Annotated in this window: 53 protein-coding genes and 1 tRNA gene (3 of these 54 running past the window's edge); 30 read left to right on the top strand and 24 right to left on the bottom strand. The window is 55.4% G+C overall.

The genetic code is table 11. The features are described from left to right. The 4 genes from EAW52_RS03155 to EAW52_RS03140 all read left to right on the top strand — a co-directional run. Nucleotides 1-732 carry the end of a DUF4105 domain-containing protein gene (locus EAW52_RS03155; protein WP_162997750.1) on the top strand. It extends 1,194 nt beyond the left edge of the window, so only the last 732 of its 1,926 coding nucleotides appear in the window; its start codon lies off the left edge, out of view; its stop codon occupies nucleotides 730-732. Nucleotides 733-833: 101 nt separating this feature from the next. Continuing rightward, the gene (locus EAW52_RS03150) at nucleotides 834-1,760 is read left to right on the top strand and encodes an AEC family transporter (RefSeq protein WP_122041380.1); all 927 of its coding nucleotides are present in this window, start codon (nucleotides 834-836) and stop codon (nucleotides 1,758-1,760) included. 225 nt (nucleotides 1,761-1,985) lie between these two features. Further along, the gene (locus EAW52_RS03145; protein WP_019367303.1) at nucleotides 1,986-3,323 is read left to right on the top strand and encodes a CitMHS family transporter; all 1,338 of its coding nucleotides are present in this window, start codon (nucleotides 1,986-1,988) and stop codon (nucleotides 3,321-3,323) included. An 87-nt stretch (nucleotides 3,324-3,410) separates the two neighbouring features. After that, nucleotides 3,411-4,175 (top strand): TerC family protein, encoded by a 765-nt coding sequence (locus EAW52_RS03140; protein WP_010796125.1) that lies wholly within the window; start codon nucleotides 3,411-3,413, stop codon nucleotides 4,173-4,175. A 118-nt stretch (nucleotides 4,176-4,293) separates the two neighbouring features. Here EAW52_RS03140 and typA read toward each other — a convergent pair whose 3' ends face one another. Beyond that, nucleotides 4,294-6,114: a translational GTPase TypA gene (typA, locus tag EAW52_RS03135; protein WP_026004159.1), complete on the bottom strand. Its 1,821-nt coding sequence runs from the start codon at nucleotides 6,112-6,114 to the stop codon at nucleotides 4,294-4,296. A gap of 217 nt (nucleotides 6,115-6,331) precedes the next feature. Next, the gene (gene thiI, locus EAW52_RS03130) at nucleotides 6,332-7,786 is read right to left on the bottom strand and encodes a tRNA uracil 4-sulfurtransferase ThiI (protein WP_122041379.1); all 1,455 of its coding nucleotides are present in this window, start codon (nucleotides 7,784-7,786) and stop codon (nucleotides 6,332-6,334) included. Nucleotides 7,787-8,155: 369 nt separating this feature from the next. On the opposite strand from thiI, the gene glnA reads away from it, so the two are divergent. The 5 genes from glnA (at nucleotide 8,156) to ntrC (ending at nucleotide 13,574) form a co-directional block, all read left to right on the top strand. Next, complete coding sequence (gene glnA, locus EAW52_RS03125; RefSeq protein ID WP_010796128.1) at nucleotides 8,156-9,562, top strand: glutamate--ammonia ligase; 1,407 nt, start codon at nucleotides 8,156-8,158, stop codon at nucleotides 9,560-9,562. 134 nt (nucleotides 9,563-9,696) lie between these two features. After that, nucleotides 9,697-10,224 (top strand): DUF4124 domain-containing protein, encoded by a 528-nt coding sequence (locus tag EAW52_RS03120; RefSeq protein ID WP_122041378.1) that lies wholly within the window; start codon nucleotides 9,697-9,699, stop codon nucleotides 10,222-10,224. Nucleotides 10,225-10,233: 9 nt separating this feature from the next. Further along, nucleotides 10,234-10,872 carry a DUF4124 domain-containing protein gene (locus EAW52_RS03115; RefSeq protein WP_010796130.1) on the top strand — a complete coding sequence of 213 codons (639 nt, stop codon included), beginning with the start codon at nucleotides 10,234-10,236 and terminating at the stop codon, nucleotides 10,870-10,872. Nucleotides 10,873-11,070: 198 nt separating this feature from the next. Beyond that, nucleotides 11,071-12,147, top strand: a complete 1,077-nt coding sequence (glnL, locus tag EAW52_RS03110) for a nitrogen regulation protein NR(II) (RefSeq protein ID WP_074827128.1) — start codon at nucleotides 11,071-11,073, stop codon at nucleotides 12,145-12,147. Then, nucleotides 12,144-13,574, top strand: coding sequence for a nitrogen regulation protein NR(I) (gene ntrC / locus EAW52_RS03105; protein WP_019367298.1), 1,431 nt, complete (start codon nucleotides 12,144-12,146; stop codon nucleotides 13,572-13,574). The genes glnL and ntrC overlap by 4 nt, the downstream gene beginning before the upstream one ends. Before the next feature lie 372 nt (nucleotides 13,575-13,946). Here the strand turns inward: ntrC and EAW52_RS03100 are convergent, their stop codons facing one another. Next, nucleotides 13,947-14,540 (bottom strand): hypothetical protein, encoded by a 594-nt coding sequence (locus tag EAW52_RS03100; RefSeq protein ID WP_122041377.1) that lies wholly within the window; start codon nucleotides 14,538-14,540, stop codon nucleotides 13,947-13,949. A 99-nt stretch (nucleotides 14,541-14,639) separates the two neighbouring features. Between EAW52_RS03100 and EAW52_RS03095 the strand changes: the two genes are divergently transcribed. Next, complete coding sequence (locus EAW52_RS03095) at nucleotides 14,640-15,104, top strand: tRNA (cytidine(34)-2'-O)-methyltransferase (protein WP_026004158.1); 465 nt, start codon at nucleotides 14,640-14,642, stop codon at nucleotides 15,102-15,104. Between the two features lie 52 nt (nucleotides 15,105-15,156). On the opposite strand, the gene secB is transcribed toward EAW52_RS03095, so the two are convergent. From secB to EAW52_RS03080, 3 genes are read right to left on the bottom strand one after another with little or no spacing between them, the layout of a single operon-like run. Beyond that, nucleotides 15,157-15,627, bottom strand: a complete 471-nt coding sequence (gene secB / locus EAW52_RS03090) for a protein-export chaperone SecB (protein WP_010796135.1) — start codon at nucleotides 15,625-15,627, stop codon at nucleotides 15,157-15,159. Nucleotides 15,628-15,655: 28 nt separating this feature from the next. After that, on the bottom strand, nucleotides 15,656-15,910 hold the full coding sequence (gene grxC, locus EAW52_RS03085) for a glutaredoxin 3 (RefSeq protein ID WP_010796136.1): 255 nt from the start codon (nucleotides 15,908-15,910) through the stop codon (nucleotides 15,656-15,658). A gap of 22 nt (nucleotides 15,911-15,932) precedes the next feature. Beyond that, nucleotides 15,933-16,355 carry a rhodanese-like domain-containing protein gene (locus EAW52_RS03080; protein WP_010796137.1) on the bottom strand — a complete coding sequence of 141 codons (423 nt, stop codon included), beginning with the start codon at nucleotides 16,353-16,355 and terminating at the stop codon, nucleotides 15,933-15,935. 152 nt (nucleotides 16,356-16,507) lie between these two features. On the opposite strand from EAW52_RS03080, the gene gpmI reads away from it, so the two are divergent. From gpmI to EAW52_RS03060, 4 genes are all read left to right on the top strand, one after another. Then, a complete protein-coding gene (gpmI, locus tag EAW52_RS03075; protein ID WP_122041376.1) occupies nucleotides 16,508-18,043 on the top strand; it encodes a 2,3-bisphosphoglycerate-independent phosphoglycerate mutase in 1,536 nt (511 codons plus the stop codon). A 179-nt stretch (nucleotides 18,044-18,222) separates the two neighbouring features. After that, the gene (locus tag EAW52_RS03070; protein ID WP_074827134.1) at nucleotides 18,223-19,488 is read left to right on the top strand and encodes a murein hydrolase activator EnvC; all 1,266 of its coding nucleotides are present in this window, start codon (nucleotides 18,223-18,225) and stop codon (nucleotides 19,486-19,488) included. A gap of 24 nt (nucleotides 19,489-19,512) precedes the next feature. After that, entirely contained in the window at nucleotides 19,513-20,859 is a 1,347-nt protein-coding gene (locus tag EAW52_RS03065; RefSeq protein ID WP_122041375.1) for a S41 family peptidase, read from the top strand. Then, complete coding sequence (locus tag EAW52_RS03060) at nucleotides 20,856-21,617, top strand: divergent polysaccharide deacetylase family protein (RefSeq protein ID WP_122041374.1); 762 nt, start codon at nucleotides 20,856-20,858, stop codon at nucleotides 21,615-21,617. Before EAW52_RS03065 ends, EAW52_RS03060 begins: the two co-directional genes overlap by 4 nt. A 51-nt stretch (nucleotides 21,618-21,668) precedes the next feature. Here the strand turns inward: EAW52_RS03060 and EAW52_RS03055 are convergent, their stop codons facing one another. From EAW52_RS03055 to EAW52_RS03025, 7 genes are all read right to left on the bottom strand, one after another. Next, nucleotides 21,669-22,424 carry an ABC transporter substrate-binding protein gene (locus EAW52_RS03055; protein ID WP_122041373.1) on the bottom strand — a complete coding sequence of 252 codons (756 nt, stop codon included), beginning with the start codon at nucleotides 22,422-22,424 and terminating at the stop codon, nucleotides 21,669-21,671. Between the two features lie 63 nt (nucleotides 22,425-22,487). Next, the gene (locus EAW52_RS03050; protein ID WP_122041372.1) at nucleotides 22,488-23,246 is read right to left on the bottom strand and encodes an ABC transporter substrate-binding protein; all 759 of its coding nucleotides are present in this window, start codon (nucleotides 23,244-23,246) and stop codon (nucleotides 22,488-22,490) included. Between the two features lie 72 nt (nucleotides 23,247-23,318). Then, on the bottom strand, nucleotides 23,319-24,089 hold the full coding sequence (gene hisF / locus EAW52_RS03045) for an imidazole glycerol phosphate synthase subunit HisF (RefSeq protein WP_010796144.1): 771 nt from the start codon (nucleotides 24,087-24,089) through the stop codon (nucleotides 23,319-23,321). Nucleotides 24,090-24,115: 26 nt separating this feature from the next. Next, entirely contained in the window at nucleotides 24,116-24,853 is a 738-nt protein-coding gene (gene hisA, locus EAW52_RS03040) for a 1-(5-phosphoribosyl)-5-[(5-phosphoribosylamino)methylideneamino]imidazole-4-carboxamide isomerase (RefSeq protein WP_122041371.1), read from the bottom strand. A gap of 143 nt (nucleotides 24,854-24,996) precedes the next feature. Continuing rightward, complete coding sequence (hisH, locus tag EAW52_RS03035) at nucleotides 24,997-25,635, bottom strand: imidazole glycerol phosphate synthase subunit HisH (protein ID WP_122041370.1); 639 nt, start codon at nucleotides 25,633-25,635, stop codon at nucleotides 24,997-24,999. After that, nucleotides 25,635-26,228, bottom strand: a complete 594-nt coding sequence (gene hisB / locus EAW52_RS03030; protein ID WP_010796147.1) for an imidazoleglycerol-phosphate dehydratase HisB — start codon at nucleotides 26,226-26,228, stop codon at nucleotides 25,635-25,637. The genes hisH and hisB overlap by 1 nt, the downstream gene beginning before the upstream one ends. A gap of 160 nt (nucleotides 26,229-26,388) precedes the next feature. Next, nucleotides 26,389-28,047: an OFA family MFS transporter gene (locus EAW52_RS03025; protein WP_122041369.1), complete on the bottom strand. Its 1,659-nt coding sequence runs from the start codon at nucleotides 28,045-28,047 to the stop codon at nucleotides 26,389-26,391. A gap of 310 nt (nucleotides 28,048-28,357) precedes the next feature. On the opposite strand from EAW52_RS03025, the gene EAW52_RS03020 reads away from it, so the two are divergent. From EAW52_RS03020 to EAW52_RS02995, 6 genes are all read left to right on the top strand, one after another. After that, on the top strand, nucleotides 28,358-30,577 hold the full coding sequence (locus EAW52_RS03020; protein WP_122041368.1) for an AsmA family protein: 2,220 nt from the start codon (nucleotides 28,358-28,360) through the stop codon (nucleotides 30,575-30,577). Continuing rightward, a complete protein-coding gene (mutY, locus tag EAW52_RS03015) occupies nucleotides 30,574-31,638 on the top strand; it encodes an A/G-specific adenine glycosylase (RefSeq protein WP_122041367.1) in 1,065 nt (354 codons plus the stop codon). Before EAW52_RS03020 ends, mutY begins: the two co-directional genes overlap by 4 nt. Continuing rightward, nucleotides 31,635-31,907 (top strand): oxidative damage protection protein, encoded by a 273-nt coding sequence (locus EAW52_RS03010; protein WP_010796151.1) that lies wholly within the window; start codon nucleotides 31,635-31,637, stop codon nucleotides 31,905-31,907. The genes mutY and EAW52_RS03010 overlap by 4 nt, the downstream gene beginning before the upstream one ends. A gap of 114 nt (nucleotides 31,908-32,021) precedes the next feature. Next, nucleotides 32,022-32,097, top strand: a tRNA-Phe gene (locus EAW52_RS03005). 190 nt (nucleotides 32,098-32,287) lie between these two features. Then, nucleotides 32,288-33,040, top strand: a complete 753-nt coding sequence (locus tag EAW52_RS03000; RefSeq protein ID WP_122041366.1) for a transporter substrate-binding domain-containing protein — start codon at nucleotides 32,288-32,290, stop codon at nucleotides 33,038-33,040. A gap of 57 nt (nucleotides 33,041-33,097) precedes the next feature. Further along, entirely contained in the window at nucleotides 33,098-34,321 is a 1,224-nt protein-coding gene (locus EAW52_RS02995; RefSeq protein WP_122041365.1) for a methyltransferase, read from the top strand. Here the strand turns inward: EAW52_RS02995 and nikE are convergent. The 5 genes from nikE to nikA are packed head-to-tail and all read right to left on the bottom strand — an operon-like array spanning nucleotide 34,318 to nucleotide 39,231. Continuing rightward, on the bottom strand, nucleotides 34,318-35,121 hold the full coding sequence (gene nikE, locus EAW52_RS02990) for a nickel import ATP-binding protein NikE (RefSeq protein ID WP_122041364.1): 804 nt from the start codon (nucleotides 35,119-35,121) through the stop codon (nucleotides 34,318-34,320). The genes EAW52_RS02995 and nikE overlap by 4 nt on opposite strands. Beyond that, nucleotides 35,118-35,891 carry an ATP-binding cassette domain-containing protein gene (locus EAW52_RS02985; RefSeq protein ID WP_122041363.1) on the bottom strand — a complete coding sequence of 258 codons (774 nt, stop codon included), beginning with the start codon at nucleotides 35,889-35,891 and terminating at the stop codon, nucleotides 35,118-35,120. The genes nikE and EAW52_RS02985 overlap by 4 nt, the downstream gene beginning before the upstream one ends. Then, the gene (gene nikC / locus EAW52_RS02980) at nucleotides 35,891-36,736 is read right to left on the bottom strand and encodes a nickel ABC transporter permease subunit NikC (protein WP_122041362.1); all 846 of its coding nucleotides are present in this window, start codon (nucleotides 36,734-36,736) and stop codon (nucleotides 35,891-35,893) included. Before nikC ends, EAW52_RS02985 begins: the two co-directional genes overlap by 1 nt. After that, complete coding sequence (nikB, locus tag EAW52_RS02975; protein ID WP_019367279.1) at nucleotides 36,730-37,674, bottom strand: nickel ABC transporter permease subunit NikB; 945 nt, start codon at nucleotides 37,672-37,674, stop codon at nucleotides 36,730-36,732. The genes nikC and nikB overlap by 7 nt, the downstream gene beginning before the upstream one ends. 3 nt (nucleotides 37,675-37,677) lie before the next feature. After that, nucleotides 37,678-39,231: a nickel ABC transporter substrate-binding protein gene (gene nikA, locus EAW52_RS02970; RefSeq protein ID WP_122041361.1), complete on the bottom strand. Its 1,554-nt coding sequence runs from the start codon at nucleotides 39,229-39,231 to the stop codon at nucleotides 37,678-37,680. A 97-nt stretch (nucleotides 39,232-39,328) separates the two neighbouring features. Between nikA and nikR the strand changes: the two genes are divergently transcribed. The 10 genes from nikR (at nucleotide 39,329) to EAW52_RS02920 (ending at nucleotide 52,165) form a co-directional block, all read left to right on the top strand. Next, entirely contained in the window at nucleotides 39,329-39,763 is a 435-nt protein-coding gene (gene nikR, locus EAW52_RS02965; protein ID WP_122041360.1) for a nickel-responsive transcriptional regulator NikR, read from the top strand. A gap of 225 nt (nucleotides 39,764-39,988) precedes the next feature. Beyond that, nucleotides 39,989-41,476 carry an MDR family MFS transporter gene (locus tag EAW52_RS02960; RefSeq protein ID WP_122041359.1) on the top strand — a complete coding sequence of 496 codons (1,488 nt, stop codon included), beginning with the start codon at nucleotides 39,989-39,991 and terminating at the stop codon, nucleotides 41,474-41,476. A gap of 523 nt (nucleotides 41,477-41,999) precedes the next feature. Then, nucleotides 42,000-43,418 (top strand): undecaprenyl-phosphate glucose phosphotransferase, encoded by a 1,419-nt coding sequence (locus EAW52_RS02955; RefSeq protein WP_010796161.1) that lies wholly within the window; start codon nucleotides 42,000-42,002, stop codon nucleotides 43,416-43,418. Between the two features lie 194 nt (nucleotides 43,419-43,612). Beyond that, entirely contained in the window at nucleotides 43,613-44,050 is a 438-nt protein-coding gene (locus tag EAW52_RS02950; protein ID WP_019367274.1) for a low molecular weight protein-tyrosine-phosphatase, read from the top strand. A gap of 17 nt (nucleotides 44,051-44,067) precedes the next feature. Continuing rightward, complete coding sequence (locus tag EAW52_RS02945; RefSeq protein WP_010796163.1) at nucleotides 44,068-46,290, top strand: polysaccharide biosynthesis tyrosine autokinase; 2,223 nt, start codon at nucleotides 44,068-44,070, stop codon at nucleotides 46,288-46,290. Nucleotides 46,291-46,485: 195 nt separating this feature from the next. Further along, the gene (locus EAW52_RS02940) at nucleotides 46,486-47,361 is read left to right on the top strand and encodes a glycosyltransferase family 2 protein (protein ID WP_122041358.1); all 876 of its coding nucleotides are present in this window, start codon (nucleotides 46,486-46,488) and stop codon (nucleotides 47,359-47,361) included. Then, complete coding sequence (locus EAW52_RS02935; RefSeq protein ID WP_122041357.1) at nucleotides 47,354-48,112, top strand: WecB/TagA/CpsF family glycosyltransferase; 759 nt, start codon at nucleotides 47,354-47,356, stop codon at nucleotides 48,110-48,112. Before EAW52_RS02940 ends, EAW52_RS02935 begins: the two co-directional genes overlap by 8 nt. 90 nt (nucleotides 48,113-48,202) lie before the next feature. Further along, the gene (locus EAW52_RS02930) at nucleotides 48,203-49,468 is read left to right on the top strand and encodes a hypothetical protein (protein ID WP_232235442.1); all 1,266 of its coding nucleotides are present in this window, start codon (nucleotides 48,203-48,205) and stop codon (nucleotides 49,466-49,468) included. Nucleotides 49,469-49,529: 61 nt separating this feature from the next. After that, on the top strand, nucleotides 49,530-50,765 hold the full coding sequence (locus EAW52_RS02925) for a flippase (RefSeq protein ID WP_122041355.1): 1,236 nt from the start codon (nucleotides 49,530-49,532) through the stop codon (nucleotides 50,763-50,765). Nucleotides 50,766-51,052: 287 nt separating this feature from the next. Then, the gene (locus EAW52_RS02920) at nucleotides 51,053-52,165 is read left to right on the top strand and encodes a polysaccharide biosynthesis/export family protein (protein WP_122041354.1); all 1,113 of its coding nucleotides are present in this window, start codon (nucleotides 51,053-51,055) and stop codon (nucleotides 52,163-52,165) included. Nucleotides 52,166-52,481: 316 nt separating this feature from the next. Here EAW52_RS02920 and EAW52_RS02915 read toward each other — a convergent pair whose 3' ends face one another. Beyond that, a complete protein-coding gene (locus EAW52_RS02915; protein ID WP_010796169.1) occupies nucleotides 52,482-53,534 on the bottom strand; it encodes an acyltransferase in 1,053 nt (350 codons plus the stop codon). 504 nt (nucleotides 53,535-54,038) lie between these two features. Beyond that, entirely contained in the window at nucleotides 54,039-54,335 is a 297-nt protein-coding gene (locus tag EAW52_RS02910; RefSeq protein ID WP_019367267.1) for a YciI family protein, read from the bottom strand. A gap of 105 nt (nucleotides 54,336-54,440) precedes the next feature. After that, on the bottom strand, nucleotides 54,441-55,640 hold the full coding sequence (fdhA, locus tag EAW52_RS02905; RefSeq protein WP_010796171.1) for a formaldehyde dehydrogenase, glutathione-independent: 1,200 nt from the start codon (nucleotides 55,638-55,640) through the stop codon (nucleotides 54,441-54,443). Between the two features lie 365 nt (nucleotides 55,641-56,005). Further along, nucleotides 56,006-56,863: a formyltetrahydrofolate deformylase gene (gene purU, locus EAW52_RS02900; protein WP_122041353.1), complete on the bottom strand. Its 858-nt coding sequence runs from the start codon at nucleotides 56,861-56,863 to the stop codon at nucleotides 56,006-56,008. 182 nt (nucleotides 56,864-57,045) lie between these two features. Then, a protein-coding gene (locus EAW52_RS02895; protein ID WP_122041352.1) for a sarcosine oxidase subunit gamma crosses the window boundary here: on the bottom strand, nucleotides 57,046-57,671 show its 3' portion. Its footprint extends 7 nt past the window's final position; only the last 626 of its 633 coding nucleotides appear in the window; the start codon falls outside the window, past its right edge; it ends in the stop codon at nucleotides 57,046-57,048. Continuing rightward, nucleotide 57,671, bottom strand: a 1-nt sliver of a protein-coding gene (locus EAW52_RS02890) for a sarcosine oxidase subunit alpha (protein WP_122041351.1). 3,017 nt of this gene lie beyond the right edge of the window; just 1 of its 3,018 coding nucleotides falls inside the window; its start codon lies off the right edge, out of view; the stop codon is cut by the window's right edge — 1 of its three bases falls inside, at nucleotide 57,671. The genes EAW52_RS02895 and EAW52_RS02890 overlap by 8 nt, the downstream gene beginning before the upstream one ends.

The raw sequence follows: 57,671 nt of genomic DNA, 5'->3' as shown, positions 1-57,671 counted from the left end.
GCCGTCGAGACCTTCAAGCTCCTGCATGACAGCGTACCGCGTCTGCAACAGACTCCGCTCGACAGCATTACGCCAATCGGCCTGCTGGACGCCCTGCGGATAGAGAGCGTTGCCGATACCTCCGTATTGAACGATCAACGTGAAGCCTTGCGCCTGGGTTATCGATTCGACTCCTTCCGGGACCGCTTCCAATCCATGTTCAAGGTTGCTCGTGATCGGCTTAACCTACCTCAGCAGAAAGTCGAAGACTGGCTTGAGCTGGAGCCACGGCAGCGCCGCGAATGGTTCGACCGAGCCGACCTGCGTGCCAGTGCCGCGTTGCTGTTGCTGGAACAGGCGGCGCTCAGACGCGAGCTGCTCCGCGCCCAGAATGAGCTCAAGGATCGCTACCTGGGCCAAAATGGCGTTCAGGAGAAGGCTCGCTTCAGCAAGGCGGGCGATGCGCTGCAGCAACTGCTGGCCGATAGCGGCTACCTCAGCCGTCCGTCAGAGCTGCTGGGAGCAGGCGGCTACGGCCTTCCTCAGCCGGGCGAGTGGGAAAAGCTGACTGCCGAGAGTCAGCGTCGCCAAGCGCATCTGCTCAGCCTGCGCGAAACCCTCAATACGGAAGTGCGTTCTCTACTGGACAGCAAGATCCAAAACGGCCTTGATGACACCGAAGCCAACCTCAAGCATTTGGGTGATCACCTGAGAGCCTTGCACAAGGCTTCGGGAGGACTGGAGCTGCCATGAGGCAGCTCTCTATTTTTCGCGTCATTCACAAGTACTGGGAACTGCTAATATTGTCCGTGCCTTGATCTATAACGATAAGAAACCAACTGGCTGCGCCCTCTGTGACTACCATCCTTCTCGCTCTCTGGCCGCTGTTCGCCCTCATCGTGGCGGGGTACTGGATGCGCCAAAAAGGCTTTCCTGGCGACGCGTTCTGGCCCGCAGCGGACCGACTCAATTACTTCATTCTTTTTCCATCGCTTCTGTTCAATAATCTCGCTACAGCACCACTTGATGACCCCGCTCTGGCGCATCTGGCGCTGGCGGCCCTGGCGGGGCTGGGTGCTTTATGGATTGCCCTATTGCTTGCCAGACGTTTTTACCACTGGCCCGCCGAGCGGTTCGGCGTCATTGCCCAGGGCACCCTGCGCTTCAATACCTACCTGGGGCTAGCAACCGTAGGCAGTCTACTGGGCAAATCAGGCCTGGGGCAGGCTGCGTTACTTCTGGCCCTGATGGTGCCCACCGTAAATGTCATGTCGGTTTGGGCACTGAAAGCCGAGCGCAGCGCTCGCTTGGGTGAGTTGTTATTACCCGTCCTACGCAATCCCCTTATTCTGGCCTGCGCAGCAGGCGCGCTGGTGAATCTGCTGGGATGGGGGCTGCCCTTTGGCACTGATCGGCTACTGGGGCTTCTGGCAGCAACCAGCTTGCCTCTAGGACTTTTCTGCGTAGGCGCCGCCCTGAAACTTCAACAGATCGCCGGCGAATGGCGAGCCATTGGCACCATGACACTGTTCCGCCTGCTGGCATGCCCTCTCCTGGCAGGGTTGATCGCTTACCTTCTAGGCCTGCCACCTCATGAGAGGCTTCTGCTCGTTCTGTTTTTCTCGCTGCCTACCGCACCGACCGCTTATGCATTGACCCGCCAGCTGGGTGGGGACAGCGCGCTCATGGCAGGTGTGATCACATTGCAGACACTTGTGGCTGCGTTCACATTACCACTGGTGATTTCGCTGCTGGGGGGCAGCCTCCCGCAAGGTTCATGAAAGCTTGCCCGGTTAGGATCAATTATCCAAAGGGTTAATGGCCCACTTATGGCAATGCCATGACGTGCACCTGCGGTACTAACAAAAACAAAGGATTAACTCCATGATTCGCTTGTCCCCAGCAGCGGCCCCCGCCGCTCCATGCCTCTCCATACGCTACTCGTGAGCCCTGAATCGCGCTTCGGTCGTTTCTTCACCTTTCACGCGTAACCGTTGGAGTTTCCCATGTTGACATTCCTTGGCTTCGCCATGGTCGTGACCTTCATGTTCCTGATCATGACCAAGCGGCTCACCCCTCTCATTGCGCTTACTATGGTCCCGATTCTCTTTGCCGTACTGGCATGGGCGTTGGGTAATCACTTTGCCAGCCTTGGGCATATCCAGCTCAATTCGCTCGGCCCCATGATGCTGGATGGATTGCGCACACTGGCGCCTACTGGCGTGATGCTGCTGTTCGCCATCCTCTACTTCGCCATCATGATCGATACCGGCCTGTTCGATCCGGCAGTTCGCTGGATTCTGAAGCTGGTGAAAGGCGACCCGCTCAAGGTTGCCATCGGTACGGTCTTCCTGACCCTGGTGGTATCGCTCGACGGTGACGGTTCGACGACTTACATGATCTGCGTGGCAGCCATGTTCCCGCTGTACAAGCGTCTGGGTATGAATCCGCTGATCATGACGTGCCTGATGCTGCTGTCCAGTGGCGTCATGAACCTTACGCCTTGGGGTGGCCCGACGGCACGCGCAGCCAGTGCGCTGCACGTAGACCCGGCAGATGTTTTTGTCCCGATGATCCCTGCCATGCTGGCTAGTATTGTCTGGCTGTTTGTCCTGGCCTATCTCTATGGACGTCGTGAACGGGCGCGCCTGGGCATTCTGGAAATCCATGAAAGCGAAGGTGCCAAGGTTACCGTTTCTCAGTGCGAAGAAGCCCGCCGTCCTCATCTGCGCTGGTTCAACGGTCTTTTGACCCTGGCCCTAATGGCAGCGCTGGTCAAAGGCATTCTGCCCATGCCAGTGCTATTCATGATTGCCTTCGGCATCGCCATGACTATCAACTACCGTAATATTGATCTGCAAAAACAGCGTGTTGCCGCTCATGCGGAAAATGTTCTTGCGGTAGTTTCACTGATTTTCGCCGCCGGGATCTTCACAGGCATCCTGTCAGGCACCGGCATGGTGGACGCTATGTCCAAAAGCCTTTTGGCCGTTATTCCAGAAGCGCTTGGCCCGTATATGGCCGTCATCACTGCGCTAGTAAGCATGCCGTTTACCTTTTTCATCTCCAACGATGCGTTCTACTTTGGCGTACTGCCCGTATTGGCCGAAGCAGCTGGTCACTACGGTATCGCTCCAGTGGAAATTGCTCGTGCGTCCATCGTAGGCCAACCGGTGCATCTCCTAAGCCCATTGGTCCCTTCGACCTACCTGCTGGTGGGTTTGGCTAAAGTAGAGTTTGGCGATCATCAACGCTTTACTTTGAAGTGGGCAGTCGTGACATGTCTGGCTATGCTGGTAACAGCTTTGTTACTAGGTGTGTTTCCGCTGTTCAGTGGTGCCTGAACTAACGAAATTTTCACATTTACCTGATTAATTTTGTCGGTTTGTTTTCGGTACTCGTCGTACCGACGTTAATGAAGAGGAATTGGAATGGAGTGGCTGACAAGCCCGGAAATCTGGGTGGCTTTCTTTACCCTGACGGCCCTGGAAATCGTATTGGGTATCGACAACATCATCATGATCTCGATCCTGGTGAGCCGTATGCCCAAGGCGATGCAACCACGCACACGTTTCTTCGGCCTGGCACTGGCCATGGTGACACGGATCCTGCTGTTGCTCTCGATCACTTGGGTGATGCGCCTGACGGCCGATCTGTTCCATGTGTTTGGCCAAGGCATCTCCGGGCGCGACCTCATTCTGTTCTTTGGTGGCCTGTTCCTCCTGTACAAGAGCAGTACCGAGATCTATCACGGCCTGGAAGGTGAAGAGGAAGAAAGCGACGAGCCCAAGGGCAAGGGCGGCAGCTTTATCTCTACCATCGTCCAGATCGCGATCATCGACATCGTGTTCTCGCTGGACTCGGTCATTACGGCAGTGGGTATGGTGCAACATGTACCAGTGATGGTTGCGGCGATCATTGTTGCAGTACTGGTGATGATGCTGGCAGCGGGTGGTATCAGCAGCTTCATCGACAAGCACCCTAGCCTGAAGATGCTCGCACTGTCCTTCCTGATTGTAGTAGGTACTGTGCTGATCGCTGAGAGTTTTGAGATTCACGTACCCAAGGGCTATGTCTACTTCGCCATGGCGTTCTCGCTGGCAGTGGAAGCCATCAATATCCGCATGCGTACCGCAGCCGCCCGCAAGAAGGCCCAGCAAGGGCATCCTGTGAAACTGCGTAAGAATACGCCGTAAGCCCTACGGCAGTGAAAGCCCCGGTTTACCGGGGCTTTTTTATAGCTTCCTTTCACTAGGCATAAAAAAGCCCACCCGCCTTTCAGCGAGTGGGCTTTTCAGTCATGCGGTCGGGTTATTACACCTTGCTGCGCTCGTAACGCTTACGATCGTTTTCGTTGAGCAGCTTCTTGCGCAGACGAATCGACTTCGGGGTTACTTCAACCAACTCATCTTCAGCGATGAATTCCAGGGCCTGTTCAAGGGTGAACTTGATTGGCGGAACCAGGGCGATAACCTCGTCCTTGCCGGAAGCACGCATGTTGTCGAGCTTCTTGCCCTTGGTGGGGTTGAGCACGAGGTCGTTGTCACGGCTGTTGATACCACACAGCTGGCCTTCATAAATTTCATCACCAGGCGCGAGGAACAGCTTGCCGCGGCTCTGCAGAGTTTCCAGCGAGTACGTCAGTGCAGTACCGGTAGCCATGGACACCAGTACGCCGTTCTGGCGGTTGGTGACTTCACCCGCCTTGATCGGGCCATAGTGGCTGAAGGTCGAGGTCAGGATGCCAGTACCCGAGGTCAGAGTCAGGAAGTTGTTACGGAAACCGATCAGACCACGTGCCGGAATGGTGTACTCCAGACGAACACGGCCTTTTCCGTCAGGGATCATGTTGCTCAGATCGCCCTTACGCAGACCCATTTGCTCCATCACGGGGCCCTGATGCTGCTCTTCGATGTCGATAGTGACGTTCTCGTACGGCTCCTGCTTTTCGCCGTTTTCGTTCTCGATGATCACCACCTCTGGACGGCCTACCGCCAGTTCGAAGCCTTCACGGCGCATGTTCTCGATCAGTACCGACAGGTGCAGCTCACCACGGCCAGAAACCTTGAACTTTTCAGGAGATTCGCCCTGCTCAACACGCAGTGCCACGTTGTGCAGCAGCTCCTTGTCCAGACGGTCCTTGATGTTACGGCTGGTCACGAACTTGCCTTCTTTGCCAGCGAACGGCGAGTCATTGACCTGGAAGGTCATCGAAACGGTCGGCTGGTCAACGGTCAGCGGAGGCAGCGCCTCGACGGTCTGCTGGTCGCACAGGGTATCGGAAATGAACAGCTCGTCCATGCCGCTGACGCAAACGATGTCACCGGCCTGCGCCTCAGGAACCTCGACACGCTGCAGACCGTGGTGACCCATGATCTTCAGAATGCGGCCGTTACGCTTCTTGCCATCGGCACCGATAGCGGTTACCGGAGTGTTGGCCTTGATAGTACCGCGTGCGATACGGCCAATGCCGATCACGCCAAGGAAGCTGCTGTAGTCCAGCTGGGAGATCTGCATCTGGAACGGGCCGTTCACGTCGACCTGGGGAGCCGGTACGTGGTCAATGATGGCCTGGAACACGGCATCCATGTTGTCGTCCATCTTCTCGTAGTCCATGCCGGCAATGCCGTTCAGGGCGCTGGCGTAGACGATCGGGAAATCCAGCTGCTCATCAGTGGCGCCCAGGTTGTCGAACAGGTCGAAGATCTGGTCGATAACCCAATCAGGACGCGCGCCCGGACGGTCGATCTTGTTCACGATCACGATCGGACGCAGGCCCGCCTTGAACGCCTTCTGGGTCACGAAACGGGTCTGAGGCATGGGGCCGTCTTGCGCGTCCACAACCAGCAGTACGGAGTCAACCATCGACATTACACGCTCTACTTCACCGCCGAAGTCAGCGTGACCGGGTGTATCCACGATGTTGATATTATAGCCGTTCCACTTGATCGCCGTGTTCTTGGCCAGGATGGTAATACCACGCTCTCTTTCCTGGTCGTTGGAGTCCATGACGCGCTCGCCTTCGGCTTCCTTGCGGTCCAGCGTACCGGACAGCTTCAGCAGCTTGTCTACCAGCGTGGTCTTGCCATGGTCAACGTGGGCGATGATGGCGATATTACGAAGATTCTCGATCACTTTTTCAGTCTCGTTATCAAGTTGAGCCGGGCCGCAGCGGCTGATCACAGCAAGCCCGACACGACATTCAGCAAAATTCATTCAAGCCCAAAGGGCATTTAATCCAGAGAAACAAAGGCGCCAATGAGATCTGCGCCTACGAGCAGCCCGACAGGCCTGCCCTCAATCCCGGTCGGGAGGGCGATGGCGAATGCTGCCGCCAAACAGCCCGGGCTGTTTAGTCCGGGCGATAAACACGTACATTCGCATGCCCCTCATTGAGCAAATGATGAGCATGCAGGCGGCTCATGACACCTTTGTCACAGTAGAGAAGGTACTGGCGACTCTCGTCCAGTTCCTTGAATCGATTGCTCAGTGCAAAGAATGGCATAGCCTGCACTTCGACACCGTCCACGGCCAGAGGATCATCCTCCTGACTATCTGGGTGACGAATGTCGAGCACGATCTGACCAGGCAGCGCCTGGCTGACTTCCTCAACCTTCAAATCCTTGCCAAGCTCGTCGATCACCTTGTCGACTGTCATCATCGTAGCGCGCTCAAGGGCTGCGTCCAGGATGGCCATGTCGAATTTGGTTTCTTCGTGCTCGATACGGTAGCCCTTGGCCTTGGTCGTCGGGTTCACCGAAATCACGCCGCAGTACTCCGGCATGTGCTTGGCAAATGCCGCCGTGCCGATCTGTTCGGCCGTGTCGATGATGTCCTGCTTGTGACTGGCCAGCAGTGGACGCAGCACCAGCGTATCGGTGACACGGTCGATTACGGCCAGGTTGGGCAGGGTCTGGCTGGAAACCTGCGAGATCGCCTCGCCCGTGACCAGCGCATCGATGTCCAGGCGCTCAGCCATGCGGCTGGCTGCGCGCAGCATCATGCGCTTGAGGATGACGCCCATCTGGCTGTCATCCACCTTGGTCAGGATCTCGCCGACCACCTCTTCGAACGGCACGCTGATAAACAGCACGCGCTGGGAACGGCCGAATTTCTCCCACAGATAATGGGCAACCTCCATAACGCCCAATTCATGAGCACGCCCACCCAGATTGAAGAAGCAGAAATGACTGACCAGGCCGCGACGCATCATTTGGTAGGCGGCAACGGTTGAGTCGTAACCACCGGACATGAGCACCAGCACCTGTTCGAGAGCACCCAGTGGATACCCTCCCAGACCGTCGTGCTGCCGATCAATCACGAACAGGCGGTCATGGCGGATCTCGATGCGTGCAAGCACCTCGGGATCCTTGAGGGAAATCCCCGCACCGCCACAGCGCTGGCGCAGTCCGCCCCCGACGTAGCGCTCTACGTCCATGGAGCTGAAATCATGTTTGCCGGCCCGCTTGCAGCGCAAGGAGAATACCTTGCCGCGAATGCGCTCACCGAAATGCTGGATGCATTTGTCGAGAATATCTTCGAAGTCGCCCAGCGGGTATTCATGGACCTCCAGGAAATGACCGATCCCTGGCGTGCAGGTCAGGCGCTCGATCATCTCGCGCAGAACCTTCGGCTCGGTTTGCTGTGTTTCGACTTCCAGATTATCCCACTCACCCTCCACCGTCAGGTTCGGGTCCAGATCTCTCAAGACCACCCGGATATTCTTCGCCAGCTGGCGAATGAAACGCTTGCGCACCGGACGACTTTTGATAGTGATTTCCGGAAAGACTTTGACGATGAGCTTCATGAAATTTTAAAGAAGAGCGGAAACGACGAGAAAAGGTCGACAAGTATAGCTCAAACTGAAAGTTCTGACTTCCATTGGTCTAAATACATAAAAGCACCAATTTGGTGCTATAAAAAATATAAAGCACGCTTTTGGTGCTTAGTGGTCTATTCCAGAAGCACCATTAACGGCCAAGGCCTAGTGTTAGTGCGGCCTTGTCCATTACAGGGCACTGGCACGCTACTTGCTCCCTTGTGAGGCAGTAGCCCTTAGGCGAGGATAGGGCTCTTCTGAAAGCGCAACCGTTTTCAGAAGTGCCCTTGCTACGGGTACACCTGATCCTGGGAGTTACGCCAACCGCTCCCAGCCTCAATCCCTCTGGAGGAAAACATGTCGAAGGCGGTTCAACTGATCAAAGAAAACGACGTGAAGTGGATAGACCTGCGCTTCACGGACACCAAGGGAAAGCAGCAGCACGTTACTATGCCCGCTCGCGACGCCCTCGATGAAGACTTCTTCGAACACGGCAAAATGTTCGACGGCTCCTCCATTGCTGGCTGGAAAGGTATCGAAGCTTCCGACATGATCCTAATGCCGGACGACAGCACCGCCGTGCTGGATCCGTTCACTGAAGAGCCGACCGTAATCCTGGTCTGCGACATCATCGAACCGTCCACCATGCAGCCTTATGAGCGCGATCCCCGTGCTATTGCCAAGGCCGCTGAAGAGTATCTGAAGTCCACCGGTATCGGTGACACTGTATTCGTAGGTCCAGAGCCCGAATTCTTCATCTTCGACGAAGTGAAGTTCAAGTCTGACATCTCCGGCTCCATGTTCAAGATCTTTTCCGAGCAGGCATCCTGGAACACTGACGCTGATTTCGAAAGCGGCAACAAGGGCCACCGTCCAGGCGTCAAGGGCGGTTACTTCCCGGTTCCGCCGGTCGACCATGACCACGAAATCCGTACGGCCATGTGTAATGCGCTGGAAGAGATGGGTCTGGTTGTTGAAGTTCACCACCATGAAGTGGCGACTGCCGGCCAGAACGAGATTGGCGTGAAGTTCAACACGCTGGTAGCCAAGGCGGACGAAGTCCAGACGCTGAAGTACTGCGTACACAACGTCGCTGATGCCTACGGCAAGACCGTAACCTTCATGCCGAAGCCGCTGTATGGCGATAACGGCTCGGGCATGCACGTTCACATGTCTATCTCCAAGGAAGGCAAGAATACGTTCGCAGGCGAAGGCTATGCCGGCCTGTCCGATACTGCCCTGTACTTCATCGGCGGCATCATCAAGCATGGCAAGGCCCTGAACGGCTTTACCAACCCGTCCACCAACTCCTATAAGCGTCTGGTTCCCGGCTTTGAAGCACCGGTCATGTTGGCCTACTCGGCTCGCAACCGTTCCGCCTCGATCCGTATCCCCTACGTTTCCAGCCCGAAAGCCCGCCGTATCGAAGCGCGCTTCCCGGACCCGGCGGCCAACCCTTACCTGTGCTTCGCTGCACTGCTGATGGCGGGCCTGGATGGTATCCAGAACAAGATTCACCCTGGCGATGCTGCCGACAAGAACCTGTACGACCTGCCGCCAGAAGAGGCCAAGCAGATCCCGCAGGTATGTGGCAGCCTGAAGGAAGCACTGGAGTCCCTGGACGCTGACCGCGCGTTCCTGACCAAGGGTGGCGTCTTCACTGATGAGTTCATCGATACCTATATCGAACTCAAGAGCGAAGAAGAGATCAAGGTTCGCACCTTCGTTCACCCGCTGGAATACGACCTGTACTACAGCGTCTAAGCCACCGGTTGTACAGCAGAGGCCTCCTTCGGGAGGCCTTTTGCTTATGGGCGCTTGTCATAAGGGCCTGTCAGTGCAACGCTTATGACTTACCTCTTTCTTCATGTGACGCCAGTGTCACCCTAGGAACAGATATGCGCCTGCTGTTCGCCAGCCTAGTGCTTGCCATGACCTTGCCTGTTCACGCCGAAATCTATCGTTCGGTAGGCCCGAATGGCCAAACAGTCTTCAGCGACCAGCCGCCAGCGAATGCGCCTGCCGAACGGGTCGAACTGCAGCGCCCCAACACCGTGAAAGCCGAGACGCCGGCGTCGACCGCGTCCTCTCCGTCCCCGCCCGATACGGGCGCAGCCACGAGTCAGCCTTATCAAACCCTGCGCCTGGATGCGCCTGACGATGAAGCGCTACGAGCGAACAATGGCACTTTTTCCATCAGCGCGACCATAACGCCTGCCCTGTCGCCCGGACATGAACTTCGCCTGCTGGTGGATGGGCAACCTTATGGTGAGCCGACCCGAGCACCTTTTTTTCATCTGACTAACATAGACCGTGGCACACACAGCCTGGCCATAGAGGTGGTCGAAGGTACACGTGTCGTACAACAGAGCGAGCCCGTTGAGATCACGGTGCAACGCATCAGCCTCAACAGTCCGAGTCGTTGATCCTTACCAATGCGCTTCATTTATCTGCTTGTACTACTCTTCCTGACGCAGCCGACCTTTGCAGCCGTGTACACCTACACCGATGCCGAAGGTAACCGCATCTTCACAGATAGCCCTCCAAAGGGCATCAAGGCCAACCCTGTCACGATTCAGCCTTCCAACAGCATGCCGTCGCCTGCTGCACCACGCACGATCAAGCTGTCACCCTCTAATCCGGATATTCGTAAACCGGTGCAGCCATCCGCCCCACCGCCACCTGCTCAGATCGCGTCCTACCAGATGCTGCGCATTCTTGTACCGGAGCCGGACGCTACGATTCGGAGCAATGCCGGTGAGCTGATCGTAACAGCCACCAGCGATCCAGAACTGATGCCTACTCATTTCTACCGGCTGATTCTGGACGGCCAACCCGCAGGAGCCCCTGGGCGCAGTCCGGTATTTCCACTTGAAAACCTGGATCGGGGCACGCATCAGATCGCTGTGGAGATCGTTACGGAAGGCGGCGTCGTCGTCGAGCGTACACCCAGCCAACCTTTCCATATGAAGCGCATGTCGCTGTCTCAGCGGCGTCTGGCCAACCCCTGCAAGGACGGTGAGTGGGGCATTCGTCCCGAATGTCCGCTTTCTGAAAAACCCGAAGAAGAATAAAGCGCTAGCCCCCTATGCACCATATAAGTGCAATACTGTAGGCCGCACCAAAACGAGACATCCTGAGTAGCCAGAAAACAGCTTAAGGCTACGTGCAGTGCACAGGTTATGGGCTTGCCCTAACACAGGGCAGCCTATTTACGTAGCTTGGTTTGTTTCTTGCATTTTCATGGGTCGTCACATCAAAGCTGATTCGCCATGCCTACGGAAATGATGCATCGTCTGCTGCTGGATAACCTTACGACGGCAGTCATTCTACTCAACGCCGAGCTGCGCCTTGAGTATATGAATCCGGCAGCTGAAATGCTGTTGGCTGTCAGCGGTCAGCGTAGCCACGGTCAATTCATCAGTGAATTGTTCACCGAGTCGCCGGAAGCGCTCCAGGCCCTTCGTCAGGCAGTGGAGCACTCGCACCCGTTTACCAAGCGTGAAGCACTGCTGGTGTCCACTACAGGCAACAACCTGACGGTGGATTATGCTGTTACGCCTGTGCTCAGCCCTTCTACTACCTACCTGTTGCTGGAGGTGCACCCTAGGGACCGTCTCCTGCGGATTACCAAAGAGGAAGCCCAGCTTTCCAAACAGGAAACGACCAAACTGCTGGTTCGCGGGCTTGCCCATGAGATCAAGAATCCCCTTGGAGGTATCCGTGGCGCTGCGCAACTCCTCTCTCGGGAGTTACCGGACGAGTCCCTGAAGGATTACACGAACGTCATCATTGAGGAGTCTGACCGCCTGCGCAACCTAGTGGATCGCATGCTCGGCTCCAACAAGCTGCCCAAACTGGCACGTACCAATATTCATGAGGTGCTAGAGCGTGTTTGCAGTCTGGTGGATGCCGAAAGCCAGGGTGGTATCTCTCTGGTACGAGATTACGATCCGAGCATTCCGGACCTCCTTATCGACAAGGAGCAGTTGATCCAGGCAGTCCTTAATATTGTGCGAAACGCCATGCAGGCCATTTCCGAACACAATGAGCTGCGCCTGGGGCGTATCACGCTGCGGACGCGTGCGCTCCGCCAGTTCACTATTGCCCATATTCGCCATCGGTTGGTGTGCAAGGTCGAAATCATCGATAACGGCCCGGGTATTCCTGCCGACATGCAGGAAACCATCTTCTATCCGATGGTCAGCGGTCGCCCAGACGGGACCGGTCTGGGCTTGGCCATCACGCAAAACATCATTTCTCAGCACCAAGGCCTTATCGAGTGCCTGAGTCAACCTGGACACACTGCCTTCAGTATTTTCCTGCCGTTGGATAAGGAGCCTTTATGAGCCGTTCGGAGACCGTCTGGATCGTCGACGACGACCGTTCCATTCGCTGGGTACTAGAAAAGGCCCTTCAGCAGGAAGGCATGACGACCGTTGCCTTTGAGAATGCGGACAGCGTCATGAATCGGCTCGGCCGCCAGCAGCCGGATGTCATCATTTCCGATATTCGCATGCCTGGCGCCAGTGGCCTGGACTTGTTGTCACGCATTCGGGAGGTTCACCCTCGTCTGCCTGTGATCATCATGACGGCACATTCGGATCTCGACAGCGCTGTCGCCTCCTATCAAGGGGGCGCGTTTGAATACCTGCCCAAGCCGTTCGACGTCGACGAGGCCGTCGCGTTGGTCAAGCGCGCCGGCCAGCATGCCCAGGAACAGCAGGGATTTGAGGAGCCCGCTCACCTGACGCGAACGCCGGAAATCATTGGTGAAGCGCCGGCAATGCAGGAGGTGTTTCGCGCCATCGGCCGGCTCTCCCATTCCAACATTACGGTTCTGATCAATGGCGAGTCGGGCACAGGCAAAGAGCTGGTTGCCCATGCCCTGCACCGCCACAGCCCGCGCGCGGCTGCGCCTTTCATCGCGCTGAACATGGCAGCCATTCCCAAGGACTTGATGGAGTCCGAGCTGTTCGGCCACGAAAAAGGGGCCTTCACAGGCGCGGCCAACCAGCGTCGAGGCCGTTTCGAGCAGGCCGATGGCGGAACCCTGTTTCTCGATGAGATCGGGGACATGCCAGCCGATACCCAGACGCGCCTGCTGCGGGTCTTGGCTGATGGTGAGTTCTATCGCGTAGGGGGCCATACTCCAGTCAAGGTGGATGTCCGCATCATTGCCGCAACCCACCAGAACCTGGAGGGTCTGGTCCGGGATGGCAAGTTTCGCGAGGACCTGTTTCACCGCCTCAACGTGATTCGTATCCACATCCCTCGTCTGGCTGATCGCCGGGAGGATATTCCAGCACTGGCCCGGCATTTCCTGGCAAGAGCGGCGCAAGAGCTGGCGGTAGAACCCAAGACGCTAAGACCGGAAACCGAGGAGTACATGAAGGGCCTGTCCTGGCAAGGTAACGTCCGGCAACTGGAAAATACCTGTCGCTGGATCACGGTGATGGCGTCCAGCCGGGAGGTATTGATCGATGACCTGCCGCCGGAACTCCTCAGCCAGCCGCAGGATGCGCAACCCGCTGCCAACTGGGAACAAGCCCTGCGTCACTGGGCGGATCAGGCATTGACTCGTGGACAGTCAAGCCTTCTGGACAGCGCCGTGCCTGCTTTTGAGCGAATCATGATCGAGACCGCGCTCAAGCATACCGCCGGCCGCCGTCGTGATGCCGCGGTTCTCCTGGGCTGGGGACGCAACACGCTGACCCGGAAGATCAAAGAGCTGGGCATGAAAGTCGATGGCCCCGATGAAGAGGGTGAAGACTAAGCCCTATAGGCTAAAAGGCGTCTTAAACGGCGCTTTTTTATGCCTGAACTTTTCGTCCAGAAAATTATGAAAAGTTGGCACGCCGCCTGCTATGTACTTGGTAACCAACCTTTTTGGGGACCTCGGTACAGGCAGGCTGGGGAATCCCCTTTTTATTTCAAGACCACCTTCGGGTGGTCTTTTTTTTGCTCTGAGATAAAAGGCTACTTCTCAGGCCTTTAAAATCAATAGGTTACAGATACAAAGCTGAAACCCTTCAATTGCACTGGCTTTACAAGAAACACAGCACCATAAAAGAAGAATTATGTTTAGCACTCAAGGCTTGCACCAAAAATGTGCATCACTTGAAATTTGCCTTAATTGTGCGCACGTTTACTGGCCAGCTGAGATCAGTGGAACCTCAATGACCAATTCCCAGTGGTCGCCTTCCTTTTTGTCCAAGTGGTCCTGAGTAGCCAGGGCTCCTCCTAGTCCAACTACAAGCACGTTGACGTCCTTGCCCTGCTGAGTGACTGACCAGGAAAAGCTGCGTGACTCTTTTGTCTTTACCTGAGCACTTTGATTGCCGCCTATCAGACTTATGTTGGGCAAACGCAGATTCAACGCGCCGTCTGGGCGATAACGCTCATACTGAAGGGACTTGTTCAAGGACAGCACCAGACGATACATAGGCCTTCCAGAGCCTTCGTCAACGTACTCTGCAGCCTGAGCCACGCGTACCTGAGGAACGATTGGCTGCCGAGGCCCTACATCGCCATGATAGATCCGGCCGACCATCAGCCCGAACAGCAGCCCGCCTAGTGACATGGCACCCAACCACACCAGGAGGCGGCGATTGCGAGTCTGTAGCTCACGGCGTAGCTCTTCAGGATCATCCACCCGTTGGAGTTCTCTTTCACGAGCAGCCTTGGCTTCGCGTACCTCGAGAAACAGACGGCGTACGGCATGAAACAGACGACTCAACATGCCTCCGTTCCGCAACCAGCCCATATCCACCGTACGAAGCAGCAGCCATTGTCGCCGGGTGGCGTTACCATACCGCTCTTTATTCCTGTGTTAGCTACCATGTTTGACGTCATTCTGTTCGAGCCGGAAATTCCGCCCAATACGGGCAATATCATTCGCTTGTGTGCCGTTACCGGCTGCCGTCTGCATCTGATCGAGCCACTTGGCTTTGCGCTTGACGACAAAAAGCTGCGTCGCGCCGGGTTGGACTACCATGAGTGGTCGACCGTGCGGTGTCACGCATCGTTGTCAGCTTGTATAGCAGATTTACAACCCCGTCGGCTGATGGCCTTTTCTACCAAAGCTACACAGTCCTATGCCGATGTCCGCTATGAAGTAGGCGATGCCCTGCTGTTTGGTCCCGAGAGCCGCGGGCTGCCAGCCGAGGTGCGTGATGCCCTTCCCCACGAGCACCTGCTACGCCTGCCCATGCTGCCGGGTCGCCGCAGCCTCAACCTCTCCAACGCGGTAGCCATTACCGTTTACGAGGGCTGGCGCCAGCTGGGCTTTTTCATGCCGGAATAAATCATTGCGGTATAAAAAAACGCCCCGAAGGGCGTTTTTTCTACAGCGTAGATCAGGCCTGACCTGCAGTCTGCATGCGCGACAGCTCTTGAGCGTACAGCGCATCGAAGTTCACCGGCGACAGCATCAGCGCCGGGAAGGAACCACGCACGACCATGCTGTCCAGTGTTTCACGTGCATAAGGGAACAGGATGTTCGGGCAGAAGGCGCCCAGCGCATGACTCATGGAAGAGGCATCCAGACCCTTGATCAGGAAGATACCGGCCTGTTGTACTTCAGCAACAAAAGCGGTGTCTTCACCATTCTTCACCGTTACGGTCAGCGTGAGGACGACTTCGTAGAAATCTTCGTTCAGCGCCTTCTGGCGGGTGGATAGATCCAGGTTGACGTTTGGCTGCCAGTCCTGACGGAAGATGTCCGGGCTCTTGGGCGCCTCGAAAGACAGGTCGCGAATATAGATACGTTGCAGGGAGAACTGAGCGCCTTCTTCAGTCTGCTGCGCTCCGTTTAGGTTATCAGTCATGACAGAACCTTATTGTTTATCGGTTAATTCAGGCAGAGAGGAGCGGGTCGAGACGGCCTGAGCGCTCGAGCGCATACAGATCGTCGCAGCCACCCACATGGGTTTCGCCAATCCAGATCTGCGGAACACTGGTCCGGCCGGCCTTGCGTGTCATTTCACTGCGCACTGCAGGCTGGCCATCGACGGCAATTTCTTGGTACTTCACACCTTTACTGTCGAGCAGGTGCTTGGCTCGATGGCAGTAAGGACACCAGGCACTGGTGTAGATGATGACTTCAGGCATGAGAGTACCTCCTGTCCGACAATTAGTTTTTCACGAGCGGCAGGTTTTCCCCACGCCAGGTAGAGAGACCTCCCGTCAGCCGGGCCGTAGTGAATCCGGCCTGTTGTAGCGGCGTACAGGCAGCGCCGGCCTGCTGACCATTGCTGTCGACAACGATAAGGGTCTTATCCTTGTGCTTCTCCAGTTGGGACAGGCTGCTGGCCAGTTTGTCCTGAGGAATGTTCACTGCACCGACGATATGACCAGTAGCGAACTCCTTCTTCGGACGAATGTCCAGCACAATGCCCTGCTCTGTATTGAGAAGCTTGGTCAGCTCCGCCGTTGACAGGCTGCGCCCGCTACGACGTGTCTCGTGTATCAGCAGAAGGATCAAGAGCACCAACAAGGCGCCAACAAGCAAGTAATGGTGAGTGGCGAACTCGATCAGCCGGGAAACGAATTGCATGGCACGAAGTATCCGGAGTCAAAAAATGCTGGCCAGTATACACACGCGACCTCATGCACCATACCCTGCATGCGTGGCGTCGCTAGGCGTTTGGCAGTTACACTTCAGATAACCGTTGCCTTTCGAAACAGCGCTAACAAGAGTCCGAAATCATGGCATTCACACCCAAACCTCTGGTCCTGATCATCCTCGACGGCTTTGGCCACAGCGAGGAAACCAAGCACAATGCCATTTATGCGGCAAAAAAGCCGGTCTGGGATCGCCTGCTGGCGACACAGCCCCATGGTCTGATCTCCGGCTCCGGCATGGATGTGGGCCTGCCTGACGGCCAGATGGGCAACTCCGAGGTAGGACACATGAACCTGGGAGCCGGCCGTGTGGTGTATCAGGATTTCACCCGTATTACCAAGGCCATCCGCGATGGCGAGTTCTTCGAGAATCCGGTCATTGGCGAAGCCGTCGACAAGGCAGTCGGCGCAGGCAAGGCCGTCCATATCCTGGGCCTGATGTCCGATGGCGGCGTCCATAGCCACCAAGACCATCTGGTTGCCATGGCAGAGCTGGCGGCCAAGCGTGGCGCCGAGAAGATCTACCTGCACGCCTTCCTCGACGGTCGCGATACACCGCCCAGGAGCGCCCAGAGCTCGATCGATCTGCTAGACGCCACCTTTGCCCGCCTGGGCAAAGGTCGTATCGTGTCGCTGATTGGCCGCTATTTCTCCATGGACCGCGACAATCGCTGGGACCGCGTATCCGCTGCGTATAACCTCATTACGGACGGCACCGCGGAATACCATGCGGCAACGGCCACCGAAGGCCTCAACGCAGCGTACGAGCGCGGCGAGAGCGATGAATTCGTCAAAGCAACGACCGTCGGGACTCCCGTCAAGGTGGAAGACGGTGACGCCGTGGTCTTCATGAACTTCCGTGCTGACCGCGCCCGTGAACTGTCCCGTGCGTTTGTCGAGCCGGACTTCAAGGAATTCCCCCGTACCCGGACGCTAAACCTGGCAGGCTATGTCATGCTGACCCAATATGCTGCCAGCATTCCTGCACCCAGTGCCTTTGCCCCGGAAAGTCTGAACAATGTCCTGGGTGAATACCTAGCCAAGAACGGCAAGACTCAGCTGCGGATTGCCGAAACCGAGAAATATGCGCACGTCACGTTCTTTTTCTCGGGCGGTCGGGAAGAACCCTTCGAGGGCGAGGAACGTATCCTGATCCCCTCCCCCAAGGTTGCCACCTATGACATGCAGCCTGAAATGAGCGCCCCGGAAGTTACCGACAAGATTGTCGATGCGATTGAAAACCAGCGCTACGACGTCATCATCGCCAACTATGCCAATGGCGACATGGTGGGCCATACCGGTGTATTCGAGGCGGCAGTCAAAGCAGTGGAATGTCTGGACGCCTGCATGGGACGCATTGTGGAAGCGCTGGACAAGGTCGGCGGCGAGGCCATCATTACGGCGGACCACGGCAATGTCGAGCAGATGGAAGATGAATCCACGGGTCAGGCGCATACTGCGCATACCACCGAGCCGGTTCCGTTCGTTTATGTAGGCAAGCGCTCCGTTCACATTCGTGAAGGCGGTGTACTGGCCGATGTAGCGCCCACCTTGCTGACGCTTATGGGTATGGAGCAACCCAAGGAGATGACCGGTCGTACGATCGTTACCGTGAATTAAATATCACGGCCTGCTCATTTACCCGATTGGTAGTATCGTTGTGTCCCTGAGGACTCAGCGGTACTTCTGATCATCAACCAATAAAAGAGCACCTAGTCATCTACGGCTCGTCTCGCCGTTTTTTTTGCTAGCCGCCCCGTGCATACTAGGGCGCTTCCTCATGGGATATTTGTTACTCGATGCTTCGCGCCCTTACCCTCGTTCTTCTTGCATGCCTGCTTACTCCGGCCGTGGCCGATCAGCGCGAGGATACCCAGCGCCAGTTGGAAGCCACCAAGCGTGATATCGCCGAATTACAGAAGCTCTTGCAAGGCATCCAGACCGAAAAGTCCGGCGTGCAAAAGCAGCTCAAATCGACCGAAACGGAGATGGGCGACCTGGAAAAGCAGGTCAAGGATCTCCAGGATCAGTTGGATCAAGGTCAGGAGAAGCTGAAGAAGCTAGATGACCAGAAAAAAAAACTCGATCAGTCACGCCTTGAGCAACAAAAACTGATCGCTATTCAGATTCGTGCCGCTTATCAAAGCGGCCGTCAGGAATACCTGAAGTTGCTCCTCAATCAGGAGCAACCGGAAAAGGTCAGTCGCACCCTGACCTACTATAACTATGTCAATCAGGCCCGCCTCGACCAACTCGCGACATTCAACGACACCCTGAAACAGCTAGCCGGGGTAGAGAGTGACATTCGTAACGAGCAATCGCAGCTGACCGCTCAGCAAGCCGCTTTGCAGGAGCGGCAGGACAAGCTGGCCGAAGTCCGCAAGGCACGCCAGGAGACCCTGGCCAAGCTGAACAGCGACTACTCCGACCGCAACCGTGCGCTGCAATCGCGTGAGCAGGATCAGGCAGAGCTCGGCAAGGTCCTGAAAACCATTGAAGAAACACTGGCCCGCCAGGCCCGTGAGGCCGAGCAGGCTCGCCAGCGCGCACTGGCACAGGCGCGGGAAGCGGAAGAGCGTAGTCGCGCAAGCAGCAAAACGACACGGCCAACGAACACACCGGGCCTTGCGGTGTCTAGTTCTGCACCAGGCTTTGGCGGTCCGTTTGCCAGCGCACAAGGCAAGCTGCCTTGGCCTGTGAACGGTCGCCTGCTGGCACGCTTTGGCAGTCCGCGTGGCGATGACCCGCGCGCCAAATGGGATGGTGTACTGATTTCAGCCAGCGCAGGCACCCAGGTACACGCTATTCATGCGGGCCGGGTAGTGTTTGCCGACTGGTTACGAGGAGCCGGACAGCTGGTGATCATTGATCACGGCAACGGCTATCTCAGTTTATACGGGCATAATCAAAGCTTGTTAAAGAGTGCAGGTGATCAGGTCAAGGCGGGCGATGCGATTGCAACCGTCGGGACCAGCGGAGGTCAGGACACCCCTGCCCTCTATTTCGCCATACGTCAGAAGGGTCGTCCGTCGGATCCGCTTACCTGGTGCCGTGCCCAGGGTTAGTGCCGGACACATTAGGAGCTACGCATGCCGCATTGCTTTCGTCTCACCGCCTTGGCTTTCTCGCTGATAGGGCTGAGTGGCGTTTCAACCGCCTGGGCCCAGCAACAGACGCCAGGAGAAGTGCCCGCCGCGGTGACTCCGGTTGATGGGACAGCAGCGCCACTCAACAGCGCCCCGCTTCCACTCGAAGAGCTGCGTACGTTCGCCGAAGTGATGGATCGTATCAAGGCGGCCTATGTCGAGCCGGTGGATGACAAAACTCTGCTCGAAAACGCCATCAAGGGCATGCTGAGCAACCTGGACCCGCATTCGGCATACCTTGAACCCAAGGATTTTGCAGAGCTTCAGGAAACCACCAGCGGCGAATTTGGTGGTCTGGGGATTGAAGTGGGTCAGGAGGACGGTTTCGTAAAAGTGGTCTCCCCTATTGATGACACGCCGGCTGCCAAGGCCGGTATCCAGCCGGGAGACCTGATCGTCAAGATCGATGGCCAGCCCACCAAGGGTCAGTCCATCAGCCAGTCCGTGGACAAGATGCGCGGCAAGATTGGCAGTCCAATTACCCTGACTATCGTACGCGGCGGTGGTCGCCCCTTCGATGTCAAGCTCAACCGGGCCGTCATCAAGGTCAAGAGCGTCAAGGCGCAACTGCTGGAGCCTAACTACGGCCTGCTGCGCATTTCGCAGTTCCAGGTAAACACGGGCGATGAAGTAACAAAGGCCTTCCAGCAGCTTCGCAAAGAGAACAAGGGCAATAAGCTCAACGGCCTGGTGCTCGACCTGCGAAACAACCCCGGCGGCGTCTTGCAGGCCGCTGTCGAGGTTGCAGATGCCTTTATGACCAAGGGTCTGATCGTCTATACAAAGGGTCGCATCCAGAACTCCGAGCTGAGCTTCTCGGCCGACGCGGCTGACCCCAGCGAAGGTGTTCCGCTGGTCGTCCTAATCAATGGTGGCAGCGCGTCGGCGGCGGAAATCGTGGCGGGCGCTCTGCAGGATTCCAAGCGCGGAATCCTGATGGGTACGGATACGTTCGGTAAAGGCTCGGTGCAAACAGTTCTGCCGCTTAACAACGACCGCGCACTCAAATTGACCACAGCGCTGTACTTCACACCCAAGGGCCGATCCATTCAAGCGCAGGGCATCACCCCTGATGTGGCGGTCGCACCCGCCAAAGTCACCCCGGAAGACAATCCTGAGTTCTTCAAAGAAGCTGATCTGGCCGGCCACCTGGGTAATGCCAACGGCGGTCCGGACCGTCCTACCGGTAGCAAGGCGCCCAATCAGACGCCCCGCCCGCAGGATGATGACTTCCAGCTATCCCAAGCCCTCAGCCTCCTCAAAGGGCTGAGCATCACGCGCAATCAGTGATCAGGCGTTGGATTGGCTCGCTCCTGCTGCTCGCTCTGGCAGCTGGAGCCGCTGCGGCTGAGCCACCACGCCTGAGCATCGTAATCGATGACCTGGGACAAAACCTCCCCCAGGATCGTCGCGTTCTTGGTCTGCCCGGGCCGGTGACCCTGGCCATCATGCCGGGCACACTCCACGGCGCGACACTGGCTCGCGAGGCCCACAAAGCAGGCCGTACGGTCATTCTGCATCTGCCTATGGACCCTGCGGGTGGCCCCTTCGCCTGGCACCCGGAGCTTTCCGGTGAGGAGCGCCTCAAGCGCCTCGAAAACGCCTTGGCTACAGTCCCCTATGTCAGCGGGGTCAACAACCATGAAGGTAGTCGGATGACGGCTGATCGCCCGGCCATGAGCCAGCTCATGCAAACCCTGCAGGCCAAATCGCTGTTTTTCCTCGATAGCCGTACCAGTGCAGCCACGGTTGCAGCCGCCGAAGCTCAGAAGATTGGGCTGGCGAGCCTTTCCCGCGATGTATTCCTGGACAATGTAAACCAGGCTGATGCAATCGCAGCGCAATTGCAGGAAGGCGTCAGGCTGGCACGCAAGCAAGGCACGGCCGTTCTGATTGGTCATCCTCGTCCAGCCACGCTAAGCGTTCTGGAGCGCGAGCTGCCCACTTTGATCGCTAATGGCATCGAGATTATCGATGTCGAGCAGATGATTGCTCTGCGTAGCAATAGAGCCATGGCCGGTCATGGCAAGAATGGTGTGTACCGCTGAAACAAAAAACCGGAGCCCAGGCTCCGGTTTTGTTACAGGGCCCCTGAAGGGTCACAGGTAGTTATTGGTAATCTGATCGACTACGCCTTCCTTGCGCATCTCGTCCAGCGTCTTCTGTAGCTTGGCAACTACATCATCCGGCGTATCCTTGTTAACCGCCAGGTACAGGTCTGCCTCATCGATAACCAACGCGGTTTGCAGATCGGACACCCCTTCCTGTTTGGCCAGATACCGAGCCACAACATCGGTCGTTGCCCAGAAGTCGATTTCGCCCCTCTCCAGCTTGCCGACGTTTTCCTGGTCGCGAAGGGACTCGGTAAACGGAATCTTCTTGTCAGCCAGGATCTGGCTGACCGCCGAGCTCTTGTAAGTACCGATCCTGTATTTGTTCGCACCTTCCAGGCTGGTCAGTTTGATGGTGCTGGCGGTGGTCGACACCAAGACTTTACGCGTCTTGCCGAGGGGCCCTACCCATTTGAACTGCGACTCGCGGGCAGGTGTACGAGACGTGGAGAACAGCGCGTAATTGGGGTTTTCCAGCGTCAGGTTATAAAGTCTGTCCCAAGGGAAACGCAGGGAAAGGGAGTACTTGATTCCGGCGCGCTTGAACATCTCACGGACGATATCCGTGCTGATGCCGTCGATCCCATCATCCTTGGCGAAATTCTTTTCGTCGACAGCCATATTGAATGGCGGGAAATTCTCAGTCAGCAGGACCATCGAGTAATTGTCGGAAACCGCAGCCTTTGCTGCGCCTGCTCCCAATAACAACCCCAACATCACCACACGCAATATCGACTTGGACATCACTTCAGCTCCTTGTTTCTTATAACTGCTATGCCACCGGCAAAGGCACAATCGAATGCTTATTTAAAGGTAATGCTCCAGGATGCGCTGGACTTCACCATCCTTGCGCATCTGCTCCAGTGCGTTTTGCAGTTTTTGCACCACATTGTCAGGTGTCTGCTTGTTCAAGGCTAAAAAGAGCTGGCTTTCGTTAAAGCGCAGAACGGTCTTGAAGTCAGTAACCCCTTGTTGACGCGCCAGAAAACGGCCCGCAGGATCGCCGGTGGCCCAGACGTCAATCTGCCCTGCCTGAAGCTTTTGAACGTTTTCCTGATCCCGCAGTGAGAGGTCTGGGTTTATGCCTTGCTTCACTAAACTTTCGGCGATCGCGTCACCTTTATAGGCGCCAATGCGCAAACCCTGACGCTTTACGTCATCCAGGCTGCCAATTTTTAGCGATGAGTCCGCACGGGCAAGCAGAATCCAGTCATCAGGTCCTATCGGCCCCACCCACTTGAAAGAATCTTCCCGCTCGGGGAGACGAGCCGTCACGAAAACGCCGTAGCCAGGCTGCTCCAGTGCGGTCTTGTAGATACGCTCCCAGGGAAAGCGGAGCGTCATCGAGTAAGCAACTCCGGCCCGCTTACAGGCCTCCCGGACGATATCCACGGCTATTCCGCTCAGGCTTTCCTCCTGTGCGAAGTTCTTGCCATCGACCGACATGTTGTAAGGGGGAAAATTTTCTGTCAGCAGATCAATACGATTGTTGGCACTGGCTGCCTGGGCGCCCCCAGCACTCACCATCAACACACTGACCCAAAACGCCATGACAACGTTGAACATGGACACGCCTCCTGCTTTGTTTTGGGCAATTTCTTTAACAGGAAGCGTGCCAAGTGTGACGCAAATCTCTATTTATCGGACCACAATACCCCGTTCAGCCATATAGGCCTTGGCTTGAGGCACGCTGTATTCTCCAAAATGGAAAATGCTGGCAGCCAATACCGCCGAGGCCTTGCCTTCCAGAATACCGGCAGCCAGGTGCTCAAGATTACCGACACCACCTGATGCGATAACAGGAATATTGATGGCCTCACTGATGGCACGTGTCACGCCAAGGTCGAACCCGCTCTTGGTGCCGTCCTGATCCATGCTGGTCAGCAGGATTTCACCCGCTCCCAAGTCCTCCATCTTGCGTGCCCAGGCAACGGCGTCCAGCCCGGTCGGCTTACGGCCACCGTGGGTAAAGATCTCCCAGCGCGGCGTTTCGCCCGGTGCCGAGACCTTCTTGGCATCGATGGCGACAACGATGCATTGCGAGCCAAAACGGTCTGCGGCTTCTCCGACGAACTCGGGCGTAAAGACTGCTGCAGTATTGATCGAGACCTTGTCTGCACCCGCATTGAGCAGGTTACGAATATCCTGCACGGTACGAACGCCACCGCCCACGGTCAGCGGAATGAACACCTGACTCGCCATACGTTCGACCGTATGCAGGGTGGTATCGCGGCCCTGGTGGCTGGCGGTGATATCCAAAAAGGTGATTTCATCTGCGCCCTGCTCATTGTAACGACGGGCAATCTCTACCGGATCTCCGGCGTCACGGATATTTTCGAATTTGACGCCCTTCACCACGCGGCCATTGTCCACGTCGAGGCAGGGAATGATTCTCTTGGCAAGTGCCATACGGTATCCCTCGTCTGTCGGCTGTCTTATGCCTGATAACGATCGCATAGGGCCTGAGCCTCTGCGACGTCCAACGTGCCTTCGTAGATCGCGCGACCGGTAATGGCACCGATGATACCGGGTGCCTTGGCATCCAGCAGATTCTGGATATCGCCCAGGTTATGGATACCGCCCGATGCGATGACAGGAATTCGGGTAGCGTTTGCCAGCGCGGCAGTAAACGGTACGTTGCATCCCTGCATCATGCCGTCACGGGCAATATCGGTGTAAACAATCGCCGAAACGCCGTCTGCCTCGAAGCGCTTGGCCAGATCGATTACCTGTACCTGACTGACTTCCGCCCAGCCATCAGTCGCCACGAAGCCGTCTTTGGCATCCAGCCCAACGATGACCTTGCCTGGAAAGGCTCGGCAGGCTTCAGCCACGAATGCTGGCTCTTTTACGGCTTTGGTGCCGATGATCACGTAGCTCACGCCAGCCTTTACATAGTGCTCGATGGTTTCCAATGAGCGGATACCGCCACCGATCTGGATAGGCAGGGAGGGATAGCGCTTGGCGATCGCGGTAACCACTTCACCATTGACCGGCTGGCCTTCGAACGCTCCATTAAGATCAACCAGGTGCAAACGACGGCAGCCGCCTTCGACCCACTTGGCCGCCATGCTTACAGGATCGTCGGAGAAAACCGTGGAATCTTCCATACGGCCCTGGCGCAGACGCACGCAGGCGCCATCTTTCAAATCAATCGCAGGAATAATCAGCATAGATCTCTACCCAAGGCATTCGGGGCGGCCTGCATGGCACAGGTTCAGCACCAGGAATGCGTTCGCTAATGGTGATAAAACGCCACGGGTTGGCTTTGCTTGCGCTCAAGCCTTGCCATGGCGGCTAGTACAGTCAGCCAGGCTTACCAGCGGCCATCCCAGGCAACGAAGTTCTGGTAGAGCTGCAAACCGCAGGTTGCGCTCTTTTCGGGATGGAATTGCGTGGCAAAGCGCGGACCGTCAGCCAAGGCGGCGGTAAAGTCCACGCCATAATGGCCTCGGCCGGCTACCTGGCGAGCGTTGGCGGCTTCGATGTAGTAGCTGTGCACAAAGTAGAAGCGGCTCTGGTCTGGAATACCATGCCAAAGCGGATGATCGAGGGTATGCGCCACCTCGTTCCATCCCATGTGCGGGACTTTAAGCTTTTCACCATTCTCTACCATATCGGCAGGGAAGCGGCGCACCCGACCGGGAAACAGGCCGATACAGTCAACACCGTTGTTTTCCTCGCTGGTTTCCATCAAGGCCTGCATACCTACACAGACACCCAGGAAGGGACGATCCTGGCTGACTTCGCGAACCAGCACATCAATGCCCAGGCGGCGGATCTCAGCCATACAATCGCGGATAGCACCTACGCCCGGCAGGACGATGCGGTCTGCCTCCCGAATGACCTGCGGATCACCCGTGACCAGCACGCGTGCGCCGCCTGAATATTCAAGCGCCTTGGCAACCGAGTGCAGGTTGCCCATGCCATAGTCGATGACTGCTACCGTCTGCATCAGAGGCACCCCTTGGTAGACGGCATCTGTCCAGCCATGCGCTCGTCCTGGCTGACTGCCATGCGCAGCGCGCGTCCAAACGCCTTGAAGACCGTCTCGATCTGGTGGTGAGTGTTGATGCCACGCAGGTTATCCACATGCAGCGTTACCTGCGCATGGTTGACGAAGCCCTGGAAAAACTCGATGAACAGATCGACGTCGAAGCCTCCGACCGTAGCCCGGGTAAACGGTACATGCCAGTGCAGACCGGGACGCCCGGAAAAATCGATGACGACCCGGGACAGGGCTTCGTCCAGTGGCACATAGGCATGTCCGTAACGGTAGATGCCTTTCTTGTCGCCAATGGCCTGGGCAAAGGCCTGACCCAGCGTGATGCCCACGTCCTCAACGGTATGGTGATCGTCGATATGCAGGTCGCCCTTGCAATGGATGTCCAGGTCGATCAACCCGTGGCGGGCGATCTGATCCAGCATGTGCTCAAGAAAGGGAACCCCGATGTCGAATCGGGCTTGCCCGGTGCCATCCAGATTGATGGATACCTTGACCTGGGTTTCCAGGGTATTGCGCTCGACGGCTGCCTTGCGTTCGGCCATTACCTGCTCCGCGAAATGAGAGGGCAAAAAAGGGTAAACAGTATAGAAGCCATAGCCAGGAAGCAGAAGCCGTGAAAGGCACCTAAACGCAAACGAGAGGAAGGATGGGACGAGTGGCGGGAAACGCGGCAGGCATTGCACCTGCCGCGAGCGGTATCTCTTAGCCGAACAGCACAGCCGTTTTGCCCAGGGTAATGAGAACACCCCATGCCAACGGAATGACGACCACAGCCCAGGCCAGAATGACCCAAGTCTTGCTGGATGGGTCAGCCGACCATTCGATCACTAGATTGTCGAAGTTGTTGTCGTTGCTCTTGGAACGCTCAACAGCCAGCTCGGCCTCGGTCATGAAGTGCTTGTCTGCCACCGGGCGTACCAGCAGGTTACAGATAAAGCCGAGGATCAGCAGGCCCGACAGGATATACAGCGTAGTGTCATAGACAGCTGCACGCGGAACCCCCAGGCCCAGCTGGTATTCACGCAGGTAGTTCACCAGCACCGGACCAAAAATACCGGCAGCGGCCCAGGCCGTTAGCAGACGACCATGGATCGCCCCCACCATCTGCGTACCGAAGAGATCCGCCAGATAAGCCGGCACGGTAGCGAAGCAGCCGCCGTACATGGACAGAATCAGGCAGAACGTGAACACGAACAGCGCTACGCTGCCCATGTGGCTGGTCCATGGAATGATCGCGTACAAGGCAAAGCCCAGCGCAAAGAACACGAAAAACGTGATCTTGCGACCGATAAAGTCCGAGAACGATGCCCAGAAGAAACGACCGCCGATGTTGAACAGACTGAGCAGGCCAGTAAAGCCGGCAGCGATCGTGGCGATCTGCGCCAGCTGATCCTTATTCAGGTCATTGAAGCGAATACCGACGTTGATCAGGCGACCACCGAATACTTCCTGCAGCATGGGCGATGCCATACCCAGGATACCGATACCAGCGGAAACGTTCAGACAGAGTACCGCCCACACCAGCCAGAACTGGGGCGTGCGCCAGGCCTTGCTGACATGCACGTGACGGCTGGTGATCATGTCATTGCCGGTCTTTTTCAGCGAAGGCGACCATCCTTCCGGACGCCAGCCAGGCGGCGGTACACGGTACGCAAGCGCGCCACCTATCATGAAGACAAAATAGACGCCGGCCAGGACCAGGAAGCACTGCCAGACACCAACATCTTCAGCTGTTGCGAAATGGCGCATCAGCATGTCGGCCAGGGGCGCACCGACCATCGCACCGCCGCCGAAGCCCATGATCGCCATGCCGGCCGCCATGCCCCGCTTGTCGGGGAACCACTTCATGAGTGTCGAAACTGGCGAAATATAGCCAAGCCCCAGCCCAATCCCCCCGATCACACCAGCCCCCAGCCAGAGCAGCCAGATGTGGTGGGTGTACACGCCCATGGCCGAGATCACCAGACCGCCGCACCACAGGAATGCCGACACGACGCCTGCCTTGCGAGGACCGGCGTGCTCCAGCCAGCTACCGAAAAAGGCAGCCGAGCAGCCTAGGAACAGGAAGAACAGGGTATACATCCAGCCTAACTGGGAGATTTTCCAGTCGCAGCCCGTGGCGAAAAGCTGATCGAAAAAGCCCATGGTGGGCGCGCAGGCAATGGGTGCATCAATGCCAACGGCACGAGACAGCGGCAACCAGAATACGGAGAACCCGTAGGCCATGCCGATACACATATGAATGGCCAGTGCTGCTGGCGGTACCAGCCAGCGGTTGAAGCCATGGGTGGCGACGATCCGTTCCTTGGATAGGAAAGCGGGACGAGCGGAAGTGCCGCTCTGTGTGAGCGTAATGCTCATGAGAAATCCCCTATATGAAGTGTTGACGACTCGCTGAAGTGTTCGCAGAAAAGACCGGGCATTCCCCAACGCACCGTTTTTTTCAAAAACGCGAACGAATTCTCCTTTAGTCGGGGCGCGACAATAGAGCGCATGGCGTGTAAATACCAGAGCACAGCACTCAATTTTTCGTGCCTACACGCCAAACGGCATTTACAGCGCGACAGAGAGTCTGAGGCCGATATCGCGCTTCTGACGTTCATCCAGCCAAAACGACCACTTGGCAGCGTTATACTCGGCCATTACTTAAGTTTTAGATAAGGACCCGTCAATGAAAGCGTTCGGAAAAGTGCTCGGCCTTGTCTTTCTTGGGCTGCTGCTGATCATCGTGGCGCTGGGCTTTGCCTTGACCCACTTGTTCGACCCCAACGATTACAAAGACGAAATCCGCCAACTTGCTCGGGACAAGGCCAACATCGAGCTGACCCTTAACGGCGATATAGGCTGGAGCCTCTTTCCATGGCTTGGCCTGCAACTTCATGATGCGACCATCGCCAGTGCCACCACACCACAAAAGCCGCTTGCCAACGTACAGCGGTTGGGCTTCTCGGTGCGCGTATTGCCGCTGCTTCGCCATGATGTCGAGATGAGTGATATTCGCGTGGACGGCCTCAACCTGACGCTGGCACGCGACGAACAAGGCCAGGCCAACTGGGAAAACATTGGCCGCCCTGCACCTGATAAAACCCCCGGTACGCCAAACGACCAACCGGCGGAGCAGCCAGCCGGCCAGGATGACACGCCACGCCGCCCACTCAAGCTGGATATCGATAGCCTGACAGTCAAGGACTCACGCCTCGATTACAGCGATGCCCGCAGCGGCGCGCATTATGCGTTCGAAGGCCTCGACCTGAGCACTGGCAGCATCCGCGAAGGTACCAATATTCCGCTGAAATTGCTGGGCACCCTCACGACCAATCAACCGCCCGTCAATGCCTCGGTGGTCTTGACTGGCGAGCTGCGCTTTGACAATGCCTTACAGCGTTACCAGCTGGACAATGCCAACCTGTCCGGCGATGCCACAGGCGAGCCCTTCGGCGGACAGCTGCTGAAATATTCAGCGGAAGGTCAACTTCTTCTGGACCGGGCCGCTCAGGTTGCTGAGTGGAACGGCCTCAAGCTGACTTTCAACCAGCTCAAGGCGCTGGGTGAACTCAAAGTGCATGACCTTGAAAAGGCACCCAAGCTTGAAGGCGGCCTGTCCATTGCACAGACCGATCTGCGTGCTTTTCTGACCAGCATTGGTGTCGCCCTGCCGGAAATGGCTGACGCCAACACGCTCAAGCAAGTTGAGTTCAATACACGCTTGTCTGGCAGCCAGAGCAGCCTGGCGCTGGAAGACCTGAACCTTGTACTGGATGGCGGCACCTTCTCGGGTCGTATTGCCGTAGAAGACTTCGCCCGTAAAGCCTTGAGCATTGACCTCAAAGGTGATCGCCTCGACCTGGATCGCTACCTGCCCGCCAAGACGGCTGCCGCTCAGCACGAGAGCAATACGGCTCGCCAGAACGAAGTGACTGCAGCCGATGCGGTTGCCAGCCAGGGCAATTCACCGCTTCCCTCCTCCCCCACTCAGCATGCCTGGAGCAGTGAGGACATTCTTCCTGTAGAGCGGCTCAAAGCACTGGATCTGAACGCTTCGCTCAACCTGGATCACTTCGTGGTCACCAAGCTGCCTATTGATAACGCCAGCCTCAAGCTCAACGGCAAAGACGGCCTCGTCACACTGAGCGAATTGCGTGGCGACTTGTTCAGCGGTCGCTTTCAGGCCAATGGTGCCCTTGATGTTCGAGGAATCACACCCAAACTCAATGTGACCGAACGTATTGCTCAGGTACCGGTTGAAAAAATTCTCCAGGCCCAGGGCCAAAAGCCACCCGTACGGGGGGCGCTGGATCTGGATGCCAACCTGACCGCGCAAGGCAATAGCCAGAAGGCATGGATGGATAGCCTGGATGGAACGGCGCGCTTTCGTCTGAGCAATGGTGTACTGGCCAATGCCAACCTAGAGGGCCAGCTCTGCCAGGGCATCGCGCTGCTCAACAAAAAGACACTTGCCAGTGCGCATGATGGCCAGGACACTCCGTTCCGCGAGCTGAGCGGTAGTCTGACCATCAATAATGGAGTCGCCAGCAACCAGGACCTGATTGCCCGCATTCCCGGCCTGACGGCCAAGGGCAACGGTGATATCGACTTACGCGTGCTGGGCTTGGACTACCGCATTGGCGTAACCGTCGAAGGCGACAAGAGCGACATGCCCGACCCGGCCTGTCAGGTCAATGAGCGCTATACCGGCATCGAGTGGCCGTTGCATTGCCGGGGTCCGCTGGAGCTGGGCGCTAAGGCCTGCCGCCTGGATCGCGACGGCATGAGCAAGATCGTCGCCCGACTGGCGGGTGATCGACTTAATGAGAAACTGGATGAAAAGCTCGAAGACAAGGTCAGTCCCGAACTCAAAGATGCCATCAAGGGGTTATTCCACAAACGATGAATCCGGAACGCTTTTCCAGCGCAGTCCTGAACTGGTACGACATTCATGGCCGCAAGGACCTGCCCTGGCAGCAGAACATCACCCCTTATCGGGTCTGGGTCTCGGAGATCATGCTCCAGCAGACCCAGGTCAGTACAGTACTGGGCTATTTTGACCGTTTCATGCAGGCGTTTCCCGATGTCCAGCCGCTTGCCGCTGCCTCTGAAGACGAAGTACTGCACCTCTGGACGGGACTGGGGTATTACAGTCGCGCCCGAAATCTGCACAAGACGGCAAAGATTGTCGTCACCGAGCACAGCGGTGAGTTTCCACGCAGTGTCGAAGCCCTCGTGGACCTGCCAGGCATAGGCCGCTCGACGGCAGGTGCCATTGCCAGCTTGTCCATGAACATTCGCGCGCCGATTCTGGACGGCAACGTCAAGCGGGTTCTGGCGCGCTATTCGGCACAGTCCGGCTATCCCGGCGAGCCCGCCGTCGCCCGAGCGCTATGGGACGTGGCGGAGCGCTATACACCTCATATTCGTGTGGGCAACTACACTCAGGCCATGATGGACCTGGGCGCTACACTGTGCACACGCAGCAAGCCCACCTGCCTGCTCTGTCCATTGAAAGAAGGCTGCCAGGCCCATCGGCTGGGACGTGAAACGGATTTTCCCGAACCCAAGCCACGGAAGACCTTGCCGCAAAAGCGGACCCTGATGCCACTGATCATCAATGATGACAATGCCATCCTGCTCCACCGGCGTCCTTCTTCCGGGCTCTGGGGTGGTCTCTGGAGTCCACCTGAGCTCGATACGGTCGATCAGCTGGGGGCCCTGATTGAGCGCCACAGCCTGATCATGGAACAGCGTCAGGCCTTGCCTGGCCTTACACATACCTTCAGCCATTTCCAGCTCAACATCGAGCCCTGGCTGATTCATGTGGACAGCCGCAATCAATCCATGACCGAACCGGACTGGCTTTGGTATAACCTCGCCAATCCGCCACGCCTGGGGCTGGCAGCCCCGGTCAAGAAATTGCTCAAGCGCGCCGAAGAGGCGTTGAAAGGAGAAACCGTATGACCCGCACTGTCATGTGCCGCAAGCTCAAGCAAGAACTGCCTGGCCTGGATCGCCCGCCTTATCCGGGCGCCAAGGGCGAGGACATTTACCTGAATGTATCCAAGCAGGCCTGGGATGACTGGCAGAAACATCAGACCATGCTGATCAACGAGCGCCGTCTGAACATGATGAATGCCGACGACCGTAAATTCCTTCAGCAGGAAATGGATAAATTCCTTTCTGGCGAAGAGTACGCGCAAGCCGAAGGATATGTACCGCCAAGCGAATGATTTGGGGCTAGCCCTTCTGATTTTGGGCTAAACACTTAAGTCACGGTAAAAATTGAATTTTTTTTCAACTCGCGCTTGACACAAATCGTTTATAACGGTTTAATGCGCCCCGTTGCCCAGGTAGCTCAGTTGGTAGAGCAGGGGATTGAAAATCCCCGTGTCGGCGGTTCGATTCCGTCCCTGGGCACCATGATTCTAAAAGCCCGATCACTGATCGGGCTTTTTTTTGCCTGCATTTTTGTCCCGCCTCGTATCACTGCCCTGAAAGGCTTCAGCACGATTCTCTCCCGCTCGCCCAATTGCTCATCTTGGGTCTTTTATTTGACAACCTGCGGTTAAACAGCTGTAAAGCTTATACAGACCTGTAAATGGAGGAATGAATGAAGCGGCTCAAGCGATGGGTTATTTCTTTGATGGCGGGTTTAAGCCTGTGCGGCACAGCTCTGGCGGCCGACGTTCTCAAAGTGGGCGTTCAAGGCTCGCTCCCCCCGTTTAGTAGCGTTAGTGGTAACGGCAAGCTGACCGGCTTCGATGTGGATATTGCCCAGGCACTGTGTGCAGAACTCAAGGTGCAATGCCAGTTCGTGATCACCAGCTGGGATCGCATGCTGCCTTCACTGAACGCACGCAAGTTCGACGCCATCATTTCCTCAATGTCGATCACACCGGAGCGCGAGCAGCTCGTCTCCTTCACTATCCCTTACTACATGAACAGCATTCAGTTCATTGCCCCTAGGGATAAACCGTTCAGCACAGACCCCCGCGGACTCAAAGGCAAGGTTATCGGTGCCGGCCGCGCGACGCTTTCGGCAGACTGGCTCTCCAACCATCTGGGCGGTCAGGTCAACATGCGCTTCTACGACTCCCAGGAGGAAGCCAACCAGGCCCTTGCAGATGGGCGTGTGGATGCCGTATTGGGAGACCGCTTTGCGCATTACGCCTGGCTGCAGACCCCAGAGGGGCAACGCTTCGAGCTTAAAGGCGAACCCGTCCTGCAAAAGGACCGCATTGCGATAGCGGTACGCAAGAACGATCCGCTGAAGGCCCGCCTGGATGAAGCCCTCAAAGGTATTCTCGCCAACGGGACATACCAACAGATCAACGCCCGGTACTTTCCGTTCAGCCTCTACTGATCACAGCGACAGGGCGGTGCGTTATGCTTCGCCGCCCCGTTAGCCTCCGTGATCGGCATGAGTGAGACCTATCCTGCTTCCTTCCTCCAGGGCAGTGCGTTAGAAGCACGCTTCAATGCCTTGGACAGCTTCTTGATACAGCACCAGGCGCTCTGGCGACCCAAGCCGTTCACCCAGCCAACACTGCCTTGGGAGAAGGCCAACCCGGGGTTATCCTCGTGGCTTCGCGCCCGCTCACTTGAAGAGGCGGAGGCTACGCATACACATCCCCATGCACTCAAGGCCCCCTCGCCTTTTCCAGCCTGGGCCGAAGAGGCACGTCAGCTGTGCATGATCGGCGAGTTGCCCAGGCAGTACAGCGAAGCGCCTAACAGGCTGAGCGTGGACGTGCCGGGACGCAAATGGCAGCAGGTGGAGGCATTCGCTCACCACGCCTTATTCAGCAGCCCTCCCTCGCATTGGCTGGACTGGTGCTCCGGCAAAGGCCATCTAGGACGACGCCTGGGCGTCCATGGCGCTGCGTTCGACTGTCTGGAATACGATTCCTCACTGGTAGAGACAGGGCAACGTATCAGCGAGCGCCTAGGGCTTTCAGCCCATCATTATGAACAGGATGTAATGGCTGATTCTGTTACGGAAAGGCTTCAGGTCTTTCACACGCCTGTAGCGCTGCATGCGTGCGGTGATCTCCATGTGCGGTTGATGCAGGTAGCCAGCCAGACAGGCTGCCCTGCCTTGGCGTTAGCGCCCTGTTGCTATAACCGTATCAGCGGCGATGAGTACCGCCCGCTTTCCGCGAACGCCAGGCAGTCAGCGCTTCTCCTGAGCAAGGAGGACCTTGGGCTGCCCCTGTGTGAAACCGTGACCGCCGGTGCCCGGGTTCGCCGCCAGCGTGACCTTTCCATGGCCAGAAGGCTGGGATTCGACCTGCTTCAGCGAGAGATCCGCGGAATCGATGAATACCTTCCTACTCCTCCACTGGCAACCCATTGGCTGCAGTGCACCTTTCGCGACTACTGCCTGGAGCTTGCCACGCTCAAAGGCTTGCTGCCCATCCCTGAGCGCAACTGGGAGGCACTTGAGGCCGCCAGCTGGAAGCGTCTCGCCGCTGTTCGCAATCTTGAACTGGTCCGTGGGCTTTTCCGGCGGCCGCTCGAGCTCTGGCTGCTCCTTGATCGGGCGCTCTTTCTGGAGGAACAGGGCTACGAGGTCAGACTAGGCCGCTTTTGCGATCCTAGCCTGACACCCCGTAATCTGATGCTGCTGGCTGAGAAACCTTAAAGAACGGCCGGCGCGCGCCTTACAGGTCGAGCCGGCAGAATGGCTTTCTGTAATGCCACTCCAGCCGGATGCTCAAAACGCAGCCCCGTGGTTACCTTACACTCTTCGGCCAGCCGCCCCTGATCCAGCACAGCCACCCGATGGCACAGCCGCTGTACCAGGCTTAGATCGTGGGTAATCAACAGAAAGGCTGTTCCTTGCGTTTCACGTATTTCGCTGAGCATATCCAGTATCTGCACCTGAAGGACTCGATCCAGATTGGACAGCGCCTCATCCAGTACAATGAGCGAGGGGTTTGATGCCAGCGCCCGCGCAATACCGACCCGCTGGAGCTGTCCGCCACTGAGCTGGCCGGGGAGCCTGTCAGCCATGGAAGCCGCCAATCCAACCTGCTCCAACAGCTGCGCGACTCGCCGCAAACAGTCCGGCCTGGAAAGACCCATCAAGTGTCGAAGCGGTTCAGACAGACTCCAGCCAATCGAGTGGCGAGGGTTGAATGCGCTTGGTGCATCCTGGAAGACCAACTGGACACGGCGCTGAAACGTACGAAGCGCTTCACCCCGTAGCTCGGATAGCACCTCATTCCGAAAGCTGACGCGCCCGGTTAGCGGTCTTTCAAGTCCCAGCAACAGACGCGCCAATGTACTTTTACCACTGCCGCTGTTTCCCAGAAGACCAACGCTTTCCCCTTCGTCAATGTGAAAATCCACACCATGCAATACGGTCTGCAAGGGCCGCCGTGACCAGAAACCTCCCGAGCGATAGCCGTGCCCGACACCCTCAGCGCTGAGCAGCCTCATTCATAATCCTCCGCCAAGGTGAGCGCCTGATGCGCAGCCAGCAGATCACGCGCGGCAGGGCTACATGGTGCGTCAAACAATTGCTCGATAGACGTAGCCTCCACAAGGCTCCCTTCATCCATCACCAACACATCGTGGGCGCAACGGGCAACAACTCCCATGTCATGCGTTACCAGCAGAATTCCTAGACCTTTCTCTTCAACTAGTCGATCAAGTACATCCAGCACACGTGCCTGCATGAGCAGATCAAGATCCGTTGTTGGTTCATCGGCCAATAGAAAAGGGGTTTCAGCCAGCAGTGCCAACGCAATCATCATGCGCTGTAACATGCCGCCACTCATTTGAAAGGAATAAAGGTCAAGCACCTGAGAGGAAGTATTCAGGCCAACATCCACCAGGCAGGCGTCCAGACGCGCCTGGGCATCTGCACCACGGATGTTACGCAGCGCCAGCACGTCGTAAGCATGCGCCCGCATCGTCAGTACAGGATTAAAGGCAGAACGGGGATTCTGCATGATCATGGAAACCTGACGCCCCCGCAGACGCTCGCCGCCCGTCCTTTGTCCGTCGCACAGCACGTGTCCTGACACCCTTGTCACGCCTGCAGGAAGTTGATCGAGCATGCCCAGACAGGTCATGGATTTGCCAGAGCCACTGGAACCCACCAAAGCGGTAACACGCCCGGTCCTGACCGTCAGACTCAGATCCTTGACCAAGACGTGATCATTAACAGCCAGGGTCAGGCCCTGGACTTCCAATACACGACTCATCAATGCCCTCCTGTGCGCAGCGAAGGATCCAGGCGATCCCGCAACGCATCCCCAAGCAGGTTGAAGGCCATTACGGTCAGGAAAATCATAAGACCCGGCCAGAGTAAGAGTTGAGGATGCGTCCAGAGAAACTCTTTGGCGTCGTTGATCATCACGCCCCACTCCGGCGTAGGTGGGCTGACACCCAGACCGAGAAAGGACAAACCTGATACGTGCAGCATCATGTGGCCGATATCCAGCGAGGCCAGGACCATCAGTTGACCCAGCACGCTCGGCAGAATGTGGCTGACAAAGCTCTGCAGACGTGACGCACCCGCCAGACGGGATGCCAGCAGATAGTCTCGCCCACGCAGCGAGATCACCAGGCTGCGAACCATTCGGGCATACCAGGCCCAATGCGAAAGGGCGATGGCCAGGATGACATTCGAAAGCCCTGTTCCCAGCACACCAATAAAGAAGAGCGCCAGAACAAAGGTGGGTACGGTCATGAACAACTCGCCGACTCGCATCAGCACTGTGTCCAGTCGACCACCGATAAACCCGGCCACACCGCCTACGACAATGCCAAGCGTGAGGATCAGGCATAGCGTAAGCACAACCGTACCCAGGGACAAACGTGCCCCAGTAATGAGGCGCGACAGGACGTCACGACCCAGATGGTCGGTTCCCAGCCAATGTGCTTCGCTCATCCCCTGTAACCGCTGGCTCACATCGACGGCAGTCGGATCGTAGGGAGCCAACCAAGGCCCCAGCAGCGTCAAGGCGAGCAGAAGGATGACCAATACACCACCCAGCCAAGCCCCCCATGAGCGCCTCCGGGGCGCGTTCATCGTCTGTACTAGCATGCCTGTGCTCCTTCCAATCGCGTGCGAGGGTCGAGCCAGGCGTACAGTACATCCACAACCAGATTGCAGAGGACAAACAGCCCGGTCATCAACAGCGTAAAGCACTGCAATACAGGGAAGTCCCGATTGTAAACGGCACTGACCGCAAAACGGCCCAGCCCGGGCCAGGCGAAAATCGTTTCGATGACCAGCGTGCCGCCAATCAATTCACCGACATGCATCCCGATGGCTGTCACGACGGGTAGCCAGGCATTGCGCAGGATATGTCTGCGCCATACCTGCCCTTCCGGCAGCCCACGCAGGCGCGCGTACAACACGTGTCGCTGCCCGCTGGCTTCCAATAGGCTGGCACGAAGAAGTCGCGCATTGATCGATAACGACATCAGCGCCACTGCCAGTACCGGCATGACCAGATGCGCTATTCCTCCCCGCCCCATGGGAGGCAGCCATCCCAGGGTCACGGAAAACAGGGCGACCATCAGGAACGCTAACCAGAAATTGGGCATCGAGACGCCAAAAAAGGCGATAAACCGTACAAGCTGATCCGGCCAGCCACCCGGTCTGCGGGCCGCCCAGATGCCTAGCGGCAAGCTGACCAGCAAAGTGACCGCCAGAGCAGCGCCTCCTAGCTGAAGGGTGGCAGGCAGGTAATAGAGAAGATCATCCAGGACGGGCCGTCCCGTCACGAATGATGTTCCAAAATCCAGATGCAGCGCGCGCCAGAGCCACATCAAGTACTGCTCAACCAAGGGACGATCGAGCCCCAGCGTATGCCGCGCCTCCGCCAGGGCCGCATCCGTAGGCGGAATCTGGGAGAGACGCAGGTAATCCAGAGCAGGATCACCCCGCCCCATATGCAGCAGCACGAATACCAGCAGCGAAACAGCAAGCAGGATGGGTATCAGCAGGGCCAGCCGATAGGCGATATAACGCAACATAAGTTACTCTCCGCCCGGCTTCATGACCTCGAAAGGCACGTCGAAAAGAGTCGAGCCGAACTGCACGCTTTCGACTGAATCGCGGCTTACGCTGGTAGCGGTCAGGTATGAAATCGGCACGTAAACCGCTTGCTCATGCAAAGTAGTCAACACGTCCTTGTAGAGCGCCTGCCGTTTGCCCTCCTCTACCGACGCCAATATTTCACCGATCTCCTGATCAATGGCGGCCTTCATTGGCAGGCCTTTCTGTGCCTGATAATCCGCATGCCCGGCATAACGCATGGAGCTGACGAAAGAGTGCGGATCGTAGGGTGCTCCCCATGTCTCTGCGAAGATCATTCCAAAGCGACCATCACGCTGGCGCTCTACCAAAGCCCCCTCGTCCTCTCCCTTGAGAACCACATCGAAACCCAGACTACCCAGGTTGGCCTGAACAACCTCAGCCACACTCTTCTGTAGTGCATTCGCCCCATAGAAGCACAGCTCCAGGCGTAACGGCTGCCCATTCTTGTAGCGAATCTTCTCGACTGGATTCAGTATCCAGCCAGCCTGCTCCAGCGCCTCGCTCGCTTTCTCAGGAGAATAGCCATACGGCTTCAGGCCAACATCGGTATACGGCAGGTTGGTTGAGAAAAGCGTATCGGCCCTTGGTTCCAGGCCATACAGGACGTGCTTGACGATCGCATCCTTGTCGACGGCCCAATTGATGGCCTGTCGCACCGCCAGCTCATTGGTAGGCGCAAGGTTGGTATTGAGTGCAATGACCCGGGTCGCCAGAGGCGCTGAGATAGCCGTATGGTAGCCCGCCTGTTTCAAGCGAGCAAAAGTGTCGGCGGAAACCTCACCCTCGGAACCCTGGATCAGGTCAAGCTGCCCCGTTTCGAGCGCAATCGCACGCCCACTCGGGTCAGGAATGACCTTGACCAGCACCTCGTCATAGGCAGGCTTTGGGCCCCAGTAATAAGGGTTGCGGGCAAAGCGATCAAACTCGCCTCGACGACTTTCAACCAGTTGCCAGGGGCCTGTTCCTATCGGCTGTCCAGGTTGAGCATTGGGCGCTGCAAACCGCAGGGGGCGCACCTGTGCCAACTCAAGCAGGGTAGGATAATAAGGATGCTTTAAAACCAGACGCAGCGTATGGGCATCTGGCGCTTCGGCATGATCGATGGTTTCAACCAGCTCCATCCAGGCATGCCGTTTGCGATTTGCCAGAACGGCTTCGATGTTGGCTTTTGCCGCTGCCGCATCAAACGCGCTGCCATCACTGAAGCGCACGCCATCGCGCAGGATAAACGTATAGGTCCGTCCATCCGGGGATATATCCCACCGGGTCGCCAGCCAGGGCTCAACACTGCCATCGGCCCTATAGCGTACCAGTGGCTCATAGACCATCGCCTGGGCATACATCTGGTTCGGTGAATAACCGCGAGGATCAAGCGGCCCGGCATTCGTCGGCCAGGAGTAGGTAAGCACCTCAGCTTGCGCCATAACAGGCAGAACCAATCCCGCTGCCAATAGAAGCACCCCGAGCTTTCTCTTGAAGCCAAGCTGATTCACACTCCTACTCCCGTTATGCGTAGACAAGGACGGGAGAATAGTCAGGGAAGAGTATGATGTCTACGAGAAAACTTCATACTGAAGGTGATTGGTTTTTATGCAACGAGTAACGATTACGCTGGATGACGACCTGTTGGCCGCTGTTGACGATCGTGTGGCGAGCCACGGTTATCAAGGACGCTCCGAGGCCATCCGGGACCTGTTGAGAGAAGGCATGCGCGAACCCGTAGCGCAGGATCTGCCAGCCGACTCCACCTGTATCGCCACCTTGAGTTATGTCTATGACCATAATGCTCGTGAGCTCTCGAAGCGGCTGACTCGTACGTTTCATGCCCACCACGACCTTACGCTGGCTACTTTGCATGTCCATCTGGATCATGGAAGCTGCATGGAGGTCTCAGTGTTGAAGGGAACTACCGCGGAGGTCCGAGAGCTGGCACAGCATGTCACGGCAGAGCGTGGGGTACGCCATGGCAGAGCGTTCATCGTACCGATTCCCCATGCCACTCATACCCATGAGCATGACCACTAAAACCTGTGGATAACTCTGTGCGCAGTTTCTGTATAGCCTGTATGAAAAGCCCTGATACCAAGGCTCTTGGTAATTTTCAATAGGTGAATAAGAAAATTTCAGCCTTAGAAAAAAGCACTATAAAAAGGAGGCAGACCTGTCCTTATTAGGCCTTATCCATACATTGCTACTGATACTACAAAGCGATCATGGAAACAGACCTGTATCGCTCCTATCTTATCGAGAATGCAGTTGAACTCCGACGCGGCACGTTCAGATCGCATAAAGGCCATTATGCCGGCACCCATGCTGGCTATTTTGCTGGCCGCTCTGGATCAAACGATCGTGGCGGTTTCGCTGCCAGCCATCTCTGCACAGCTCAATGACACCGGACTTCTGGCCTGGGTAATATCGGGCTATATGGTTGCCATGACCGTCTCGATGCCGCTCTACGGAAAGTTTGGCGACCTGTATGGCCGACAAAAGATGATGTCGGCAGCTTTCAGCCTCTTTACGGTAGCGTCACTCGCTTGTGCGCTCGCCCAAGACATGCCCCAACTGATCCTGGCCAGACTCTTACAGGGCTTGGGTGCAGGAGGGCTGATTGCCGTAAGCCAAGCGGTCATTGGCGACGTCGTACCGCCACGCGAGCGAGGGCGTTATCAAGGCTACATCAGCAGCATGTACGCGCTGGCCAGTATTGCCGGCCCCGTATTGGGCGGCTTGATGACCGAGTATTTATCTTGGCGCTGGGTTTTCTGGATCAATTTGCCCCTTGGCATTGCCGGGCTCTTCATATGCTACCGCGTTCTAACCAGCCTTCCCGTGCCTGACCGCGAGACCCTCATTGACTATCCGGGCATTCTGCTACTGGCTACCGGCCTTACTGCGCTTTTAATGGCTACAACATTGATCGGCAAAGGAGCGCCCTTAAGCAGCGGCTATCTTCTCTGGCTTGCCGCTGCGGCAATAACAGCTTTGACATTATTCGCATACCATGAGCAGCGCGCCAGAGAACCACTTCTGCCCTTACGCCTACTCCGGAACAGAACGGCCGGGCTCTGCTGTATGCTCAACTTCCTTACCAACTTCCAGGCCATAGGGCTAACGCTGCTGATCCCCTTATGGTTTCAAGCTGGCGCCGGCCATGACATGAGCAAAGCGGCACTGCATCTGATTCCGTTTGCAGCGGGCATTCCCTTGGGTGCCTTTACCTGTGGGCGGCTGACCGCCGTGCTGGGACGTTATAAACCTCAGATCCTGGTGGGTACGCTAATCATGCCATGCGCGCTGGTAATGCTTGCCTTTATTGATCCGCGCAGCGGGTTACTGGCCGGCGGCAGTCTGTTTCTGGCAGGACTTGCAACGGGCATGCAGTTTCCCACTGCACTGGTTGCCGCCCAAAATGCTGTTCCACAGGCTGATATCGGGGTTATGTCCAGTACGATTTCGCTGTTCCGTTCACTGGGAGGTGCGGTAGGCGCCGCTGGCTTGTCCGCACTACTCTTGCTATGGCTACCCCCTATGCAGGGCCATGCGGGCTCCGTTGAAAACGTGCTGCAGACATACCTGGCTGGGTCAGCCGGTACGATCGATCCATTACGCCAAACGCTTCTTGCAACCTTTCATAAACTGTTTTTGGTATCGGCTGGGCTTTCCCTGCTCGCACTTGCCTGCGCCTTGTCTGTACCTGAGCGTCCCTTGCGCGGCCGGACCGACCAGGCAGATCGATGATCCAAGCGATACGCGGAGCGGTATATCGAGCACGCTCCATCTGAAGCACTTGAAGGAATCCAATGATCTTTCAAGCTGCAAAGACAACAACTGTCACTCAAGGTCTAACGAACAAGTTTCAAAAAGAATTCTCTAGAATTTGTAACAGATTCACAGTGACCTTTTATCCCTATGAGTACCGTTTATCGGTGTTGGCATACCTATAAAACTTGAACATCCGCCCACTTTTAACCATTAAAAGGTGATCCAATTCACCTTTTAAAACGACTATAACCACGTCTTCATCTTTTGCTCCTTGAATGAGTCGGTGACCACTTATCGAGGGCTTCAAAGTCAAGGAACCTTTGAATCTTCGGGCGGTCCTACCGACGGCTATAGTCACCGTTGAAGCATTCCCTGAGTCAGCGCGATGGAATCCTAAACACGTTCGGTTGTTATCGACTACGAATGTTCATCGATCGTTGTCCATGACTATTCGGTCCTGTTGAAGTTCGTGCATACGTTTATGCACAAGGATGGAACTATGAATTTTAAAGAACGTGGTATTTTACATTCGAATTCATCAGCGATCTCATTATCACATCGCTTGTTAGATTTAATGGTAATTTCCGGAACAGCTTATCTGGCTGGCTCCGTGATTCCTGGCGTCCCCATGAAACCTGAGCATTGGGTAATAGTATTCCTTGCTCTTTTGATATTTCATTTCCTGACAGAAATGAATCAAATGTATCTTTCATGGCGCGGCGAAAGAATATCCAATGAACTAATAAAAATATCAACTTATTGGGTATTAACATTCTCAACTGTTTTCATGGTTGATTATTTCTTCTTTAATGAATCCTTTTTAATCAGCAGTACCATGAAGGCATGGCTGGCTCTTTCATTGATTGGCCTGTGCGGATATCGGGTGCTGCTGCGCTCTGTTATGCACTCGCTGCGAAAAGCCGGTTTCAATACGCGCCGAGTAGCCATCGTAGGTGCCGACAAGATCGGTCAGCGTCTTGCCCATACAATCGACAGAGCGCCATGGATGGGCCTGCAACTGCTCGGTTTCTATGTCGAGAATCCGCTAGACCATCCCGAGCTCAACCGTAGCGAGCCCGGCTTTTCGATTCGCGGCAACCTGGAACAGCTGGTAGACGATGCGCGCGCCGGTTATATCGACAAGGTCTATATCACCTTGAGCATGGCGCACCAGGAGCACATCAACTGGCTGGTGCAAGAACTCAGCGATACGACCGCTTCGGTCTACATCATTCCTGACGTCTTCATGTTCCACCTGCTCCATGCCCGTAGCGAAAGCATTGATGGTTTGCCCAGCATTAGTATCTTCGATACGCCAATGGATGGTGCTAGCCTTATCGTCAAGCGCATCGAGGACATCGTTCTGTCCCTGATCATTCTGTCGATCATTTCCATTCCCATGCTGGTTATCGCCATTGGTATCAAGCTGTCCTCTCCTGGCCCGGTATTTTTCCGCCAGAAGCGTTATGGCATGGACGGTAAGCCGATCGAAGTCTGGAAATTCCGTAGCATGAAGGTCATGGAGAATGGCGAGAAGGTGACGCAGGCGACCAAGAACGATAGCCGCATCACACCCTTTGGCTCGTTCCTACGACGCACGTCACTCGATGAGCTTCCCCAGTTCATTAACGTACTGCGTGGTGAGATGTCGATCGTAGGCCCACGACCCCATGCGGTTGCTCACAACGAACAGTACCGCAAGCTGGTTCAAGGCTACATGCTGCGCCACAAGGTCAAGCCCGGTATTACAGGGTGGGCCCAGGTCAACGGCTGGCGTGGTGAGACGGATACCCTGGACAAGATGCAGAAGCGCATCGAGTTCGACCTGGACTACATCCACCACTGGTCCTTCTGGTGGGACGTCAAGATCATCTTCCTGACCCTCTTCAAGGGTTTCATCAACAAGAACGCTTACTGAGAACTGCTGCCGGACCTGACGACCGAAAAGTGATTCAGGCCGGCAACAGCTGAACTTTCTAAGGTAGAGATGTCAGAGCTTGCCTGATCGAATCCCAGTAGGAGTTCAGATGCGGAAGACATGTCAGGGTGAGCTCCAGATACGATTGGTAAATGCCATCAAGAGCATCTGATTTCCCGTCTGGAAGAGTTTTCATGATTAAGTCAGTTTTAGTGGTTTGCGTTGGAAATATTTGCAGAAGTCCAATGGCCGAAACGCTTCTAAGGGAAGGCCTGAAAGGGCGGAATATAGAAGTCAGTTCAGCGGGTATTGGTGCATTGGTAGGCCGCCCTATGGATAGTACGGCTCAAGAAGTACTAAGAGAAAACGGACTTGAGCTATCGACACATAAAGCTCGCCAGGTTGATGCAGAAATGCTTCGGAAGGCAGACCTTATTTTGACGATGGAAGAATTTCATTCTCGTTCTGTTGAAAGTATGGCGCCAGAAATCAAAGGGAGAGTTTTTCTGATTGGTAAATGGGTAAATAACCGTGAGGTACCCGATCCATACCGCCTCTCAAAAGAAATGTTCAAAGAAGTACATATACTTTTAGCAAAATGCGTAGATAGCTGGCTTCCATACATTAGATAAGGGGAAGAAGGAATTTCATGACCACGATGCCTCGTTTTACGGCCACTGAAGTTAAGAACGATACCGATATTAATTTCTCAGCACTGTTTGGAATCCTCGTTGATTACAAATGGCAGCTTCTTTCTATTATCGGTATCTTCACTTTCCTCGGTATTGCTTATGCCATGCTGGCTACGCCCATGTATGCATCCAATGCAATGCTGCAGATCGAAGAAAAGAAAGGTGTAACACGCCTGACTGATCAAACATCCGGCATGCCACCGCCACTTCCGGAGGCAGTGACTGAGATCGAGTTGCTCAAATCCCGTCTGGTGATTGGCAACGCGGTCAAGAATCTGCACCTGGATGTTGTCGTAACGCCCAAGTACTTCCCTATTTTTGGTGGCTATGTCGCTCGTCATTTCAAAGCTGAAAGCGAAGACGAAGTTGCCTCCCCTGTTCTGGGCCTGAACAGCTTTGCCTGGGGCGGTGAGGATGTAGAAGTCGCTGAGCTGCGCGTCCCCGACAGCGCCCAGGACAAGCCTATGACACTGAAAGTCGAAGAAAACCAGAGCTTCACGGTTTTCGATGCCGACAATCAGATTCTGCTGCACGGCACTGTCAACCAGCCTGTCGAGCAGGATGGCTATTTCATCCAGGTCAGCAAGCTGCAAGCACGTCCCGGTACTGAATTCACAGTCATGAAGAAGCGACTGTCTAGAACAATTCAGGAATACCAAGGCCGCATCAGCGCAGGCGAGCGTGGCAAGCAGTCAGGCATCCTGTCTGTTGCCCTGCAGGACTCTGATCCTCTGCGTGCTCAACGCATTGTTCAGGAAGTGATCGATCTGTACGTTGCTCAGAACATTGACCGCAACGCAGCAGAATCGACTCAGAGCCTTGAGTTCCTGCGTAGCCAGATTCCTTCTGTCAAGAAAGAACTGGAAGACGCGCAGCGTGCGCTGAACGAATACCAGACCAACCGCCGCTCTGTTGATATCGACAGCGAGACCAAGGGTGTTCTGGATCAGATCGTTTCGCTGGATGGCCAGATTTCCGAGCTGAACCTTAAGCGTGTTGAGATGAGCCGCAAGTTCACCACTCAGCACCCGGCATTCCAGGCCGTACTCGGCCAGCTGCGCCAGCTTGAAGTTGAAAAGGACAAGCTTGAGAAGCGCGTAGGCAATCTGCCTTCTACTCAGCAAGAGCTGCTCCGTCTCAAGCGTGACGTTGACGTGACCAGCCAGACCTACACCTTGATGATGAACAAGGTGCAGGAGCTTGATGTTATCCGTGCTGGTACTGTCGGCAGCGTGCGTATCATCGATAATGCAAACGCGAACATTGATGATCCTGCAAGCCCCAACAAGCCGCTGATCGTAGTTGCTGCACTGGTTCTGGGCTGCCTGCTGGGCCTGGCCGTTATCTATACCCGCCATACCCTCAAGCGCGGTATTGAAACACCTGAAGCCATCGAGCAGTTGGGTCTGCCGGTTTATGCTTCGATTCCGTACAGCCGCAACCAGTCCGAATCCGAAAAGCTCTTTGGCCGCGGCTCCCGCAAGATTGGCGAATCGGCGCTGCTGTCCATCGCTCATCCTACGGACCTGAGTACCGAGGCGCTGCGTAGCCTGCGGACCAGCCTGCACTTTGCGATGATCGAGGCTAAGAACAACATTCTGATGATCTCCGGCCCAAGCCCGGATGTCGGTAAGTCCTTCGTTTCGTCCAACCTGGCAGCTGTTATTGCCGAGTCGGGTCAGCGCGTTCTGCTGATCGACGGGGACATGCGCAAGGGCTACATGCACAAGATCTTCAATGTGAAGCAGAAAGACGGTCTATCCGACCTGCTGAGCAATCGCATTGCAATCAACGATGCCATCAAGAAGACCGAAGTCGACATGCTTGATTTCATGTCTTGTGGCCAGTTCCCGCCAAACCCTTCCGAACTGTTGATGAGCCATCGCTTTACCACTGTTCTGAAGCAGCTCGGCGACCTGTATGACATCGTGATCATCGATACTCCGCCGATCCTGGCCGTAACCGAAGCCGCCATCATTGGCGCCCATGTAGGTACCAGCCTGATCGTCGCCCGCTTCGGCATGAACAGTGCCAAGGAGCTGGAGGCTACCAAGCGTCGCTTTGATCTCAATGGTGTACCGCTCAAGGGTGTGATCCTGAACGCTGTAGAGCGCAAGGCTTCCAACTATTCCTCTTACGGTAACTATCAGTACGCCTATGAGAGACCAAGCAAGAGCTGAAGCCTGTTATAGGCAGCAGCGCTTGCAAACATGGAATGGGACTAAAAAGCACCATGCATAGCATGAGAAAGCTTCAATTGAACGATGAAGCATAAAAGTCCACAGGTAGGAGCTCTTTTGAGCTCCTACGTTATTTCAAGGCTTTTGACCGTTTCAGATCAGTAAATTGATTTTCTAGGCTAAAGGGATATCGAAATGAACGTTGCAATGGTGCTGAATTACAAGGCTCCGCAAGAAAGCATTTCCTGCGCTGAAAGTATTCTTAATTTTTGTAAGACAATCGACCATGTCGTCCTGATAGATAACGACTCCAAGGACGGCTCTTACGAAACGATGAAACAATGGAAAGAAACCCATAACGTAGACCGGGTTTCCGTTATCGCCAGCCCTGTTAACAGCGGCTATGCCGGTGGTAACAACTTTGGAATGAAATGGGCACGCGAACAATTCAAGGTTGAGAACTTCTGGATTCTCAACAACGACGCCTATGTTAAAGACGATGCCTTTAAACCGTTACTGGATAAAATCACGGCTGACAAGAACACCATTGCCGGTTCGGTCATTCTGAGTTCTCAAACAGGAAAGATCGAATGCTATGGTGGCGGGATCATGTATCCCCTGCTAGGCAAATCCAAGCTTCTCGGCAAAGGGCTTTCCATTGATGAGATCGGCCAGCTCAACCGTGAGCCGGACTACATCATGGGCTGCAGCCTGGCCTTCAACGCCGAGATACTGGATAAGGTTGGCTACATGGACGAATCCTACTTCATGTACTCCGAAGAAGTGGATTGGCAGCACCAGGCGAAAAAGCACGGTATTGCACTGTATGTCGCACCGGATAGCCAGCTCTATCACTATGGTTCGATGAGTTCAGGCGGAAAGTCCGAGTTTTACTACTACTTCCGCAACCGTGCAGCCACTCGCTTCAACAAGAAGTTCTATGGCTCACCGTATGCACTCATGTCTGCGGTTTTACTCTCCGGCATAACCGTGTTGAAGGAATACAAGAGTCCAAAGCTGGCCTGGTCTGGTATCAAGGGCGCGTTCAAAGGGGCAACAATGCATGTCTAATGGAGTAGTAAGCCAGGCATTCGGTATCGACTTTTTCCTGGGCACCAAGGATGAGCTACTGAAGCATATTTCAGCCAGCCTGAAAAAACCTTACACCTATATCGTTACGCCGAACATTGATCACGTTGTCCAGTTCCAGGAAAACGAAAATCTGCAAAAGGCGTATCGCACCGCTGACAAGCGTGTCTGTGATAGCCGTATCCTGTCGCCCTTGCTCAAATCCCTGGGCGTTGAGATCAAGGAAGTGATCACGGGCAGCGACCTTACGGTCTCGCTTCTGAAGAAAGCCGACCAGGAAGACTTGTCCATTACGCTGATTGGCTCGGAAGAAAAGGACGTGGTAAAGCTCAAGGCTATGTATCCACGTATCCGGCTGAATCACTACAACCCTCCGATGGGCTTTATCAACAAGCCTGACGAAGTGCAGAAGTGCCTCGACTTCATCTATGCCAACCCTTCAGACCTCATTTTTTACGCGGTTGGTGCGCCACGGCAGGAAATGTTGGCCAGCATGGTCGATGCTACCAAGCGTACAGGCGTTGGCCTTTGCATCGGGGCCTCGATTCTGTTTGCTACCGGCAGCCTGAAGCGAGCGCCGGTCTGGATGCAGAAAGCCCGTATCGAGTGGCTGCATAGAATGCTATCGGAGCCCCAGCGTCTGGTGCGTCGCTATGTTCATGACGCCACCCATATTCTTCCTATCTATCTCAAAGAAAGATCAGGAAGACGAAGCAGTGAAGAAGTAAATTAATCGATTGCGACTGCATTTTTTGGCCAGTCTGAGGACAGGGAAGACAGCCATGCTGGATGGAATGCAACGTTACGCTGGATGGGAAGCGATATGAGAGCAGTAAGCAAAAGCGGTGCCTACTTCATATTATTAATTTTCGTCTTCGTATTACATTTTGGTATTTTCGAAGAAACCCCCCATAACCCGATTGGCATCTTGTATGTCAGCGAGTTGTATCTGGTTATTTGTCTGGCGTTTACAGCCTTCTATGTACTGGCGTCCGTGGGAAAAGAGCAAAAGGATTTGAAAATCCTTTTAACTTATTGCGCCTACTCGTCGGTTATCTTCATTCTGCTGCCAGCGATTTTCTCGAATCTTTACTATGGGCAACCATTGATATACGGGATCATCGAAGAGCGTCGCATACTGTATTGCTTCACTTTTTCCGTCATGCTTTACCTCGCCCGGAACATGAGTGCTGCCCAATTTGAAAAGGCATTCCTGTTTGTAGGTTTCATGGCGTGCATTCTGGCCTGGATGTTCAAGTTCTCCGTATTGCCGGACCTGCGGGACAAGGTGGCGTCCTTCGACCGGCCAGACCGCTCCTCAATCGGTGCACTGGCGCAGTGCCTGGCTTATTTCTATTGCATTCAGGTATGGAACAAAGGGATATCGCCCATTGATGGCTCGCCCAGGTCCAAGACGCCTTATATTGTGTTCGCCTGTTTCATTTTGCTGACTCTGGTCTTTGCAACACAAACGCGCCAGCTGATCTTTCTGTCCCTTTGCTTCACGCTGCTTTGCCTGAAGAGCAAGTCGGTTATCTGGATCGTGGTATCGGGTATTTTGGTTTCTCCTCTCTACCTGTTCCCGGATCTGCTGAAAGAGCTGGGACTCAATCTTGATTTCTATGCCGAATCGCTCGAAAACGGTCCAACCGATAATGTCCGTGAGCAAACCATCGGTTATATCTTCGGCCATTTGCATGCGAATAACTGGTTACCTAGTGGCTCCTTGTCCCTGATGTGGAACAATGGCTTTATCCCTCACTTTGGCGAGTACTTCTTCCTTTCCGACGTTGGGATATTCGGTACGCTGTTCAGATTCGGCTTCCTGGCCTTCCTGATCGTCCCACTGACCCTGTTCTGCTATTACTACTTCGCCAAGCGCTTACACAGGGATACCAGCTTCACCGTTACCGCCCTGCTGGCGTATATGGTGATCTGGCCGCTTCAGGGTATCTTCGAATATATGCAGGCAACGATTGCGTTCCTGCTCGTGATCCAGGCACTCAAGGCCTACCACCGAAACGTGGAGAGCCCAGCGCTGGATTCGTATGTTGAAGAACACCCACTGATGCAGCCCAGCTTTAGATAGCCCCCTCCCCTGCATGTCTGTCCGACCAGGGCAGACATGCCTTTCTGCAAAAGAGCCCCCCATGACAATGCTGAAAAACAGCACCTGGAATATTCTGGGTGTAGTCATTCCAAGCCTTATCGCACTCCCTACCATGGGTGTTCTTTCTCGAAAGTTAGGTATCGAGCAATTCGGCCTGTTTACACTGGCGTTTGCTATTGTCGGTTATGCCACCATTTTTGACGCGGGACTTACACGCGCCGTCATACGAGCCGTGGCTATGCACCATGGCAATGTCGAAAAGAATAAATCCGTTATCGCGACCGCTACCTATGCTGTGGTCGGTCTGAGCGCACTCGCGGTGCTCTTGTTATGGCTGGGCGCAGGAGAACTCGTTTCCCTGCTACACGTTTCGGCAGAAAACGTTGACGTTGCGGTGGCTGGCTTCAAGTGGCTAAGCCTTTCGATACCGCCCTTTCTACTTACCATGATCTGGTTTTCCTATCTGGAAGGAAACGAACGGTTTGCAGAATTCAACCTGTTACGCACCATCACCAACTCCATTCTGGCTGTTTCCCCCCTGGTAGCCGTGCTGGTCGATGAGTCTTTTACCGCGACGGCAATAGGGCTTGTCATCGCCCGCCTTATTTCGATGGCCGTGGCGTTCATTCCATGTTGGCGAGAATTTCCGCCGGGCTTTTACCGATTTGAAAAGAGCGTTTTCAAGGAACTCTTTGCGTTTGGCAGCTGGATGACTGTGAGCAATATCATCAGCCCTGTCATGGTGTATTTTGATCGTTTTATCCTGTCCAACATGGTCGGAGCCCAGCGCGTTTCCTTTTACACCGCGCCCTCTGAAGCCATCTCACGCATGCTGATCATTCCCAATGCTGTCGCTCGGGTTATCTTCCCGCTTCTGAGCAAGCGTTCGGCGGATGCGACTGCTCAGGCCAATCGAGCGTTCTGGGCCCTGCTCGCCGCCTGTGTAGTCATGGTGCTACCTCTATTCATACTCGCCCCCATGGTCATGACTTTATGGATGGGACCGGAATATGGTCAGGAAGGCGCGCAGGTGCTGCGTATTCTCCTGATTGGCTTCATCTTTAACGCGCTGGCACAGATTCCCTTTGCGAAAATCCAGGCGAAGGGCCATTCGAAGATCACCGCTTTTATCCACCTGGCTGAGCTTTTGCCTTATATAGGCTTGCTGGTCGTGTGCATACACCTATTTTCTCTTCAGGGAGCTGCCATTGCCTGGTCGATCAGGGTGGCTGTTGACTTCATTGCTCTGGAAGTTATGTCACGAAAAATCAGCTAGTGGCTTATTGACATATAACGTCAGGATAAAGCCAAAAATTGGATCGATTTACTTTTAAAAAGAGTGTTTCCACAAAAGTGAACTAATTTTTTAAGCTTCTGTCACAGCCTGCGCTGATATGTATGGTTTGGTTGGATACGGAGCTGTTACGAATTATCCAGCGCCAGGCGCGCCACAGGCCTACATGATTCATAAAGTTTCTTATGCCCAAACACGTTCTGACGCTTATAAATCGATCGATACGAAGTTTTTAAAAACTTTTTTACAGCGATCAAGGAAGAAAATAGATGAAACGTACCTTTACCCTTGCACTACTTTCTACCCTGCTTCTGCAGGGCTGCGTATGGTCTCCAGGCCAATACCTGCACCGGGACGATTTGAAGACCAACGGCTCCATTGAGGGGACAAAGGTTGAGCTGATTCCTATCACATCGGCTTATTTGAAAAGTCATGACTCCGTTAACCCGACTGCAGATACTGGGAACTGGCAGGAATTGCTCAAGTATCATCCAGCGGCTTATCGTGTAGGCAAGGCGGACCTGCTGTATATCACTGTATGGGATCACCCCGAGCTAACCGCTCCTTCTGGTGCCCAACAGCAGATCGAGGCGAACGGTCGACTGGTACGTCCTGACGGTACTATTTTCTATCCGTACGTTGGCACCCTGACAGCAGAAGGCAAGACGCTTGAGGAGATCCGTAAGGTCATCTCGACTCGTCTGGCGGCCTTTATCGACAATCCTCAGGTCGACGTGAGCGTCCTGCGCTTTGGCAGTCAGAAAGTCACCTTGTCAGGTGCTTTCACCAAGGGCGACTCCATTCCGCTGACAACTGTGCCGATGACTTTGGTTGAAGCACTAGGACAGGCAGGCGTTGACACCCAGACAGCTGACCTGAGCGGCCTGACCCTGGTACGTGACGGCAAGGAGTACCGCCTGGATGCCGATACCCTGAACCGTAAGGACTCCAAGCTGTACGGCGTATACCTCAAGGATGGCGATAGCATCCACCTACCCTACAACGATAACCGCAAGGTTTACGTGATGGGTGAAGTGGTAAGCCCACTGGCAGCCAACTTCAAGACCACTAGCCTGACGCTAATGGACGCACTCGGCCAGGCAGGCGGCCTGAACCAGGAAACTGCCGATGCGGATGAAGTGTATGTAATCCGTGGTCCAGAGAATTTTAATTCTTCCCCAACTGCGAAGGCTCAAGTGTTCCACCTGAGTGCTTCCTCGCCGACCGCTTTCGTTCTGGCACAGCACTTTGCACTACAGCCGCAAGACGTTGTATTCGTAGGTCCTGCCGGAATCACCCGCTGGAACCGCTTCGTCAGTCAGCTGCTGGGCTCCTCGAACGTGCTTAGCTCCACTGCAAACGCCAACCAGAGCTTCAAGTAAGAGCTTTCTGGATGGTCAAAAAGCCCTTCGTTTGAAGGGCTTTTTTATGCCTTAATAAATCCTTCGGAACCGCCTTACTGTTACTGCAGGCTCCCCTACAGGTATTAATGCTCAGGACAGGCTTGGCTGAATCTTCAATGCCGCGATATAGCCATAGCTGCTACATATGTACTTACAGCAATAACTACCTGCAGCACTCAGCCGATACCGGGTCAAGTCAAGACGCGGCACTCTGCGAAGGGATCTTTATAACGAAGTTATTTGACAGGCATAAAAAAGCCCAACGTTAGTGTTGGGCTTTTTGCTATTACATGCCTTAACTAAGCGAGACTTTTTCCTGCAACTTCATTGCAGGCTTCTTCTTTGACTGTATACCAAAGAACGCTAGATTAAGCAGACTAAAGCGACCGACTGCCTTCTTGAGGGCCACTGGCAGGATAAGCCCCAGAATCATACTGACTGTAAAGGTAATCCATACATCATGGATTGCCAGTTTGTTCAGTACGATACGGCTGCCCGCCGTTCCAAATACATGGAATAGGTAGATTTCGAAAGAGAAATACCCCAACCATGCCAACGGCTTGAAATAGACCCGGCGGGTGATGATCATGTAAATGGCAGTAATCCCCAGAGCCGTCCCTATGTAATCCATTCCACGATCACTGATGGAAAGTTGATTCCACAGATAGGCCTGATCAATGACAACCAATGCCGCCAGCACGACGCCAATCACTAGCTGTTTTGAAGCGGTATTCAACTGGTCGGAGAAGCGATAAAGCCCCAGCCCCAACAGGAAGAAGGGCAGCAATTGGATGGCCTTGTACAGGCAGAAGAAGTCCGGGAATACTTCGTAGTGCAAGGAGCCCACCAGGGCGATACACATGATGATCAGGTAATTCCTGAGAGAGGACAGCAGGCTGAACTTCTCCATCAAGGCAATCATGACAAAGATGCAGAAGATGGACTGCAAGAACCAGAAATGGGCATAACTGAAGAAATAGATACCGAATACATCGCTCCATTCCGGCTTCGTATTGGTGTTGGGCACCAACGCTTGCGAGATGAAGAAGAGCGTTGAGACAACGATCATCGGGATCAGAATCCGGCGAAACTTGCCCTGATAGAAACGCGGCAGGGAGCTTGCGGAAGTAACGGGTCTCAAGGCATATACATACCCGGAGATGGCCGTGAAGAGCGGCATGCGAATGTAAACAAGCGAGTCGTAGAGATAACGGAGGAATGAGTCATCCGCGACTTTCATTCCCTGATCACCCGAACTGCCAATAACGTGACCGGCTACCATTAAAAATAGCGCCAACCCCCTGATCGTTTCGATCCTTAAATCTTTTTCGGGTTTGGTAGTGCTCATTAGGCGCCCTTCCTTAAATCAATACATATGATATCGCTCGGATATCGACCACTGTTAATCTACTGACCTGAGAGGATAGGCCACAGAAAGCCCTCCATTTTTATATTCACTCAATACTTGGCTTGTATTTGAACTGAATCACTTTCTAACTGCCATATGCTGACTAATGTGCAGCTTTTAAGCTCGGAAGGATGCAGTAGTTTTCAATTAATATTGCGTCTCTTCATTGAAAACCTGTGGAATAGAGCTCGCCAGGTCGCTCAATTATCTTTTGTATCTGCCAGTGTCAAACTAAGCGACATATCGATATCGTATTGATATCAGACTTCGGCAAACTCAAGCAGGATAAGGACAGATCAATACCCTTATTGTTCGGGTTTATATATTTTTTTTGAGTGAAACTCATTACAAATAGATAAACGGGACTGTTTTGATGGCGGGCGTATCTGCAACGGTCCGCATTTTAGCCGCATGCCGTGACAGATACGCTATTAGCATTATGCGTTAGACGAACGCTTTACCGTCCAGGACTGCTTTACGCCACCGCACGATATTGACCTTTTCTGGCAGGCCAACCTGGCTGAAGGGATCCTGTGCCAAAAAGGCCTCGGCTTCTTCGCGGGTTTCGACATCCACGATGTAGACACTTCCGCTGGCGTTTGCCCCTTCGTCGTCAAGCTTGGCTCCACAGGCGAGCAGCTTGCTGGCATTTTCACGGAGGAAATCCAGATGGGCAGGACGGTTGTCCTGGCGCAGCTGGGTAGTGTTGGGCTTGTCCCAGGTTTCGATCAAAAAAGGCATGGAGTTTTCCTTGGTTGATAGCGTCTCCCTAGCATACCTGTATGACCAGGCCCTGGGTAAAGCGTATCTATCAAGGAGGCATGTCCTTATGCCTCGCCAACCGCGTTATGCCGCGCGGAACAAAGCGTGTGGATCAATCACAAACTTCTTGGGTACGCCCGCATCAAATTCGCTATAGCCTTTGGGTGCATCATCCAGGGTGATAACGTCGACACCTACAATGTCAGCAATCTTGATACGATCCCACATGATGGCTTGCATCAACTGCCGGTTGTATTTCATGACTGGTGTTTGCCCGGTATGGAAGCTATGGGACTTGGCCCAGCCCAGTCCAAAGCGAATACTCAGGCTACCCTGCTTGGCCGCCTGGTCGGCAGCACCAGGATCTTCCGTTACGTAGAGCCCAGGAATACCGATCTTGCCGGCGACACGTGTAACACCCATCAGTGAGTTAAGGACTGTGGCAGGTGCTTCGTGCTGTGATCCGGAGTGACCATGGCCGCGGGCTTCGAAGCCGACCGCATCCACGGCGCAATCTACCTCCGGCTCGCCTAGAAGTGCCGCAATTTGTTCATGTAGGGGCGTGTCTTGGGACAAGTCGGCAATTTCAAACCCTTGCGCCTTGGCATGAGCCAGACGTACCGGATTGACGTCACCTACGATGACCACGGCAGCCCCCAGCAGGCGAGCCGACGCAGCGGCAGCCAGACCGACAGGACCTGCGCCAGCGATATAAACGGTACTACCCGGTCCGACGCCCGCCGTGACGGCTCCGTGGTAGCCGGTGGGCAGAATGTCCGAAAGGCAGGTCAGGTCGCGAATCTTTTCCATGGCCCGATCCCGGTCAGGCAGCTTGAGCAGGTTGAAATCGGCATAGGGCACCATGACATATTCCGCCTGACCACCGACCCATCCACCCATGTCAACGTAGCCATAGGCGCCGCCAGCGCGGGAGGGATTTACCGACAGGCAGACGCCGGTGTGTTGCTCTTTGCAGGTACGGCAGCGGCCACAGGCTACGTTGAAGGGGACGGAGACCAGATCCCCTACCTTGAGGTTTTCCACCCCTTTGCCCGCCTCGATGACTTCTCCAGTGATTTCATGGCCCAGTACGAGACCCTCGGGGGCTGTAGTACGGCCACGCACCATGTGCTGGTCGGAGCCACAGATGTTGGTGGAGACGACTCGCAGGATCACACCGTGGTCGATTTGACGTCCCTGGGGCGTTTCCATTTTGGGGAAGGGAATGTTTTGTACTTCGACTTTACCAGCGCCCAGGTAGACGACGCCTCGATTGCCTGACATACGCGTTTCCTCTTGTTGTTGTAGTGAGCCCATGAGTGGGCGGTGGTTCATGGAAAGCAGTAAAACATTGAATCCGATAAGGTATCGCTGCGCTTGAACCCTCCTGCGACGGGTATGTTGAGCGTAGAAAGCACGAGCCGAACGTCAATCAAAGCGTGCGATGAGCGCACAGAAGTGGCAGGTTCTGCTTTTGTAATGGTTATCGGCTGGACTGGATTTGATGGGTATCCCGTTGCTCAACCCTCCTACAGGCCACGCTCCATTGCATTATCCGGCGAGCCTTGATTCATCGCGCTGCCAGAGCCCTCTAGAAGGCTCACCTATCCTTTCGAGAAAAGCGCTCGTAGTGACATGGAGGGTGGCGGTTACAGCACCACCGTCCGGTTAGCATTCAGGAAGACACGGCGCTCCAGGTGATACCCTACAGCTCGAGCCAGGGTCAGGCATTCGATGTCTCGGCCTTTGGCCACAAGGTCTTCCGGGTAATACGCATGATCCACGCTCTCTACCCCTTGGGCGATGATCGGCCCTTCGTCGAGGTCATTATTGACGTAATGGGCAGTGGCACCGACCAGCTTTACCCCCTTCTGATAAGCCTGATGGTAAGGCTTGGCGCCCTTGAAGCCTGGCAATAGGGAGTGATGGATGTTAATTGCCCAGCCATCGAGACGACGGCACAGCTCGGGCGAAAGCACCTGCATGTAGCGTGCAAGCACGACCAGTTCCGCCTGGGTATCCTGCAGCACCTGCCAGACGCGGGCTTCCTGGGCGGGCTTGTCGTGGGGGTCCAGCGGAAAGTGGTGGTAGGGAATGCCATGCCAGCGGGCCAGGGGTTCAAGATCCGGGTGGTTGGAAATCACCGCGGCCACATCCATCGGCAATTGGCCGATCCGCTGGCGATAGAGCAAGTCGTTCAGGCAATGATCGGCTTTAGAGACCATGATCACCACCTTTGGGCGGTAGCCTGGCGCGGTCAGCTCCATTTGCATATCGAACGGTCCCAAGGCATCGGCAAGACCGGCACGAAAGGCAGTCTCGTCGAAGACAGCCGGTGCCTTGAACTCCACGCGGATAAAAAAGCGCGCCGCCAGTCGGTCATCAAAGGAGTGATGCTCGGTGACGTAGCACTGCTGCTCGAACAAAAAGCGGGTCACTACGTCCACGGTCCCCAGTCGGCTTGGGCTCTGGGCAGTAAGAATCCAGGTATCAGGGGTGCGGCTCATGGATAGCTACCGAATAGGTTGGATGTTGTGGGTTGAATAACCTGGGGCCAGGGACACAGGTATCGCTGCGCCCCACGCACCTTACTGATCAAATGTATACTTTTAACCTGTGGTATCCAGCCAAATGGTTAGTTCGCGGAAGGATGGGATCGATACGCACAACCCATCCTGGCCGTACGCTGTCAGTTGGCGATGGCTAATCCGTATTCGGCGCTGGCGTCCTGTAACCAGAGCCAGATGTAGTCGGCAAAACTGCGGCGAACCACCAGCTCCCACGTCTCCTCACCGGTGTGGCGGATAACCAGCTGGGATTTGGCAAATACCGTCCCGACCGCCTTGCCTACCGGAAATTGACTGGGGTGGACATCGTAGGATGTGGACTTCATCAGGACGTTGCGTACATTCGGTCCTGTCAGCTCATACAGGGTCTGGCCACCGCTGACATTGACGATGGAAATATGCCGATCGCCGATCGCCTCACGCAGGCTCAGTTCGGTGGAGTACTCCTCGCCCTGCGGAACGATCAAGAGCCACTCATCCGGCCCCAGCCATTGCAGGGAGGTTTCACCTTTCACAGTCAAGCCCAGGGCGGGGGGCAATTCCAAACCCAGTACGGATTCGACTGCACCGGTAAAGCCGGTATCGCTGGCCTCTCCCCGCAGGACCAAATGGCCCCGCAGCTTTTTCTCGCGCAAGGTCACGCCTGCGCTGCCAACGCTCCGGCCCGCCAGCTTGTCGAGCTCAGCATGAAACAAGGGGGATTCGGCGCGTGCAGGTCCGGCAGGACGCTGCTGATAAACGTTCACGT

The sequence above is a fragment of the Pseudomonas sp. LTJR-52 genome, from assembly GCF_003691465.1.
GTDB lineage: Bacteria > Pseudomonadota > Gammaproteobacteria > Pseudomonadales > Pseudomonadaceae > Chryseomonas > Chryseomonas luteola.
Note: the sequence above shows the minus strand (reverse complement) of the source record. Positions and strands in the feature narration are given on the sequence as shown.

Coding starts and splice junctions, on each gene's coding strand:
- EAW52_RS02910 (WP_019367267.1), bottom strand. CDS start 54,335: ATGCCTTTTTTGATCGAAACCTGGGACAAGCCCAACACTACCCAGCTG.
- EAW52_RS02935 (WP_122041357.1), top strand. CDS start 47,354: ATGTCTAATGGAGTAGTAAGCCAGGCATTCGGTATCGACTTTTTCCTG.
- EAW52_RS02920 (WP_122041354.1), top strand. CDS start 51,053: ATGAAACGTACCTTTACCCTTGCACTACTTTCTACCCTGCTTCTGCAG.
- EAW52_RS03010 (WP_010796151.1), top strand. CDS start 31,635: ATGACCCGCACTGTCATGTGCCGCAAGCTCAAGCAAGAACTGCCTGGC.
- EAW52_RS03025 (WP_122041369.1), bottom strand. CDS start 28,047: ATGAGCATTACGCTCACACAGAGCGGCACTTCCGCTCGTCCCGCTTTC.
- EAW52_RS02945 (WP_010796163.1), top strand. CDS start 44,068: ATGACCACGATGCCTCGTTTTACGGCCACTGAAGTTAAGAACGATACC.
- EAW52_RS03055 (WP_122041373.1), bottom strand. CDS start 22,424: ATGTCCAAGTCGATATTGCGTGTGGTGATGTTGGGGTTGTTATTGGGA.
- mutY (WP_122041367.1), top strand. CDS start 30,574: ATGAATCCGGAACGCTTTTCCAGCGCAGTCCTGAACTGGTACGACATT.
- EAW52_RS03065 (WP_122041375.1), top strand. CDS start 19,513: ATGCCGCATTGCTTTCGTCTCACCGCCTTGGCTTTCTCGCTGATAGGG.
- EAW52_RS02940 (WP_122041358.1), top strand. CDS start 46,486: ATGAACGTTGCAATGGTGCTGAATTACAAGGCTCCGCAAGAAAGCATT.
- EAW52_RS03120 (WP_122041378.1), top strand. CDS start 9,697: ATGCGCCTGCTGTTCGCCAGCCTAGTGCTTGCCATGACCTTGCCTGTT.
- nikE (WP_122041364.1), bottom strand. CDS start 35,121: ATGAGGCTGCTCAGCGCTGAGGGTGTCGGGCACGGCTATCGCTCGGGA.
- EAW52_RS03115 (WP_010796130.1), top strand. CDS start 10,234: ATGCGCTTCATTTATCTGCTTGTACTACTCTTCCTGACGCAGCCGACC.
- EAW52_RS02930 (WP_232235442.1), top strand. CDS start 48,203: ATGAGAGCAGTAAGCAAAAGCGGTGCCTACTTCATATTATTAATTTTC.
- EAW52_RS03100 (WP_122041377.1), bottom strand. CDS start 14,540: ATGTTGAGTCGTCTGTTTCATGCCGTACGCCGTCTGTTTCTCGAGGTA.
- EAW52_RS03080 (WP_010796137.1), bottom strand. CDS start 16,355: ATGCAATTCGTTTCCCGGCTGATCGAGTTCGCCACTCACCATTACTTG.
- hisA (WP_122041371.1), bottom strand. CDS start 24,853: ATGCTGATTATTCCTGCGATTGATTTGAAAGATGGCGCCTGCGTGCGT.
- EAW52_RS02925 (WP_122041355.1), top strand. CDS start 49,530: ATGACAATGCTGAAAAACAGCACCTGGAATATTCTGGGTGTAGTCATT.
- hisB (WP_010796147.1), bottom strand. CDS start 26,228: ATGGCCGAACGCAAGGCAGCCGTCGAGCGCAATACCCTGGAAACCCAG.
- EAW52_RS02995 (WP_122041365.1), top strand. CDS start 33,098: ATGAGTGAGACCTATCCTGCTTCCTTCCTCCAGGGCAGTGCGTTAGAA.
- glnL (WP_074827128.1), top strand. CDS start 11,071: ATGCCTACGGAAATGATGCATCGTCTGCTGCTGGATAACCTTACGACG.
- EAW52_RS02955 (WP_010796161.1), top strand. CDS start 42,000: ATGAATTTTAAAGAACGTGGTATTTTACATTCGAATTCATCAGCGATC.
- EAW52_RS03020 (WP_122041368.1), top strand. CDS start 28,358: ATGAAAGCGTTCGGAAAAGTGCTCGGCCTTGTCTTTCTTGGGCTGCTG.
- hisF (WP_010796144.1), bottom strand. CDS start 24,089: ATGGCACTTGCCAAGAGAATCATTCCCTGCCTCGACGTGGACAATGGC.
- EAW52_RS02915 (WP_010796169.1), bottom strand. CDS start 53,534: ATGAGCACTACCAAACCCGAAAAAGATTTAAGGATCGAAACGATCAGG.
- hisH (WP_122041370.1), bottom strand. CDS start 25,635: ATGCAGACGGTAGCAGTCATCGACTATGGCATGGGCAACCTGCACTCG.
- EAW52_RS02960 (WP_122041359.1), top strand. CDS start 39,989: ATGCAGTTGAACTCCGACGCGGCACGTTCAGATCGCATAAAGGCCATT.
- EAW52_RS03050 (WP_122041372.1), bottom strand. CDS start 23,246: ATGTTCAACGTTGTCATGGCGTTTTGGGTCAGTGTGTTGATGGTGAGT.
- nikR (WP_122041360.1), top strand. CDS start 39,329: ATGCAACGAGTAACGATTACGCTGGATGACGACCTGTTGGCCGCTGTT.
- grxC (WP_010796136.1), bottom strand. CDS start 15,910: ATGCCTGAAGTCATCATCTACACCAGTGCCTGGTGTCCTTACTGCCAT.
- EAW52_RS03095 (WP_026004158.1), top strand. CDS start 14,640: ATGTTTGACGTCATTCTGTTCGAGCCGGAAATTCCGCCCAATACGGGC.
- fdhA (WP_010796171.1), bottom strand. CDS start 55,640: ATGTCAGGCAATCGAGGCGTCGTCTACCTGGGCGCTGGTAAAGTCGAA.
- gpmI (WP_122041376.1), top strand. CDS start 16,508: ATGGCATTCACACCCAAACCTCTGGTCCTGATCATCCTCGACGGCTTT.
- secB (WP_010796135.1), bottom strand. CDS start 15,627: ATGACTGATAACCTAAACGGAGCGCAGCAGACTGAAGAAGGCGCTCAG.
- EAW52_RS02985 (WP_122041363.1), bottom strand. CDS start 35,891: ATGAGTCGTGTATTGGAAGTCCAGGGCCTGACCCTGGCTGTTAATGAT.
- EAW52_RS03070 (WP_074827134.1), top strand. CDS start 18,223: ATGCTTCGCGCCCTTACCCTCGTTCTTCTTGCATGCCTGCTTACTCCG.
- purU (WP_122041353.1), bottom strand. CDS start 56,863: ATGAGCCGCACCCCTGATACCTGGATTCTTACTGCCCAGAGCCCAAGC.
- EAW52_RS03145 (WP_019367303.1), top strand. CDS start 1,986: ATGTTGACATTCCTTGGCTTCGCCATGGTCGTGACCTTCATGTTCCTG.
- nikB (WP_019367279.1), bottom strand. CDS start 37,674: ATGTTGCGTTATATCGCCTATCGGCTGGCCCTGCTGATACCCATCCTG.
- EAW52_RS03140 (WP_010796125.1), top strand. CDS start 3,411: ATGGAGTGGCTGACAAGCCCGGAAATCTGGGTGGCTTTCTTTACCCTG.
- thiI (WP_122041379.1), bottom strand. CDS start 7,786: ATGAAGCTCATCGTCAAAGTCTTTCCGGAAATCACTATCAAAAGTCGT.
- nikC (WP_122041362.1), bottom strand. CDS start 36,736: ATGCTAGTACAGACGATGAACGCGCCCCGGAGGCGCTCATGGGGGGCT.
- EAW52_RS02950 (WP_019367274.1), top strand. CDS start 43,613: ATGATTAAGTCAGTTTTAGTGGTTTGCGTTGGAAATATTTGCAGAAGT.
- ntrC (WP_019367298.1), top strand. CDS start 12,144: ATGAGCCGTTCGGAGACCGTCTGGATCGTCGACGACGACCGTTCCATT.
- glnA (WP_010796128.1), top strand. CDS start 8,156: ATGTCGAAGGCGGTTCAACTGATCAAAGAAAACGACGTGAAGTGGATA.
- EAW52_RS03000 (WP_122041366.1), top strand. CDS start 32,288: ATGAAGCGGCTCAAGCGATGGGTTATTTCTTTGATGGCGGGTTTAAGC.